Raw genomic sequence first — 57087 nt, forward strand, 5'->3', positions numbered from 1 at the left:
CGCGGGGGACCTCTCCACCGCGCTTGCTGCATTCGAGTTGGTGGACCCGGCCGCTGCGGCGGCGCGCATTGTGGCTTTTGAAAAGCGCATTGCCGCTGGTCACTGGAATGTGGTCGATACCCGCGATGCGCTGAAGACCTATAACAAGACGGCTATTGCTGACCTCCCCACCGGCTTCCCGGTCGCGGAGTGGCTCGCGGCCACCGGTGTCAACGAGACGAACCAGACTGCCATCGACACCATCGTGGTGATGATGCCGTCGTACTTCGAGCACTTGAGCAAGCTGTGGCAGGACACTGACCTGGCAGATCTGCGCCTGTGGGCACTGTGGCGCGTCCTCCACCAGCGCGCCGCCTACCTGTCGGATGACTTCTCTGCGGAGAGCTTTAACTTCTACGGCCGCACCTTGCAGGGTTCGACCGAGCAGCGTGCACGCTGGAAGCGTGGTGTTGCCTTTGCGGACGGGGCGGTTGGACATGACGTCGGCAAGCTGTATGTGGAAAAGCACTTCCCGCCAGAGTACAAGGAGCAGGTTCTGGAACTGGTGGACTACCTGCTGGCGGCATACCGGGAGCGCATTTCGCAGCTGCCGTGGATGACGAAGGCGACGCAGGAGCGGGCACTGGAGAAGCTGTCGCTGTTTAAGGCCAAGATTGGTTACCCGGAGCGTTGGCGTGATTACTCGGCGATGGAGCTCGGGGGTTCACTGATGGACAATGCTCGCGCTGCCAGCGCTTTTGCGCATGATTATGAGGTGGCAAAGCTGGGCACTCCGGCCAATCGTGATGAGTGGCATGGCACTCCGCAGACGGTCAATGCCTTCTACAATCCGGTGGTCAATGACATCACGTTCCCGGCTGCGATTTTGCAACCGCCGTTCTTCTCACCAGATGCTTCTCCGGCGGAGAACTTCGGCGGCATCGGTGCGGTCATTGGCCACGAGATTGGCCATGGTTTTGATGACCAGGGCTCGCAGTATGACGGTCACGGCAACCTCCACCAGTGGTGGACGGATGAGGATCGCGCAGCTTTTGAGAAGCTGACCTCCGCACTGGTGGATCAGTACGAGGGCCTGGTTCCGCAGGCTCTGCGCGAGCAGGCCGAGGAGGGCGCTGACCTGCCAGGTGTCAATGGTCGCTTCACTCTGGGCGAGAACATCGGTGACTTGGGCGGGCTCGGTATTGCCGTCGTCGCTTTCCGGCGTTTCCTCGCTGCCCGCGGAAAGGAACTTGGGCTGGAGGACGCCCCAGAGACCTACCGTGACCTGTTCAAGCAGTGGGCGCTGGTCTGGCGTTCCAAGATCCGTCCGGAGTTTGCACGCCAGCTGCTTGCCATCGACCCGCACTCGCCGGCGGAGTTCCGCTGCAACGTCATTGCCAGCAACATCGATGAGTTCCATGAGGCCTTCGGCACTTCAGCGGGCGACGGCATGTGGCGTGAGCCGAATGAGCGCGTGAATATCTGGTAATTCTGCGGGAACCCAACCTGCGCTGCGTTTCCCTACGACATCTTCTGGGCCCTCCGAGGCCTTCCGCAGCCTCCGGGGACAGCCAACGCCTCACCGTTTACTACAAATGCAAAAGCTGACTTTTTGTTTTTGCAAATGTGGAACTAAAATCACAGGTGAGGCGCACGCTTTCCCGATGACCGAGTCGGGCAGGATCCAATCAAGCGAGGTTCCTGTTACAAGTGCGCTTGCTAAGTGCTCTTGCTGGAGGAGGCCGCTGTGGACAGTCGCGACATCCAAGCACTCACCGCCGTCAAACTCTATTACGGCGAGGGGCTCACACAGTCTCAGGTTGCAACCGAACTCGGGGTTTCCCGTCCAACGGTCTCTAAACTGCTCAACCTTGGCCGCGAGCGCGGTTACGTGCGTATTGAGATTCACGATCCGCGCGAGGAAGCCTCAGAAACCGCTACGCAGATGCGGGATCGCTACAAGTTGAACGATGTGCGCCTGGCGCAACCGGCACGCGCGGGCAACGCAGTCTTGCTCCGCGAGTTGGGGCGCGTGGGCGCCGAGCTTCTCGACGAGCTGGTGGTCGACGGTACTCTTCTCGGTGTTTCGTGGGGTAAGACCATGTACTCCGTATCCACGCAACTGAAGTCCAAGGATGTTTCGGGCGTGGAAATTGTGCAGCTCAAAGGCGGAATGAGTCATTCCGATAAGTCAACGAATGACATCCGCACCATTGGCGGCTTCTGCCACGCCTTCCATGCTTATGCTCGCACGCTACCGCTGCCTGTGATTTTCGATTCGGTCGAGACTAAGCGCATCGTGGAACAGGATCGGTTCATCGCCAGCGTATTGGCGCTTGGCCGGACGGTGGACATTGCCGTTTTCACTGTCGGCGCAGTCGACCATGATTCGCTGGCGTTGAACTTGGGGCAGCTGTCGGCAACCGAAAAGGACTTACTCGTGGAGCGCGCAGTGGGCGATGCCTGCTCACGCTTCTACCGCCCGGACGGTGGCATTGCGCTGCCAGAGGTCGATGCCCGCACGGTAGGTATCAGTCTCTCTGACCTGCGCCGGATTCCAACTCGCGTGCTTGTCGCCGGTGGCGCTTACAAAGCCGCGGCCATCGACGTGGCACTCCGAACAAATTTGGCCACTCACTTGGTCATTGACGATGCCACTGCCGAGCGCCTACTTTCGCTGGACTCACCGGACTCACCGGACTCACCGGGCTCGCCAGACTCACCGTCTAGCTCTACCCCGCCCCCTGCCACGGAATAGCCGCCTCGGGGCCGCATCAGTACAAAGAACTGACACCCGGGCCTGCGAAGCGTCTTTGTCCTCTTTGACCGATAGACTTAAGCGAGCGCAGATGTCCGCATATATGTTGCAGCCGCTGTCCGGTCGGAGAGGACGATTCTTTAGGTGTCACCAGCACAGCAGATCAAGCACACACTCCAGGCCTACGAGTCGGCGGACGCATCTTTTGCTCAGTCCGCGAAGAAGTTGCCACCCGTGGGGTGGAAAGGAGCGCTCTACGCTCTCAAGCGTGCGGGTATCGAGTTTTTCTTGGAGCTCGGTTTCGACGCTGCCGCGAAGTTGACTTACTACACGGTGCTGACCTTCGCGCCTGCACTGCTTGCGATTTACTCAATTGCCACGCTGATGCTGGCCGGCTATACAGAAGACCTGAACCGACTGACCGAGGATTTCATCCGCAGCTACATTCCAGCTGAGTATGCCGAACCGATTCGCAATGTCATCTCAACGATTATCGGCTCCGCCACGGGAGGTCTTGTCGCACTGACTATCGGTATTGTTCTTGCGCTGATTTCGTCGTCGGCCTACACGCGCGCATTTTCGCGCACGGGTAACTCCATCTATGGCGTTTCCGAAGGTCGCACGCTAATTCGCTACCACCTGCTCATGGTCGCCATTACGCTATTGCTGCTCATTGGCACGGTGGTGCTGCTCATTGCGATTATTGTCAATGACCAGCTAGTTAACACCATCGTCGAACCGGTTGCCCGCCCGTTGGGTATTGAATCGACCACGCGACAGGTCATTGACTTCTGTATCTCCGTCTGGAGTTGGCTGCGCTGGCCGGTCATTATCGTCATGTCGATGATTCTGATTGGCTCGCTGTACTACTTCACACCGAATGTGCGCATGCGCAAATTCCGCTGGCTCAGCACCGGTTCCGCACTGGCAATTATCAGCTCGCTGGTTATTGGCAAGGCATTGCAGCTTTACCTGTTCAACTTTGCAGCTTCAAACCCCTACGGCGCCATGGGCGCGGTCATTGCTCTCATGACTGCGCTTTGGGGCATCAATGTCGTCGTGGTCTTCGGCTTCAAGCTGGATGCCGAGATTGAGAGGATGCGCCAACTGCGCGCCGGCCTGCCCGCAGAGCGATACATCCAGCTTCCACCCCGAGCTACCGCGGCCGCCGAGGGCGAGCAGAAAATCCATCAGAATCTAGAAAAGCGGGCGGCCGAATTCCGAACTGAGGAAGAGCTATAGCGCAATCACACCCACAATTGCAGCGTTGAGCAGGTTGGTGCACAGACCCGCAATCAGGGCCAGCGGTCCGTTCTTGGCAATCTCACCACGGCGCTCCGGCGATAGCGCACCGAAGGAACCAATCTGAATTGCAATGGACGACAGGTTGGCGAAGCCAGCCAGAGCGAAGGTCGCCAGCATGATGGACTTCGGATCCAGCGAGTCGACGTGCTCAGAGAACGAGGTGTAGCCGACGAACTCGTTCAGAATCGTCTTCTCACCAATGAAGCTACCGACCAGCCCTGCGTTCTCCCACGGCACACCAATCAGCCAGGCAATTGGCGCGAAGATCAGGCCGAACAGCCCCTCCAGAGACCAGTTTTCCTGACCGAACCAGCCACCAATGCCGCCAATCATCGCCGACAACATCGCAATCACAGCGATGAACGCAATCAGCAGACATGCCACAACCACAGCGATACGACCGCCGGCCAACGCACCCGATCCCAGCGCGTCAATGACGTTCTTCGACTCGGTATCGCGGACATCCTTCACCGACGCATCCAGATCAGATTCCTCTGTCTCCGGCCAGAAGGTCTTCGCAATCAGCAGCGAGCCCGGCGCGTTCATCACCGATGCCGCCAGCAGGTACTCCAACGGAGCACCGAGCAGGGAGTAGCCAATCAACGTCGATCCAGCCACCGATGCAAAACCGCCCGACATACATGCGAACAGCTCCGACTTGGTCAGTTTCGGAATATACGGCTTGACGACGAGCGGAGCCTCCGACTGCCCGAGGAAAATCACTGTGGAAGCGAAGACGGACTCCACCTTCGACGTTCCCATAATGAACTTCAGCGCGGAGCCGACATATTCAACGAAGTACTGCACTACCCGCAGGTAGTAGAGGGCGCCGAGGACTGCGCCCAGGAAGATAATCACTGGCAGCACGTTGAGCACGAAGACGAAGTTTTTACCCGTGCCGTCGAAAAGATTACCGAAGACAAACGAGGTGCCCTCATTTGTAAAGTCGATCATCTTCTCAATGGCACCGGCGACACCCTTCAGTGCATTGAAGCCAGGTTCCCACTTCAGCACTACCAGCGCGAATACCGCTTGCAGCAGCAGGCCAACACCGAGTGTGCGCCAGTTGATGGCCTTCTTGTTCTTTGAGATAGCAATGGCAAATCCGATGATGAGGATGATGCCCAGTAAGCCTTGCAATCTATCCATGGCTTAGGTCTTCTTTCTTTTAAGGGCGGCTGTGTGACGGTGCCTACAGGTCCTCGGGACCAAAGGCGTAGGGGAGAATTTTTTCGAAGTCAATGCTGGTCGGAGCACCCAGGCCACCATCTGTGGGGCGCTCGGACTCCACTATGACGCGCTTGCAACCGAACTCGTGCAAAACCTGCCTACAGGCACCACATGGATGGCAGGGGGCTGCCTTTCGCCCGACGATGGCGCAGGCCGCAATCTTGTGGTTGCCACCGTGCTCCGCGACCATACGGAACACGGCGGTGCGCTCTGCGCAGTTGGTCAACCCATAGGACGCGTTTTCCACGTTGCAGCCTGTGACCACCGTGCCGTCGTCAAGCAAAAGTGCGGCACCGACAGGAAAACCTGAATAGGGAACGTACGAGTTTTCCGTGGCGGCGTATGCCTTGGCCAGCAGTTCTTCGTCTGAGATCTGAGACATTGTGCTCTCCCTCCCCGAGCCTGTTCGAGGTGTTTATGCAAACATACTTATGTGGGTACAAATGGAAAGTTGTCTATTGACATTTGTTCTAATGCTGATGATAATCGGAATCAGCAGAGTTCACAAGACCAATATCGCTAATCACAATCGCTGATAAAAGGAGCGAACAATGGCTGAAAAGTTCGATGTAGTTGACGTCATTAGAGTAAAGCGAGACGGCGGTGAACTCAGCCCGGAGGAAATCGCCTGGGTCATCGATGCCTACACCCGCGGCATCGTGGGCGATGAACAGATGGCAGCGCTGAACATGGCCATCTTCATCCGCGGCATGAACCGCCGAGAGATTGTGGATTGGACTCAGGCGATGATTGACTCGGGCGAGACCATGAGCTTCGCATCGCTGAGCAAACCCACCACGGATAAGCACTCCACCGGTGGTGTCGGTGACAAAATCACACTGCCGCTGGGCCCGCTGGTGTCCTCTTACGGCGTGGCTGTCCCACAGCTGTCCGGTCGCGGCCTCGGCCACACTGGCGGCACCCTGGACAAGTTGGAATCCATTCCGGGCTGGCAGGCTGATGTTCCGAATGACCGCTTGATGCAGATCCTGGAGGATTCCGGCGCGGTCGTCGCAGCAGCCGGTGCGGGCCTAGCACCTGCGGATAAGAAGATTTACGCGCTGCGTGACATCACCTCGACGGTGGACTGCATTCCGCTGATTGCCTCGTCGATTATGTCCAAGAAGATTGCGGAGGGCACCTCCAACTTGGTGCTGGATGTCAAGGTCGGTTCGGGCGCCTTCATGAAGGACCTGGATCAGGCTCGTGAGCTGGCTCGCACCATGGTTGACCTGGGCAACGACGCGGGCGTGAACACCCGCGCGCTACTGACGGACATGTCCACTCCATTGGGCCTGACCATCGGCAACGCCCTCGAGGTCCGCGAGTCGGTGGAGGTTCTCGCCGGCGGTGGCCCCGCAGATGTCGTTGAGCTGACCTGTGAGTTGGCCCGCAACATGCTGGAGCTGGCCGGTGTGCACGATGCCGACGTCGAGCAGGCACTGAAGGACGGCCGCGCTATGGATTCGTGGAAGAAGATGATCCGCGCTCAGGGTGGCGACCCGGATGCCGCGTTGCCGGTGGCACCTCACACGCACGATGTGGTTGCGCAGGCTGACGGTTACCTGACCAAGCTGGATGCGCTGGCGCTCGGCGTTGGTTCTTGGCGCCTGGGCGCAGGGCGCGCCCGTAAGGAAGATCCGGTGCAGGCTACGGCGGGCATTGAGATCTTCGCCAAGCCGGGCGACAAGGTGGTCAAGGGGCAGAAGCTGCTCACGCTGCACACTGAAACTCCGGATAAGTTCGAGCGCGCACTCGAGTCCATCGAGCCGGGCATTGAAATCGGCGACACCGCGCCGACCGCTCAGCGTGAGATTATCCTCGACCGCGTGTCCTAGAAAACTTCTGATGGGCTCGCGCCGGCGCCACTTCCCCGCCCCGAGCCCGCCACCTCCCTACTTTTAAGCTCTCTCCCAAATTTCCGAAAGGACTTGATTTCTCCCATGACTTCCCGCGCTGATGTTGCCAAGATGATTGACCACACCCTACTCAAGCCAGAAACCACCTCTGACCAGGTCAAGGCTCTTATCAACGAGGCCGCCAAGCTCGGCACCTACTCCATCTGCATATCCCCCTCGCAGCTCCCAGTCGAGGTGCCGGAGGGTCTGCACATCGCCACTGTCGTCGGCTTCCCCTCCGGCGCGGTAAAAGCCGAGGTCAAGGCCGCTGAGGCCGCTCGTGCCGTGGCCGATGGCGCTGAAGAGGTCGACATGGTCATTAACATCGCCTTCGCCAAGGAGCACCGCTTCGATGACCTCGAGGCCGAAATCAAGGCTGTTCGCGATGCCATTCCGGGCAAGATCCTGAAGGTCATCATCGAGTCGGCCGCCCTGGCCGATGAGGAAATCATCGCAGCCTGCAAGGCCTCCGAGTCCGCAGGCGCAGACTTCGTCAAGACCTCCACGGGCTTCCACCCGGCCGGCGGCGCTTCCGCTCATGCCGTGAAGCTCATGCGCGAAACCGTGGGCGACCGCCTGGGCGTCAAGGCCTCCGGCGGTATCCGCGATGCCGCTGCCGCCGAGGAAATGATTGCCGCAGGCGCCTCCCGCCTGGGCCTTTCCTCCTCCGCTGCTGTCCTCGACGGTCTGAAGTAGGCGAACCCCGATGCTCTCTGAACAGCTACAAGCCACCATCACCGATTGGATCGCCCACGATCCGGACGAGGCCACCGCCGCCGAGCTCTCCTCGCTTTACGACGAAGCCAAGGCCGCCAACCCCGATGCGATTGCCTCGCTGGAAAGCCGTTTCGCCGGACCACTCGAATTCGGCACTGCAGGTCTTCGCGGTGTCGTTGCCGCTGGTCAGTCCCGCATGAACCGCGCCACGGTCATCCGTGCCACCGCTGGCCTGGTTGCGCATCTGAAGAACATTGTGGGCGACGACTTCACCGTGGTCATTGGTTGCGATGCCCGCCACGGCTCCGCCGATTTTCACCGAGATGCCGCCGCGGTTGTCGCCGCAGCTGGTGGCAAGGCCCTGGCCCTGCCACAGCAGCTGCCTACACCGGTGACCGCCTTTGCCGTGCGCCACCTCAATGCCGATGCCGGCATCATGGTCACAGCCAGCCACAATCCGCCGAAGGACAACGGCTACAAGGTTTACCTCGGTGGCCGCGCGGTGGAGTCTGATTCCCGCCGAGGCGTCCAGATCATCGCGCCCCATGACAAGCAAATTGCGGAAGCCATCGCAGCTGCTCCACCGGCTGATGAGGTCCCGCGTGACTTCGATGCCGTCGAGCAGGTTGGTCCTGAACTGCTGGATGCCTATGTGGAGCGGGCGTCTGCGCTCGCAACGACGTCGTCAAGCGAAGAGAAGCAGGCGGCGAAGATAGTTCTCACCCCGATGCATGGCGTCGGCGGCGAAACCATCGTGCGCACGCTGAACGCGGCAGGTTTCTCGAACGTCAGCGTGGTTGAGAAGCAGTTTGCGCCGGATCCGGAGTTCCCGACGGTATCGTTCCCGAACCCGGAGGAGGCCGGTGCACTGGATCTGGCATTTGAGCTGGCGCGTGCCGAAGACGCGGATGTCATCATCGCGGCTGATCCGGATGCGGACCGCTGCTCGGTAGCTATTCCGGATAGCGGCGTCGATGGCGGCTGGCGACAGCTCTCCGGCGACGACATCGGTGCTTTTTTGGGCGAGGTCATTGGCGCGGATATTGAGGCTCGCGGGGTTGCGACCGTGACCAATGATGAGGGCGCCGAGTTCCCGGCCACGATGGCTAACTCGATAGTGTCCTCCCGCCTGCTCGGAAAGATTGCCGCAGGCCACGGACTCAATCACCGCGCTACTCTGACTGGTTTTAAGTGGATTGGTGGCGTGGATGGGCTCGTCTTCGGCTACGAGGAGGCCATCGGCTACTGCTCCGATCCGGCCGTCGTTCGCGACAAGGACGGAGTATCTGCGGCGGTACGTGTCGCCGATGCTGTGGCGCGGCTGAAGGGCCAGGGGCTTGGTATTCAGGACCTGCTGGATGATGTCGCCCGCGCCCATGGTCTGTACAAGACCGCCCCGCTGACTTTCCGAGTCGAAGACCGCTCACTGATTACCAAGGGCATGGACACTCTGCGCGCCAACCCACCTGCACAGCTGGCTGGTTCGAAGGTCACGCAGGTCACGGACATGAATGACGGCCTGGACATGGTCGACGCCAAGGGCGAGAGCTATCACATCCCGCCTACTGACGGCATCCTCATCCTCACCGAGGCCAACGACCGCGTCATTGCCCGGCCTTCCGGCACGGAGCCGAAGCTGAAGTGCTACCTGGAAGTCGTGCTGCCGGTCGCTTCGGCCGCGATTCCGCACGTGGCCGCGGCCGAGCGGCTCGACCAGATCAAGGCCGAGCTCAAGGAAATCCTGGGGATGTAATCGCTAAGCAGCTACCAGCTACGCCTCGCTACAAACTGGGGTGTGCATGAACGAAACGGCCGAAAAATGGCCGTAAAGTTTCACGCGCACCCCAGTTTCACATGTGCAGCCCTGCGTCTTGGGCCGGCTCATAAGTTACTGGCCAGGTTTATGACGAAAACAAGCAGAAATTAGTGCCGAAACTGACATCAACTTAAGCAGTTTCTCGATGGTCACAACCTCATTTGAAGCTCACCACCTCATTTCGGGTCTAGCTAAACCCGTCCTTGCCGCATTTTGCGGACAACATGCGTCTCCTAACATGCTTTACAGTTTTCCCAGTAATACAATAAAAGACGTTAACCGTGTCCCCAGGGGATGGAACACCATTCGCTACGCGGGTTGGGCTCATCACAGGGGGAACACTTCCTCCTCGTGATTGGTACGTCCAGCATGTCGTATAACGAGTTCCCCAGCTCAGACCCCAACTACAATTCGAATCCTTCCACCGGTTCTTTCGGCCCTGTGTACCCGAACCAGGCACCTCAACCACAACCACAGCCGCAGCAGCAACCCCAGTTCGCTGCGCAGCCGGCACCAGCGTACGCTTACGCAGCCCCAGCGGCGTATCCGCAGCAGAACTCAGGTACTTCCGGCGCAATGATTGCGCTTATTTCAGTGCTGGTCGTGGTGCTGCTGGGTCTGGTTGGCGCAGTTGCTTATGTCAGCCTCGGCAAAGATGACTCGGTGACTGCTGCCGATACCCAGCCAGCTGCCACCACGCAGGTCGCCGCCGATACTCAGGGACAACCCGCCCCTGCGGTCACTCAGACCGAGACCGTGGTTGTTCCGAACTCGGGTAGTTCATCCGGATCCTCTGGCTCATCCCGCTCGTCGGGTCTGGCCGGCGGTAACCTTTCCAGCGCGTGGAAAGGAACGTCCTCGACAAGCGATCCGTTCGTTCGAAATGTACACAGCGCCTATGTTCGCTACCGTAACTCCACCGGTAGGGAATCTGGCACAGTCACTGCGTACAGTCCGACAACCGGCCTGACCTACGACATGTGGTGCCGCGCATCTGGCAACAACATCAAATGCACGGGTGGCCGCAACGCGGTGGTATACATCGGCTAACGCATACCGCCCACCGCCACGGTCACAGCATTCCAGTCCGCAACCTACGCCACTGCGTCGTCCAGACCACCAGCTAGGTCGTGGAAGATCGCTCGGTTGAGGCGAAATGCCTTCTTCGCCTCGTCGACCACGGCATCTTTATCGGCATCCGAAATGCCCAGCTCAGACAGACTCCGTCGGTAGCCGTCGCGGTAGGGCTTAATTTTTCCGATCGCGGAGAAGTCATAGAATCGGGTTCCCTCCGCACCGATGCCGTAGTGCTTGGCCAGCATGGACGCAATCACCTGACCACCAGAAAGATCACCCAAGTAGCGAACGTAATGGTGCGCCAATGCGGCGTTGGCGTTGCCGTTGCTTTCGATTTCACGAAGCTCGGCCACGTAGTTCTTTGTCGCCTCCACAGGCGAGATCTTTTCCCGCCAATCAGACCCCACCAAGTGCTCTAGGTCGGCTGCCAGTGCTTCCAGACGCTCCAGCTGCGCATCGTAGACCGCGCTGACCTGCTCTGACTCCGCAGTGGACCGCACTGCCTGCTCCAACGCTTCGTACACAAAGTAGAGCTGACCGGTTAAATCGATGGCCGCCTGCGCATCCAGTTCACCCGCAAGCAGTCTCGACATGAAGTCGGAGTTTTCCGCTTCACTGTGAACACCGGAAGTCTCCACTTTGAGCCGCTCTGCCAAGGGCTGAGCAGCCAGCTTGTTACCTTCTTTAATCGCGTTTTCAACCATGGTTGTCTTCTTTCTCTGTGGGGTTTTTGGAGACTAGGGTGAGAGGTATTGTCCGCGCTGAGGCACCAGCACGGGGTTGCCCGCGGAATCCCGAAGCACTTCCACGCCGATGTCGTAGACTTCGCTGACGGTCTGTGCATCCAGGGTTTCCGCAGGCGGGCCTTGCTTTACGACGCGCCCCTGCGCCACCACCACAACGTGATCGGCATACGCCGCTGCGGCGGACAAATCGTGCAGGACCACGACCACGGCTTTGCCCGCCGCCGCGCGGGCGCGCATCATTCCCATGATTTTTTCGGCGTGGTGGAGGTCCAGGGCCGCGGTTGGTTCGTCGAGAAGCACGACGGGAGTGTCCTGGTAGAACACGCGCGCGCTGTGGACGCGGGCGCGCTCGCCGCCGGAGAGGGTCGGGACTTCCCGGTCAAGGAGGTGCGCGACGTCGCATTCAGCGATGACTTCCGCGAGCAACTCTTCGTTCGGGCAGCCCCATGGGTTGCGTCCGAAGTCGATAACGTCGCGGCTGGTGAATGGTACGGACAGTTCTTGGCTCTGCACCAGGACGGCGCGGTAGCGGGCCAGGTCGGCAATGGAGAGCTCGGTAATGGAATGCTCGCCGATCCGGACGTCGCCGCCGCTGAGCTCATGGTCGCCGGAAAGCGCTGCGAGCAGTGTCGACTTTCCAGCACCATTAGGGCCGACCAGCGCGGTGACTTTTCCGGGCTCGGCGACCACGGAAATATCGTTCAGGATGCGGTGCCCGTCCAGGGTGATACTGACATTTTCGGCAGAAATACCCAGGCCAGAGTGAATTTCCATTAGTGCACCGCCCTCTTCGAACGCAGGAGCAACCAGAAGAACAGGGGGCCGCCGACGATCGAGGTGAGCATTCCCAGTGGCAGGTCCGCACCGGTAATCATGGTGCGGGCCGCGAGGTCGGCCAGCGTTGTGGCCAGCGCTCCGCCGAGGATGCATGCGGGAATCAGCGTGCGATGCGCTGGTCCCAGCAGCAGTCGTGCAGCGTGCGGCACCACCAAGCCGATGAAGACGATGATGCCGGAAAATGCCACTCCAGCCGCCACGACCAGAGACGTGCCGAAAATAATGGCGCGACGCAGCGTGATGACGTTAATACCCAGGTGGCGCGCCTGCGCTTCACCGAGGCTCAGAATATCCAGCTTGCGGTAGCTGACCCACATGGCAATTACGGCCGGAACTGTCACCAGCGTAATGATGACGACCTGCGTCCAGGTGGCGCTGGCAAAGGAGCCCATCTGCCAGAACACAATACGGTCGCGGGCAGCCGTGGAGGCTACGAATGTCAGGAGCGACACCAGACCACCACAGATGGAGTTCACAGCCACACCGACCAGAATGATTCGGGCGATATCGCGGCCACCGTGCGCATTTGCGGCCACAATAGCCGTGGCCACCGCACCACCGATAAAAGCTGAGACCGCAATGGCCCAGCTGCTGGCGAAGACACTCAACACTCCGCCGAGCACCCCGGAGAGCCCGGCGGCGGTGCCCAAAACTGTGGCGGTAGCAGCGCCGACGGCGGCGCCGGAGGAAACGCCGATGAGGCCGGGTTCGGCAAGCGGGTTGCCGAACACCGCCTGCAGCGCCACACCCGCGAGAGCAAGCCCCGCACCAACGAGGCAGGCCAGCGCGATGCGCGGCAGGCGCACCTGCCACAGCACGGTGTCGATGGGCTCTGGCGCGTCACCGAGACCGGCATTGAACACTAGCCTCACCATTGAGCTCAGTGATTCCCCGATGGTGGCACCGAACTGCCCCACGGAGGCCGACCAGCCAATTGCCAGCACCAGCGCTAGGGCGAGCCCGATGAAAACGGCTGCCTGCCTGAACGGACTAGTTTTGTTCGCGGTTGCCTGCATTGCTCAGCTAGTCACTTCCCCGCAGTCTTGCCAGCACCGTAGAGAGCATCCGCAATGGCGCGGATGGCACGCGGCGACTGCGAGTCAAAGGACAGCAGCTGCGAATCCGGCACGTCCACGACGGATTCATTCTGGCCCGCCGGGGTCTGTGCAATGCCCGGGATTTCCTTCAAGCCTTCGATCCCGCCAACGGACTCGAGGCCACCAGACATAACCAGGATGGTGTCAGGGGCCGCAGCGATGAGCGACTCTGGCGTAATCGGCGTGAACGCGCCCTGAATACCAACGCCCTCACCAGCATCAACGCCGCCGAGACGGGTAATCAGGGAACGCCCACCGGAGTCTGGTCCCGCAATCATGGCCACACCGGTTCCGCGCACGTAGAGAATCATCATCTTGCGGCCATCGGCCTTGGCCTGCGCGTACTCGGTCGCAGCCGCCATCTCCTTATCCAGGTGCTCCTTCACCGGGCCAACTTGGTCAGCCAGGCCGACTGCGTCCGCAACTTCGTCGATAAGCGTGTTGATGGTCTCGGGAGTGCGCTCATCCGACACATGGACGACGGTGATCCCCGCCTTTTCAAACGTGTCGAAGACACGGCTGGGGCCGATCGAGCCATCGGTGATGATGAGCTCCGGCTTCAGTTTCATCACCGACTCAGCATTGACTGCATGCCCGCCAATGGTGAGGTTCGGCAGACCCTTTACCGCCGGGAAATCGGACGTGGAGTCGCGCCCCACCAGACGGTCTCCGAGGCCAAGTGTGTAGACCGAACGACTGAGTGCTCCCGCTCGGTCAAGCGTGAGAATACGCTGGTAGTCCTTACCTTCTGTCGGCTTCGGGTCTTTCAGCAGCACCTCGGGGTTTTCCGAAGGCAGATTCGCATGCGCGGCACCGTGAGCGGAAATGTTGTCGGCGCGCGGTACCGTCGTCACGCCAGCGCTTGACGACGACGCCCCCTCCCGCGCGGCATCATCGGAACCACAGGCAACTAGTCCTGCGACCAGGACAACACTCAGCAGTGTTCCGGCAAGGCTGCGAACGCGACAGGCAGGCACGGTGAACATATTCCCCCTCTGTGAGCTGACGCTGCACGGAGATAGACGACAAAAAGAATGACTAAAAAACGACTAACACTAGTAACAAAGAGCTTAGAAAGGACTTTGCTCTACTCGCCCAAAGAATCTTAGGCTATCTTTCGGTTCTAGGTTAGCCTATCCTTAAATAAAGATAGTAATTACTATATTTTTCGGAAGGACGTTACCTCCTATGACTACCCGTACGCTCCAGCGTCGCGTGGCTTTCCTGGCTATTCCGGCCGTCGCCGCACTTCCACTTCTCGTCGCCTGTGGCTCAGATGACGCAGACGGTGCCGCGCAGGATGCTGCCAACGCCTCGGAAACCACCAGCTCGGCTGAGGCTCAAGAAACCGACGCCACCGCCGGCGAAGTAACCATGGAGGCCGAGCCGGTCAACGACCTGTCCGAGGGCGATGTCATCACCGTCGACCTCTCCGGTCTCGACCCCGACTACGGCTACTACGCCGCACTCTGCGCCGCAGAGAAGGCTCCGGGCAACCCCGTCCCGGACTGCACCGGTGACCGCAGTGCCGGCACCCAGTCGCAGCAGTGGATTACCAAGAAGTCCGGCGGCACCACCACCATCGCCGACGACAACACCGCGCACTTCGAGCTCAGCGTCGTCCCCACCGGCGAGGCCGTGGACTGCACCCAGCAGGACTGCGTGCTGAAGCTCTTCGGTGACCACAGCGAGGGCTTCGAGGACATCACCGAAATCCCGGTTACTTTCGCAAAATAGCCAAACCACACACGCGCAGGCGTCGCAGACCTAGGCTAAGAGCCATGGAAACCGACCAGCCTGCGACTGCCAAAGAGGCGGCACCGCGCCGCATCACACTCCTACCCGGCGATGGCATCGGCCCCGAAATCACCGATGCCTGCCGAGGACTCATCGCCGATGTCTTCCCGCACTGGGAGCTGACAGAGACACAAATTGGCTGGTCACAGTGGCGCGCTCACGGAAATCCCGTCCCGCAGGAAACCTGGGAAACACTCGGACGCAGCGACGCCGCTCTGCTCGCGGCGATTACCTCCAAGCCCGCTCGCGAGGCTGAGGAAGAACTAGCACCGCATCTGCGCGGTACCGGCCTGAATTACCGCTCCCCTGTTCTGCAGCTGCGCCAGCGCCTCGACCTCTTCGCCAACATCCGCCCGGTCACCCTGCCCGGCGCGGCTGCCGACTTCACCATCGTCCGCGAAAACACCGAGGGTCTCTACAGTCACGACTATCTCCTTCCGCCTCACGACGCCCCGGCCGACTCCCCGCACCATCACCTGTGGGCAGAGGTGGTGGAGGACTCGACGGTGGCCCGCGCCGTCGATAAGCGTGGCGAAGTTGCGGTTTCTTTGCGCGTGACGACGTCCTTTGCGTGGCATCGCCTTGCGCGGCAAGCGGCCAAGTTGGCTCTCGCGCGGCAGGCGGCGAACCCGGATTCGGAGGTCACGCCGACGGTGACGGTGGCTGATAAGCCGAACATCCTGCGGGACTCTGCGCGTGTGATTCGCGGGGCAGTTGAAGAGGTGGCGGAGGAGTATCCGCAGGTCGCATTCGATTTTGCCAATGCGGATGCCGTGGCGATGCAACTGGTGACCGACCCGGCCCGCTTTGATGTCATCATCGCGGAAAACCTCATCGGCGACATCCTCAGTGACATCGGCGCAGGACTGATTGGCGGGCTGGGGCTGGCGGCATCGGCGAATGTCGGCGACAACTTTGCAGTGTTCGAGCCGGTACATGGTTCGGCACCGGACATTGCAGGGCGCGGCATCGCCAACCCGGCTGCGTTTTTGCTCTCTGCGGCGATGTGCGCGGAGCACCTTGGGGCACCGGTCTCAGAGCTTGCGCCGGCTGCCAAGCTGCGCGAGGCCGTCTATGCCGCGACTCGCACCGCACCGACGCTGGATCTTGGTGGCACTGCGACTACCAGCGAATTTGTGGCTGCGGTGCGGGCAGAGCTGGGGTTGTAGGCATTGACTCGATTACGAAGCGCAATTAAAGTGGTTGCTATCAATCCCAGCCGTTGACCCTCCGCCGATAAGGAGAGCGCCGATGACTGGGATTACTCATAGGGGGGGGAGGGCCAAGAATTATGAGTAGAAACAGATATAGTGTTGCGCGAGCTGTGCCTTTACGCGAGATTACTACAGCAGTGCTTGTTGATGGTGGCTTTTACCGCAAACGTGCGGCAACACTGTTTGGCCATAAGACCGCAGAGGAACGTGCTGACGAACTGGTCAAATACTGCCGTCGCCATATCCGTGAATCGCGCGCTGGACTGTACCGAATCTTTTACTACGACTGCCCACCGTCACAACGGGTTGTTTATCACCCATTGCTCCAGCAACAAGTCAACCTTGGTAAAAGTGAACTTTTTACCTGGACCAATGACTTCTTCGCTGCATTGGCTAAAAAACGAAGACGATCCTTTACACGTTAACTACACCGGGAAACGGGCCCCTGAGGACGACGAAGAAGAACTCTAGCTCCTACTGGAATTGGCTGAGGTCAATGCCTTCCAGCGGGTCGGACTCGCGGATGTCCTCCTCCGGTGGCAGCGGCACCTCGCAGAGTACAACCGCCGCACCACACGGGTCCTGCACAGTTGCCAGTGGACCGAACTCGGTGGCCTGCGGGGCAACGAGTACGGAACCGCCCAGTTCCTCAGCCTTGGCCACAGCGGTGTCGATGTTCTCCACGCCAAGGTAGGCCAGCCAGCCGACGAAGCTCTTATCTGCCGCATCGGTCTGTGCGGCAACCGAGCTGGCTACCAAGCCAGCGAATGGTGCCCCGTCTTCCATCGCAACTGCGAAAGTGCCGTGCTCGTTCTTGTTGCGCACTGCGATTTCCCAGCCAAAGAAGTTGTGGTAGAAGTCCGCGACCTGCTCAAAGGTCTCCTCCGGGCCTGCAACCAGCTCGAACCACACCGGGGTGCCAGGCTCGCCCGCTGCAATAAAGGCCTGCTCACCCGGCTGTTCCAGCAGCCCAATCAGGCCACCGGCCGGGTCGGAAACGACGGCCATCGTGGATCCGTCGACAAGCGGGGTCGGTTCCTGGAAGACTTCAGCGCCGAGCTCGCGCGCCTTTTCGACGGCACCAGCGGCGGAGTCGACATGGAAGTTCACGCGCCACTGATTGACGAAGGCATCCTCAGCGTCTTTATCGGCCTCAAGCAGCACCGACACGGGCATTCCGGACAGCATGGCAACGCGGCGACCAGCGGAAGCCTCGCGGGCATCCTCATGGATTGGCGCGGTATTGCGATAAGCCCATCCGAGAACGCCGCGGTAGAAGCGCTCGGTCTTACGGGGTGCGGCGGAGAGCAGATCTACGCGCAGGGGCATGCCAAATTCGGCGGGAAATGCGGGCATGAGTTACAGGTTCCTCCACTTTTCAGGATCAAAGTCATCATCGGCGGTGGCCTCATCAAAGTAGTCATCATCGACTTCATCAGCGGTGGCCACGCGTGCCGACATACCGGCAACAGAGACGACGTCACCTGGACGCAGCACCTTGCCACGGCGGGTGTCGACCTCACCGTTCACGCTGACCTGTCCCTCAGCGATTAGTTCCTTGGCCAGACCGCCCGTTTCCACCAGGTTTGCCAACTTCAGGAATTGCCCGAGACGGATGGACTCATCCCGGATTGCGACATCGATAGGCTCCATGCCCTTAAGTGTGTCATATCCGGTGAAAATGGTCGGTCTTCGGCTGGTTCGGCGGGGTTCAGAGCGTCTCATGAAAGCTCTATTTCAATAAAAACTCTGAACCTCTGCGGAGCGAGGCAGCGCATCCTAACATGCTATCCATGTCCTATTCACGGCCTACGAGACGGCCCCTTATCGCCAGCGAAGCTCCACCTCGCCCTCCGCTGCGCCATATTATCGCCGCCTCGGTAGCCGTGAGCCTGCCGCTGATGACCCTGGCACTCATCTCAACTTCTGTCTCTGACCTGCTATTTTTGCCCCCTATTGGCGCTGCCATGGCACTTATCGTCGGCGCACCGAACTTACCCCTGGCTCAGCCACGAAATGTCGTGGTCGGACACCTCATCGGCTGCACGACTGGCATCGCAACTCTGCACATGTTGGGTTCGACCATCATTGCTGCAGCGGTTGCCGCCGGCGTTGCCTTCGCGCTCATGCTTCTTGCTCGCGCGGCTCACTCCCCTGCCACCGCTACCGCTATGGTCACCGTGCTAATGCCACACGGCCATGGGCTTGCCAACGACTTCCGCTTCATAGGCTTCATTTTCGCTTCGTCAATCATGATCGTGGTGCTTGGCATCCTCGCAAATCGACTGCGCGGCCTTCGGTATCCCACCTACTGGTGGTAGGTGGATTCGAGGTCACGCACTCCAGCTAAATACGGCTATCGGTGGGATAATGACACTCATGCCAAAGCAGTGGATTAACAACACGACGACCGAAAAGATTGTCATCGTCGGCGCTGGTGGTTTTGGGCGAAACGTGGTCAGCTTCATTAAGGACATCAATGACTACGCAGAGGCCAACGGCCTACCACCGCAGTGGGAAATCCTAGGCATTATCGATGATGGCACCCCGGATATGACCTTTTTCCACCAAATGGGCGTGCAGTTTTTGGGCAAAACCGAAATCCTCGCGGACTTGCCCGAGGGGGTCTACTACACCGTCGCAATCGGCAGCGGCGCTGCTCGACGTTCGATTGCGCAACGCGCAGATGCCGAAGGGCTCGTGCCTGCAACTCTGGTCCACCCAGACACCAGCATTGGCGCGCTGGTCACGCTCGGCGAGGGCACGGTCATCTGTCCCGGAGCGCGCCTGACCTGCAATATTGAGGTTGGCAAGCACGCCCAAATCAATATGAATGTCACAATCGGCCACGATGCGGTGCTGCGGGACTACTGCACAATCTTCCCGCTCAATGCCGTGTCGGGCTTTGTCACGCTTGGCGAGGCCTGCACACTAGGAGCCAACTCCGTAATCAACCCCGGCCTCACCGTCGGCGAGGGAGCGTACATCGGATCCGGAGCCGCAGTTACCAGAGACGTCGATGACTACACCGTTGTCGCCGGTGTTCCCGCAGGCGTGATTAAGAACCTGCGCTAGCCGAGACGTCCTTATCCGACGACTGCTTATCCGACGAACCGGTGAACTCGGTCATGGTCACTTGCCCCTCTTCTGAGATGCCTTCACGCTTGAGCACCACCAAGATTGTGTCGAGGAGAATCTTCGCATCGAGCAGTAGCGACCAATTATCCACGTACTGCACGTCGTACTCGAAACGCTCTTCCCAGGTGATGCCATTGCGGCCCGACACCTGGGCAAGCCCCGTAATTCCCGGTGGCACCTCATGGCGGCGTGCTTGGCGCGGCGAATAGCGCTCCAGGTACTTCATGCGCAGCGGGCGCGGGCCAACGAGGCTCATATCGCCACGCAGAACGTTAAAGAGCTCCGGGAGCTCGTCCAAGCTTGTGGACCGAAGGAATTTTCCTACCTCCGTGAGGCGGGACGCATCGTCGACAAGCCCCTTTGCCGGGTTGACGTGGTGCATCGTCCGAAACTTGAGGATATTAAACGGCTCACCATCCTGGCCCGGGCGTTCCTGACGGAATAGGACTGGCTTCCCCATGGAAAGCCGCACTGCCAGCGCCGTAGCGCCCATGACTGGCGACAGCACAATCAGACCTGCTGCAGATGCCACGATGTCGACGCCACGCTTAATTACCCGTTGCGCGCGGATGCTCGGTGAATCCATTGGTTATCTCCTACTTTTCGTTGAACATTTCGCGCAGAAGCTTTTCGGCACGCGCATCGACTTCCGCATTGGAACGGTTCCTGACCAGCCAACCGATCACACCCACTGCACCGGCCGCGGCAAACGACGCTGCCGCAACGCGCAGTTTCTTGTTGTCATTCTTGTTGTCAGGCGCACTTTGCTTGACGACGGCCACCGCTGGCTCCGGCTCCGGCACAACCGGCTCCGCGGTATCGGTGACCATAACCGGCTCGGGCAGGGATTCACGCTCAGTTTCAAAGTCAAGCGAGATATCGTCCTGCGAGTGAACCTCAGTGTCGGTGTCGGTGGCGGCATCGGTATCAGCTTCTGCTGCGACCGCTGGCTTAGGACCACGAACTGCAGCCACTGCCCAGAGAACAATGGCAACAAAGGCGACAACTGCAATCTCCAGGATGATTCGGGGGAAGGAGCGGTACCAGTAAATGTGCAGGCCACCCCACACCATGTCGCCCAAGCCTGATGCGAAGGTGACTGCCGAAATAAAGAGCGCTACTGCCCCCCAGTGCTTTTCAAGCTCGGCATAGCCACGTGCCATTGCCCAGTTCAACAACGCGAGGAACGCGCCAACAGCCAATGCACCGATAACGACGGCGGAGACACCACCCATCCAGTACCACTCGCCGGTGGCATTTGCCGCCACTGAATACCAGTCATACTTCGGGATTGCCTTCTCCGGCTTCCAGTACTTCACCAGCTCGTAGCCAAGCGCACGGGGCAAATCCCAGCTCTCCGGCGCAATCGGTGTGAGCGGGGTCAGCAGATTCTTAGCACCTTGAAATTCAAAGCGACCCTGCTCATGAAGATCGAGAAGATTAGCGAAAGTGACAAAGGGATCGGTCAGCGACTCAAGACCAGTGCGGTTTGCAGAATTTCCCTTACTAATGCTCTCCTGGTGCGCCTTACGCAGAATCGAAAAGACCATCAACGCTGCAGGACCAGCAAGAATGGTAAGCAGCTTGATCCACATTCCCTGGAAGCGAATGGAAAACATGAGCAGCAGGCCGAGGCCGAGCGCGGCGATACGCAGTCGACCCTGACCACTGTGAATCTGCAGAACATAAACCGCGGCCATGGCAACGACTACGGGAAATGACAGCCACAGCCAGACCTTTGACCGCGACCACCATGCCCCCATTGCAGTCAGGAAAACGCCTGCGACGGCAATGCTTTCAACGATGATTCCTGGAAGCAACTCGGAGCTGCGAATGGTATATCCCAACGCAAACAAGACAATGCCAATTACGCTGTATAGATAGGCTCCCGGAAGCACCACTTTGCCGCGACGAAACTCCCTGGCAGCACGCCACGACAGCGAACAGGCGACATAAGTCAGAAAAAAGGTCAGTGCCACCGCCCCGCGGAGTGCATCCGAAGTAATGCGGTTGTCATCCCACGCAACATATGCGGGATAACCTGCAGTAAAAAGCGTGACCAGCGCGAAAACGCCCAGTGGAGTGATTGTTCGGCCACCACTTCCGATGAACGCCCGCAGGCAAAACAGCGCAAGCAGCACAGTGCCGATTTGAGCGCCCTGCAGCGGATCCGACCACAGTGCAACAAGCAGAATGGTGAGGCCCCAAATGACTTCCTCAACGACAATCATTTTGGCGACCGAATTAATCCACTTATCGAGCGTTTTCGTCATCCCAGCACTTCCTTCAAAACACCAATCACCCGCGCAACGTCGTCATCGTCCAGCGCCGGACCACTAGGAAGAGTAATGCCACGGGAGAAAAGATTCTCAGCGGTACCGTTGATGCTGGCTCGTGCGCCCTCATATACCGGCTGTAGGTGCATCGGCTTCCACAGGTGACGAGCCTCGATATTGGCCTCACCCAGCGCCGCAATCACGCCGTCCGGGCTCAGCACGCCCTTATCGACAGCCTCCTGTGGCAGCACAATCGAGGTCAGCCAGCAGTTCTCGGTGAAACGCTCGTCGGAGTCAGAGAGCAAGCGAGTACCTTTACCAGGGGCATCGTCGTCAAGCGAGGCGAGCAGATCTATGTACGCATCGCGAATCTGGCGACGGCGAGCAATCATGTCGTCCAGACGCGAGTGCTGCGCACGCCCCAGGGCGGCGAGCAGATTGGAAAGGCGGTAGTTGTAGCCGATTTCGGTGTGTTCGTACCAAGCGACGGGCTGACGCGCCTGCGTGGACAGGTAGCGCGCGCGGGCGATGAGGTCGGCATCGTTTGACAACAGCATGCCACCGCCGGAGGTGGTCATAATCTTGTTACCGTTGAAGGACAGCGCAGCAGCGCGGCCAAAACTGCCGGCCGGCTGACCATCGACGCTGGCACCGAGAGCCTCGGCGGCGTCCTCGATGAGCGCGATGCCGAGTTCCTCCAGGCGCGGCGCGAAGGCCGGGTAGTCAGCGCAGCGGCCGAAGAGGTCCACGATCATCACGCCGGGAACGTTCTTGCCCTCGGCAAGCAGCTCATCGACGGTGCGAAGCAGCAGCTCAGGGTCGATGTTTCCGTCCTCCGCGGCATCGACAAACACTGGCGTAGCGCCGACGTAAGCAATGGCGTTGGTCGTGGCCGCGAAGGTCATGGTGGACACTGGGATGTAGTCACCTTCACCGATACCCAGCGCGAGCAGCGCCAAGTGCAGGCCAGCGGTGCCGGAAGACAGCGCGAGCGCGTGGTCGACACCGCAACGCTTGGCGATCTCAGCTTCAAACGCGTCTACCTCGGGACCCAACGGAGCCACCCAACCAGAGTGGAGTGCACGAACGACGGCCTGCTCTTCTACTTCGGTGACAGTGGCGAGCGAAAGAAAGATCCGCTCATTGGGCTTGTTAGCGTCGGCGTTAGTCATTACTTCTGAACCTTTCGGACACGGTTGAGCACCTCAATGAGCTGGTTGTACAGGCTGTCACGAGCAAAACGCTTCTCACCCAGTTCGCGGTTGCGCTGTCCGGCTGCACGCATCTCATCGCGGTCGGAGATAATCTCAGCAAATCGCTTGGCCGCGGTCGGAATATCGCGCGAGAGACGCCAACCGGCGTCGTGCTCGGTCGCGGCTTCCTCCAGCCAGCCACCGTGGTTGAACACAACCGGACGCGATGCGGCCATGGCATCGAAGACCTTGTTCAGGGAATTGCCCTCCAAGCAGGGGTCATCGCGCAGCGGCGATAGCGCGATATCGGCGGCGGAGACATACTTGGCGACATCTTCCTTCGGCTGACGGCCAAGGAACATCGCATCGGCATCGAGGCCAGCGTTCTTGGCACGCTGGTACAACGCGTCTGAGTCGCTTCCCTGCCCCAGCAGTACAAAGCGCACGTTCTCCACGCCATCACGACGCAACTGCGCCGCCAGATCCACAAGCCACTCCAGCTGGTAGGACATGCCAAAACCACCGGCGTAGACTGCTACGATGTCATCGCCCCAGCCCTGCTCCTTGCGGAAAGCCGCGCGCTGCTCAGCCGGAACATCAAAGCGCTCAAAGTCCGACGCATTCGGAATCACGGTCACGCGCTTCTTCGGCGCCACTTCCTTAACACCATCGGCCATTGACGGCGACAGCGCCACGACCTCGCTCGATGCCGCATAAAATGCCTTCTCCAGCTGCTTGGCCAGGAATATCGCCACCGGATTATTGAGGTAGCCCAACTTGATTGGCACCTCTGGCCACAGGTCACGGATCTCCGCCACCAACGGCGCACGCTGGGTAAACTTCGCCACAATTCCCGGAACCGCCACAGTCAGCGGAGTCGAGGAGGCGTAAATCACGTCGGCAGGCACACGGGCAGCAACCGCGGAAGCGCGCACCAGGAAGTTGAAGAAACTGACGATGCGCTCGCGCTTCGACATTTCATTGCGGTACGGAATCGCTAGACGACGCACGTGGATGCCATCAACAGTTTTATCCATGGCCTCATCGCGACCACAGATCATTGTCACCTCGTGGCCTGCGGCGGCCATTCGGCGGGCGAACTCGTAGGGGCGGGAACCACCCGGCTCACCGGGGAGAACAAAGTACTGGTGGATATAAGTGATTCGCATTGTTTAGCTTTCCTCGATTACGTCGACGGGGAGTTCTTCGTTGGTGGTTGATGGATTTTTCGGGCCTCCGCTCGGCTGCATCAGCGCCACTGCTGCAACAACGGCTGCTGCAAAGTAGACAATTGCGCTGGTCCACGCGAGACCGAGGGCGTCTCCGAGAAGAATGCCAATTGGGTAACAAATGACAGCGATAACGGCGGAAATGAGCTCCACTCGGCCAATTCGACGGGGATTGTCGCTGCCGAGAATTTCACCGCACAGGTGTCGGTAGCAGCCGAGCACCACGGCCGCGATAGTCAGTGGCAACACCAACTCCCGGGCAGGCTCAAACTCATGGCCGAATACCGGCACGATGAGGAAGTAGAGTGCCACGCCACCGAGCGCACCAAGCGCACCGTACGCTGCAGTGACTATGCCAAGGTGTCGGAGCACACGAGACGGGGTGAGTTCGCGACCCCTCTGGTCGCTGGTGCGCTGATCGGCGACTGACTGCGCGATCCAGTACAGCGGTTCCGTCGCCGTCGCTACGACTACAAATAGACCTAACGACGCCGGTGAGGCCAGCGCCGGCAGCAAAACGCGACCCAAGCGTGTGGTCGTCAGCGGTCCCAGGCCCGATGCGATGAATGGGGCATTTGTCCGAGCCGTCTCTACCACTCCGCCAACACGGGAATCGGTGTGTTTGCGTGACTTCGCTAGCGACCAGATTGCCAGTGGCAGTGCCGGGAAGATATAGGCCGCAGCCCACCAGCGCCAGTCCTCGACTCCGGCGAAATATAGCGCAGTGCTAATCAGCAGTACTGAGCCCTGGAAACCGACGAATACTGCGACGAAGAAAGACACTCGATGGCGGCTGATAGCCATCGCACGAACCATGGAAAATGACACGGTAACCAAGGCGACAACGCCGGCCATTGCCGTCCACGGTCCGTAGACGACACCTGCGATGGCACAGGCAATCAGAGCGACCACAGTCATGGCGAAACCACTCGGAATGAGACCGTGGTCGTAATCATCGCGGCGCAGCAAAAGCCGATCGGCCCCAAAGCCGACGAAGGGCGCCACAATATAGGCGAACTGCAAAACGGTAGCGACCTCGCCTCGACCGGCGGGCCCCAGCACTCGCGCGGAAAGAATACTGACCACAAAGGCGACGACTGCGGCGAGCGCTGAAGCTGCCGAAATCGTCGCAACTGTTCGAACTCTTTGCGCCAGCTGCCCGGAGTTAGAGGAGCTGGTGGTTGTCACGGTGGGGAGTCATCCTAACTATTTTGCTTTCGAGCTAGCGGTTGCAAGCGATTGTGCACCAGCGGGATACGCCGCAATACTGCTTTGCGCCCCACCGTGCTCTGCAAGCCAACGACGTGCAGCATCGTGATTATGTGTGCACGGGAGAATCCGCGAATTCAGCCGTTCCGGCTCAACACGTACCTCAGTGATCAGCGGATGACGATCGCCAATCTTGGGAACCTCGCGGTCATCAACCAAGTCCTCGGAGATCTTCTCACCTTCGCGAAGGCCCGTGTAGACAATCTCTACGTCTGCGTCATGGAGCCTGATGAGGTTCTCCGCCAGCTCAGCAATCTTGACCGGCTTACCCATCTCCAGCACCAGAGTCTCACCGGACTCTGCAATAACGGTAGCCTGCAGCACCAGCTGCGATGCCTCCGGAATGGTCATGAAGTAGCGCTGAACGTCAGGGTGCGTCACCGTAACCGGGCCACCCTCTTCAATCTGACGCTGGAAAGTCGTAATGACCGAGCCACGCGAGCCAAACACGTTACCGAAGCGGACAGATGCCCAGACACCTTCATGAGTTTGCCCCATGTGCGCAGTCAGACGTTCTGCGGCGCGCTTGGATTCACCCAGAATCGAGGCTGGGTTCGCAGCCTTGTCCGTGGAAATATTAATAACGGTTGACACATTGGCCGCAGCGGCTGCATCCAGGACGTTCTGGGTTCCGATGACATTGGTTTGCACTGCTTCTGCAGGGTAGCTCTCCAGCAGCGGCAGGTGCTTGAGAGCTGCAGCATGGTAGACAACATCGGGCTTGCGCTCGGTGAAGATCTGCGTCAGCATCTCCGCGTCACGGATATCAGCCAGGACGGTATCGGAGCCGTCGAGAAGCGCCGAACCCGTCAGCGACAGCTGAGTGGCATGCAAGCCGCCCTCATCGCGGTCCAGCATGATAAGTTCTGCCGGCTCAAAACGGTGAACCTGTCGGCAGATCTCGGAACCGATAGAACCGCCAGCGCCTGTGACCAGTACCTTCTTACCGCGAATAATGGAAGCGACCTTGGATTCATCCAGGTGCAGCGGCTGGCGGCCGATGAGGTCGGCGATGTTAATTTCGCGCACCTGCGAGGTAGCGACAGCGCCACGGTGGCGCGAGTACTCCTCCACCGGCGGCAGAATGAGCAGGCGCAGCGACGATTCCTCACAGATGTGGTTGAGGACGTTGATGCATTCAGTGGACAGTGGCTCATCAGTCGCAATGATGACCGACTGCGCCGAAGTGCGCGATGCGACTTCGCCCAGCTGATTAATGCCACGAATCACGCGGAGACCATGGATACGAGAAATATGGTTCTCGCCGCTTTCTTCGGGATCGACGATTCCAACCAAGTGGAAGCGGTTCTCACGGGAAATACCGGAATCCGTAAGGCTGTTGATAAAAAACTTGGCTCGACGGCCTGCACCGAGAACAATCAAGCGATCATCCGTCTGGCGGGTGCCAAAGTTATCGGTAATCCAGCGAGCGAGAGTTCGGGTATAGATACTTGCCAAAGTTGCGACACAGCCACCGGCGAACGGAACGTACCACGCAATTTCCGGGAAGGTCTTCAGGATTTGAGCCAAACCAGTGGCTGCGGTAGCGCCACCCATGCTGATGGTCAGCAGAACAATATCTTCAGTTCGACTGCCGGGCCATACGCGTTGCGGGTTGGTGTACTCCCCGAGCAGTAGGCCGAGCAGGACGATGACGACCACGGCGGCAGCGACAACCAAAAAGTTCGTGCCTGATATTTCAGAGAAAGATACCAATTCCCCGCGGACGATTCCGTTAGCGGCGGACAGCGCAACCAGCCAGGCGAGTACATCAAATACACACCAGGCGAGCTGCTTCCAGTCTCGGATAAACACTCTTATGCCTTTTATTGCTGGTTAAATTTTTCTACGCACAATGCGTTCCACAGGCTTGGCATACTATGCGATATAAACTACATTTACAGCTCCTACTCCATAGGACTACCCCATCGTTCGGGTAGCCAAAAAGCCACCCTTTCCACCGATTATTCTCCCTGGTAAAACAATGTTTCACCAACTATTTACCGAAGCTTCAATCTGTTTACATTCACATAACTAGCTGTACAAACTAACTTCTAACGTAACCACTTCCTGACGATCGCAATTAATGCAAAATCACCTCGTTATTGAGATGCTTATTCAAGGAAGTATTTGCGTGAATACTCAAACAATCGTTTTTGACAAAAGGGTTACACTTCCCCCGTGAGCACATCATCAACGCGTCGGGCACGCGCTTTCATCATCCGGAAGCCCTTCCTTGCTGCACTGATTACTGCCGTTTCAGTTCTAACGGTGATGGCGCTGTTGCTTGCTACCCTGATGCTGATTCAAAACCGGATGAGTCAGACACAGAACGTCGCCGACACATCGGCCACGCACCAAGAGACACTGCTCATCCTTGGTGTCGATAGTCAAGACTCATCCATGGTGGGACACCGCTCAGATGTCATCATGCTCATGCGGATGCGTCACGATCCGGAGTGGATTGACATTGTCTCTGTACCGCGAGATTCCCTGGTAGATTTACCCGACTGCGCTGGTTCTCACGCCACCGAGCACTCCGGCAAAAAGGACAAACTGAACTCCGCATTCGCCTACGGATCCGTCGCCGATGTCGATGACCGCGGATCAGCCCAAGCGGGCATGGACTGCGCAGCCATGGCGATTACCGAAGAAGCTGGGATTCCCATCGATGACACCATCGCCACCACCTTCAACGGTGTCGCCGGCATCATCGATAGCCTCGGCGGCGCAGACCTCCCCGTCGATGAACACGGTCGCATCGTCCGCGACGGCGAAGGCGAGCAGCACTTTTCCGGCCAAGGTGTGGTCACACAGCTTCGCGCTCGCAAGAGCGAAACAGGTGGCAGTGACCTCTCGCGCATCAACCACCAGCAGGAAATTCTGGGAGCGCTACTGGATTACTACCGCAGCGAAGGAATCATTGACAGCAGCGGCTCCGTGAACTCCATGAAGGAGTTCACTGCCCTCCTCACCGCCCTAACTAATGGAACGGCCACTACTGTCAGTCTGAATGATGTCCGCAGCCTGATGCAGCGCGCCGCGTCCACACCGGTGTCCACCGCGACACTACCAACAGGCCCTGCCGACGATGGTGTCAATGCGGTCTGGACACAGCAGACTACACAGTTCTGGCAGGCCTACAAAAACGGCGAAGACCTGCCCAAATAAAAACGCTCCCACATGCACCCCTATTAAATGCGCAACCAAACCGACTACTAAGCCCGGCAAGAATCACCGCATGTTCTGGCATCTCCGAAGGGCAAAGTGCTTCACGACGGCGTGGGCGGCGCCCAAGCCCCTGACCACGGTTTCAGCACTGCGGCGGTGACCTAAACCAGGGTGACTGCAGTGCCCGATGCCGTGACCATGAGCATTCCGTTATCGGCACCCAGGACCTCGTAGTCAATGTCGACGCCTACCACGGCATCGGCGCCCATGGCCTCGGCACGCTGGTATAGCTCCGCCAGCGCAGTTTCCCGGGCCATGCCCAGCTCACGCTCGTAGGTTTCGGAGCGACCACCGACGAGGTTACGGAAACCTGCACCGAAGTCTTTGAACAGATTGACACCCGAGATTGCCTCTGCCGAGACAATCCGCAGGTACTGGGAAATTTGGCGCCCCTCGATGCTCTGGGTGGTAGTCAAAATCATGGTGCCAATAATAACTGCAGGTGTGACGGCTCACACCTGCAAAGACACTGGAATTTACAACTTAATTGGAGCGTCGGTCGGCTCCACCGCGCGGGGAAGGTTGGACTCGCCCATCAGGTACTGGTCCACAGCCTCGGCGCAGGCGCGGCCTTCGGCGATAGCCCACACAATCAAACTGGCACCGCGGCCATTGTCACCGGCCACGAACACCGGACCGTCGAAGTTCTGCTCGATGTCGCTGCGCACGGCGAGGTAGTCGTCGTCACGCATCATCACACCGCGATCGTTGAACTGAATACCCAGCTCATGCGGCAGGCCCCCGCGCTCCGGACCGGAGAAGCCCAGAGCAATGAGAACTAGGTCGGCATCGAGCTCGAAATCCGTGTCCTCCATGGGCACGCGCTTGCCGTCGATGACCTCAACTTCGTTGGCGGACAGGCCGGTGACGTGGCCGTCCTCGCCGTGGAAGGAGACGGTATTGACGTTGAACACGCGCTTGCCCAGAGTCTCGCCGGTGACACGGGCGTTCAGTCCCAGCGCCTCGGTGACCTCCGGTGGCTCGGAGCCGGTGATGGTGTACTCGCCCTCTTCGTGGGCAGTAGCTACGCGCCAGACCAGCGGGTACATCGGCCACGGAGTCGACGCCGCACGGGACTTGGGAGCACGCGGGCGAATATCGAACTGCGTGACGGACGCAGCGCCCTGACGCAGCGCGGTACCGAAGCAGTCGATACCGGTGTCGCCGCCGCCAATGACGACGACCTTCTTGCCCTTGGCATCAATTGGCGGGGTGTCGAGCTCGCCTACGGCAACGCGGTTGGCGCCCGGCAAGTACTCCATAGCCTGGTGAATGCCCCCGAGGTCACGGCCATCGACGGGCAGGTCACGAGCCAGCGAGGCGCCGGTAGCTAGGACCACTGCATCGAAATCGGCCAGGTCAGCGGCTGTCGGTGAGATGTTGGTGCGGAACTCAGTGCCCTCGATTTCCATCTGCTCAAGGCGACGGTCGAGGAAACGCTGCTCCATCTTGTAGTCCGGTACACCGTAGCGCATCAGACCACCAATCTTGTCGTCACGCTCGAAGACCGTGACATCATGCCCGGCGCGAGTGAGCTGCTGTGCTGCAGCAAGGCCCGCCGGCCCGGAGCCGATGACAGCGATGTGTTGGCCGGTGTCGAAAGTCGGCACAATCGGCTGCACCCAACCCTCATCGAAACCTCGCTCAACGATGGCCAGCTCAATATTTTTAATGGTCACCGCATCGTCGTTGATGCCGAGGACGCAGCCGCCTTCACAGGGAGCCGGGCACAGCCGGCCAGTCCACTCGGGAAAGTTGTTGGTGGCGTGCAGACGCTCGAAGGCCTCGTGCCAGCGGTTCTGACGAACCAGGTCATTCCACTCCGGAATGATGTTGCCCAGAGGGCAGGCCGAGTGACAAAACGGCACGCCGCAGTCCATACAGCGGGTCGCCTGCTGTTGCAGGTGCTCCTGACTAGCCTCCTCATAGACCTCTTTCCAGTCCATCAGACGCAGCGGAACCGGGCGATGAGCAGGCTCTTCGCGTTGGAACTTCATGAAACCCTTCGGATCAGCCATTGCTTACTGCCTCCATGATTGCCTCGTTGATGTCAGCGTCGTTGTCCTTTGCCTTCGCGACTACGTCGAGAATTCGGGCGTAATCACGCGGCATAATTTTGATGAACTGTGCAGCCGGGAACCGAGTCTTAGAACCTGTGAGCTTGCGGTGCTTCGACAGCGTTGCCTCCAGCCAGCTGATGTCCTCATCGTCGAGCGGCACGATGTCGACCAACTCGGTGTTGATGTTCGCCCGCGTCGCCTCGTTATCCAGCAGGTAGGCGATACCGCCACTCATACCGGCGCCGAAGTTGTGACCGACCGGGCCCGCCACTACGACGCGGCCACCGGTCATGTACTCGCAACCGTGGTTACCGATGCCCTCGACTACGGCCGTGGCACCGGAGTTACGCACGCAGAAGCGCTCGCCGACGGTGCCGCGGACGAAGATTTCACCGCTAGTGGCACCAAAACCAATGACGTTGCCGGCAATCGTGTCGGTAGCCACATCCGCGGTTGGCGGGGCCGAACGTGAAGGTCGGACCACAATCTTGCCGCCGCATAGGCCCTTGCCGACGAAGTCGTTGGCATCGCCCTCCAGCTTGATAGTCACACCGGCCGGCAGGAACGCGCCGAGCGAGTTACCGGCGGAACCGAGCAGGTTGACGACGATGGAGTCGTCGGCAAGCCCCTGCTTACCTGCGACCTTGGTGACTTCGTACCCGAGGCGCGTGCCCACGGAACGGTTCACATTGCTGATGGCGTGGTGCAGCGATACCGGTGTCGGCGCCAACCCATTCGCGCGCGCCGTGCGCAGCGCCGGCTGCGCTTCGTCGATGAGGCGCTCGTCCAACGCGCCCTCGAGGCCGTGGTCCTGCGCCTTCGTGCAGTAGGAATCCTGGTCCGCAAAGAAGGGGCTCTCGGCAACGTGCAGGATTCGCTCCAGGTCAAGCTTTGCGACGCGCGGAAGGTTGCCCAGATTCTTGCGCGGACGCAGGCACTCGGCATGTCCGACCGCTTCATCGATGGTGCGGAAACCCAGCTCAGCGAGGTATTCACGGACCTGCTGGGCGATGAAGGTGAAGAAGTTGACCACGTGCTCGGCACGGCCGGTGAACTTGCTCCGCAACGTCGGATTCTGGGTGGCAATACCGACTGGGCAGGTGTCCAGGTGGCAGACGCGCATCATGACGCACCCCTCAACCACCAGCGGAGCGGTGGCAAAACCAAACTCCTCAGCGCCCAACAGCATCGCGACCACGACATCGCGACCGGTCTTGAGCTGGCCATCGCACTGCACGCGGATGCGGTCGCGCAACCCGTTGAGCATCAGGGTCTGCTGGGTTTCAGCGAGCCCCAGCTCCCACGGACCGCCAGCGTGCTTGAGGCTGGTCAGCGGCGAAGCACCAGTGCCGCCATCGTGGCCGGAGATCAGCACAACGTCGGCATGCGCCTTCGACACACCAGCGGCGACAGTACCCACACCCTGCTCGGAGACGAGCTTCACGTGAATGCGGGCGCGCGGATTGGCGTTCTTGAGGTCGTAAATGAGCTGCGCCAAATCCTCAATCGAGTAGATGTCGTGATGCGGTGGTGGCGAGATCAGACCCACGCCCGGGGTGGTGATGCGCACTTCCGCAATCCACGGGTAGACCTTGTTCGGTGGCAACTGGCCACCTTCGCCGGGCTTTGCACCCTGGGCCATCTTGATCTGGATGTCGGTGCAGTTGGACAGGTAGTGGCTAGTCACACCGAAGCGGCCCGATGCTACCTGCTTGATGGCAGAGCGTTTCCAATCGCCGTTGGCCTCCATTTCGAAACGGTCTGGATCTTCGCCGCCCTCGCCGGAATTGGACATTGCACCCAGGCGATTCATAGCGATGGCCAGCGTCTCATGTGCCTCCGCAGAGATGGAGCCGTAGCTCATCGCGCCGGTGGAGAAACGCTTGACGATGCTGGAAACCGGTTCGACCTCATCAATGTCGATTGGCTCGCGGTCCGAGGCGAACTCGAGCATGCCGCGCAGAGTTGCCAGCTGCTTGGTCTGCTCATCGACCTTGTTGGTGTAGTCGCGGAAGACCGCGTACTGACCAGTGCGGGTCGCATGCTGCAGCGTGTAGATGGTCTCCGGGTTGAATAGGTGGTACTCGCCTTCGCGACGCCACTTGTACTCGCCGCCGAGATCCAGCTCGCGGTGTGCTTGCTCTTCCGGACGCGGCAGGAATGCGCTGCGGTGACGAGCTGCAACGTCTTCTGCGACCTCGTCGAGACCAATACCCTCCAGCGGAGAAACAGCGCCGGTGAAGTACTCGTCCAGGAACTCCTGCGACAGACCGACGGTGTCGGCCAGCTGTGCGCCACGGTAGGACTGCAGTGAGGCGATACCCATCTTGGACATGACCTTCAGCACGCCCTTGGAGGCGGCCTTACAGTAGTTCGAGCAGGCCTGATCCAGCGTCAGGTCACCGAGCTGGTCCTTCATGCGCAGCTCATCGATGGTTTCGAAAGCCATGTATGGGTTAATGGCATCGGCACCAAAGCCCAGCAGCATGGCCATGTGGTGCACCTCGCGGGCGTCGCCAGCCTCAATGATGAGGCTGGCACGCGTGCGAGTACGTTCTTCCACCAGGTGGTGGTGGACCGCGGAGGTCAGCAGCAGCGACGGGATCGGCGCAAAGCGCTCGTTGGACTCACGATCAGACAGCACGATCAGTCGGGCACCGCGATCAATGGCCTCGGAGACCTCACGGCGGACACGGCGGATAGCGTTGCGCAGGCCGCGGCCACCGCGGGCGACCGGGTACAGGCCAGAGATGACCTCGGCGCGGAACTCGGAGTACTCCTCGTTTTTGCCCGCCTGGCACAGGGTGACAAAGTCGTGGTTGTCCAGGATTGGATGCTCAAGCCGGATGCGACGGGCGGCATCGGCAGTGGGCTCCAGGATGTTGGTCTCTGCGCCCAGCAACGTATTCATGCTGGTGATGGACTTTTCGCGCAGCGAGTCCAGCGGCGGATTGGTCACCTGTGCGAACCGCTGAGAGAAGAAGTCGAACAGCATGCGAGGGCGGTTGGACAGCGCCGCGATCGGCGTATCTGACCCCATCGAACCCAGGCCCTCCGCGCCGGTGAGTGCCATCGGACGGATGATTAGGTCAACGTCTTCTTCGGTGATGCCGAAGACGCGCTGACGCAATACTGCGCGGGCGTGCGGCATGTACTGGTAGCGCTCTCGCGGCAGGTCGGTGATGTCGACTAGGCCCTCTTTGATCCATTCCTCGTAGGGACCAGTGGCGGCCAGCGTGGACTTAATCTCTTTGTCCTCAATAATGCGACCGGCTTTCATGTCCACCAGGAACATACGCCCCGGCTGCACGCGCGTGCGCTGCACAATCTGCTCCGGCGGGATATCTAAGACACCAGCTTCAGAGGCCATCACCACCAGGCCCTCGTCGGTCACCCAGATGCGCCCCGGGCGCAGACCATTGCGATCCAGGGTGGCACCGATTACCTGACCGTCGGTAAAGCAGATGGCGGCGGGGCCGTCCCACGGCTCCATCAGGCAGGCATGGTACTCGTAGAACGCGCGAACCTGCGGGCTGAGGTTGTCGTCGTGCTCCCAGGCCTGCGGAACCATCATCATGACCGCATGCGGAAGACTACGACCACCGAGATGCAGTAGCTCCAGGGCTTCGTCGAAACGCGCAGTGTCAGAACCGTTGGGGTCACACACCGGCAGTGCGCGGTCGATATTGCCCAGCTTGCCAGAGCGAATCAGCGACTCGCGGGCGCGCATCCAGTTCTCGTTACCGCGCACGGTGTTGATTTCACCATTGTGAGCGACGTAGCGGTACGGGTGTGCCAGTGGCCAGGACGGGAAAGTGTTCGTGGAAAAGCGCGAGTGCACGATGGCGAGCGCGGAAGTGACTTCCTTCTGCTGCAGGTCAAGGTAGAAATCCTTCAGCTGCGGTGTAGTCAGCATGCCCTTGTAGACAATCGTGCGACTGGACAGCGACGGGAAGTACACGGTGTCACCACCAGAGCCCTCGCCGGCGCCCTGTTCACCCAGCTCGCGCTCGCAGCGCTTACGCAGGAAGAACATTTTGCGGTCGAGATCAATATCGCTGAGCTGACGCCCCTCGTAGTTCTTCGCGGTAACGAAGAGCTGACGCAGCACTGGCATAGCCTGGCGGGCCATCTGGCCAAGCCCGTCAGCGTTAATCGGCACATCGCGCCATGCCAAAATCTCGATGCCCTCTTCGGCGCAGATGTCTTCAATAGCTCGGATGGCATCGAGGGTGGCCATGCGCGACTGCGGCAGGAACGCAATACCGGTGGCGTAGGTGCCAGCCGGCGGCAAAATAATGCCTTCTTTACTCAGCTCAGCGCGGTAGTAGGCATCCGGCACCTGAATGAGAATGCCGGCACCGTCGCCAGTGGTCTTCTCGGCACCAGCGGCCCCGCGGTGGTCGAGGTTGACCAGTGCCTGAATGCCCTTTTCCACAATGTCATGGGTCTGGCGACCGTAAATGTCGGCGACAAAGGCCACGCCACACGCATCGTGTTCGTTCGACGGGTGGTAGAGACCTTCCCTCTGAGGACCACGAGGCAATGTGGTCGCTGTTTCGGTCAGAGTCATGGCTGTCTTAGCTGTCATGGCTGTTTTCCCCTTGTAGGTGCAATGTGCCAATTGGGGGACACGGGTTATCTATATTTCCAACTGTTTTAACAATGTACTTTCATCTAAGCGTATTGCAATACGTATTTAGGGAATTAACTGTATTTGCCCACCCCCGAAGGAGCTAGACCAGCCTGCCAGCCCAAATAAAACCGGGCTTTTACTACCCGTTTTAATCTCATAACCCCCTAATCGAGCTACCACCCCCACTATCCACGCACAGTTGTTCGATTCTTCGACAAACCTCCCCACATCCAATCCGCTCCTACCGCTATGGTTAGCTCCATGCTCGCCAACCGTCGTTTCCGCTCGCCATTACAGGGCCTCGCCCTCCTTATCGGCGCAGTGACAATCCTCAGCGGCTGCACGGCTCCCACAACCCCCACCCCAGAGAGCCAGTCGTACAGCCCGGCCCCGGCACCCGCATTCACGCCCGAGCCAGCGGAACCCGCGCCCGAGATTCCTGAAGCGCCCCACGCACCCGGCACATCGCCTATCGACGGCATCCGTAGCGCCCTCAACCAGCTGGAGATAAAAGGGCGCGCACCAAAAACCGGCTATGCGCGCGACGAATTCGGGCAACGTTGGAGCGATGACATCTCTGCTGAGTTTGGCCACAACGGATGTGACACGCGGAACGATATTTTGAATCGTGACCTTATTAATAAGGAGTACAAACCAAATACTCGCGATTGCGTCGTACTTTCGGGGCAATTACTGGATCCCTACACCGGCACGATGATTGAGTTCCAGCGCGGCCGCGACACCTCTTCCGCCGTGCAAATCGACCATGTCGTAGCCTTGAGCGACGCCTGGCAAAAGGGGGCACAGCAGCTCCCACCCGAGGTTCGGCAGGACTTTGCCAATGACCCCCTCAACCTCTTGGCCGTCGACGGTCCCGCTAATCAGCAAAAGCGAGATAGCGATGCCGCATCCTGGGTACCCGCCAACAAACCATTTCGCTGCCAGTATGTCGCTCGCCAGGTGGCGGTAAAACAGAAATACAACCTATGGGTCACGCAGGCGGAGTACGATGCCATCGACCGTTGGCTCTCCACCTGCGCGCCAGAGGACGAACCCGCGGTTGCCGCCCTAACCCTGAATTAGGGCAGCCGTTTCCGGCGCACACCAGCACCACGCACCTAGGCTCAAGCCGGCGAATATGTCATCTATTTAGCTACGCATTCGTAACCCCCGCCCCTCCTAGTCGCGAACGTTTCTGTTTTCTGAAGATTCCTAGCCCCCTAATTTCTGGGGGCGACCGTCATTCACTCACGGCACATTCCCCTCAAACAAACCAGCCGAAAACCCCTGGGTTCATAGAGTTATGTAGGTCAATACCAGAATTGATATCGTTACCACAGTGTTATCATTTCGTTACGTTTGCCGCTTTCCATCGGTTTATAACCGTTTGATAACACTGTATCCTCGAGTCCGTTCGCGAAAAGGTATCCGTCGTAAAGCACTGCGCACACTACTTGCGCATCTTTCACATTTCTTCGCCGAAACTACTTTTTGACGCGGCACAGGTTTGTTAAAGTCTGGTTGTTACAAAATCGCACTATCGTGGCTGATGATGTCAATGTGACTGGAGAGTCGCTTGGCGCTATTAGTCGCTTGTCCATCACCTTGGAGGATTCTCACCCATGGCAGCTGAAATGAAGGCTCCGCAAGTACCACTTGGGCTACAAATCAAGGCTCTTGCCCAGTCGATTCCGCCGCTCCTGCGTACCGGCGCCCTGTACATGACCCCGAAGACAGCGCCGAAGATCCTCGATTACCTGCGTCGCCTGAAGTTCTCCGTCGCCAGCCTGATTTCCATGGGGGCGCTGCGCTACCCGGATCGCCTCGCCCTTGTCGATGATGACGGCGAGCTGACCTATTCTCAGCTGCTGGACAACGCTCACGCCCTGGCTCGTGCTTTGATGGACCGTGGCATGACCCAGAAGTCCAGCTTCGGCGTTATCGCACGTAACGGTCGCGGCATTATTCTGCCGATGGCTATCAAGGGATTCATCGGCTCCGAAATTATGCTGATGAACATCGGCTCCGGCCCGACCCAGATCCGCGGTGTCGTTGACCAGAATAAGGCCAAGTTCCTGTTCGTCGATGACGAGTTCCTAGGCAACCTGCCGGAGGACCTCGACGATGTCACCGTCGTTATTACCTCCGTGACCAAGCCGGAGACCCGCAAGAACGCGGGCAAGAACTTCCTGCTCATGGAAGATCTCATTGAAGAAGGTCGTACCTCGAACGCTAAGTTCGACCCGAAGCCGGAGCAGGGACGCATCATCATCATGTCCTCCGGCACCACCGGCATTCCGAAGGGTGTCCTGCGCAATGAGCCCAAGACACCGGCAACTGTGGGTGCAATCGCCGAGCGTATTCCGTGGCGCCGCAACATGGTCATTCACCAGTCCGCATCCATGTTCCACGCCTGGGGCTGGGCAAATGTGCTGATTGGCATGGCTACCGGCTCCACCATTGTCACCATGCGTGTCTTCGACCCGAAGAAGGCTGTTGACCAGTGTGAACAGTACGGCTGTAACGGCATGATTTCCGCGGCCTTCTTCCTGCGCCAGATCAAGGATGTTCTGGATGAGGAGCCGAACCGCAAGATTGGCCCGTTCCGCTTCATCGTCTCCTCTGGTAACGCCATCCCGGGCTGGCTCGTCTCCGCGCTGACTCACCGCTTCGGTCCGGTTATCTGTAACTTCTACGGCTCCACCGAGGCCGGCCTGTGCTCCATCGCATCCGGCGCGGACCTCGCAGCTCGCCCGGACTCCGCAGGTCGCCCGGCAATTGGCGCCAAGGTTCGCATCCTGGGTGACGACGGCAAGGAAGTCGAGCCGGGGGAGGTTGGCATGATCCACACCGCTCAGGAGCTCTCCTTCATCGGTTACCTGAACAAGAAGGACAAGTTCACCACCGTCGATGGCCTGTTCCAGATCGGTGACCTCGGCCGTATCGACCAGGACGGCTACCTGTACATCTGTGGTCGCTCCGACGACATGGTGATCAAGGGCGGCGAGAACGTCTTCCCACGCGAGGTCGAAGAAATTCTCGGCCCGGTGCCGGGTATCGCCGACGTCTTCTGCCACGGCAGCAACGAAAACGACGAGATTTTCGCCGACCTGTTCCTCTACGTTGTCCGCGAGGACAACGAGGCCGGCAAGAACCTCACCGAGGACATGCTGCGCGAGTACGTCCGCGAAACTCTGGCCGAGCACTCCACTCCGGACCGCGTCTTCTTCGTCGACTCCCTGCCGCGCAACGCCATCGGCAAGGTTGTTCCGCGCGAGGTCAAGGCAATGCACGAGCGCCTGAACCTGGACGCTCAGTAAAAAGCGTGTACACGAAAGTGTGCCCACCGGCTATCCGCCGCGTGGGCACACTTTTTGCTTATCTTCGCTACCTTTTACACGGCTATTTGCGCGGGCGCACCTGGATTTCATCCACGTTGGCATCCGCTCCGGTATCAACGGCCAGGCGTACTGCGGCTGCAATCGATTCCGGCCGCATGAACTGCGTGCCGTCGTAACGCCAATCCGCATCATCGCGGTGCCAATTCGACTGCAGGTGAACCTGCATATCGGTGTCGACGCGCCCGGGGTGCACGGAGCTGACTCGTACCGCGCCACGCTCTTCCTCACGCAGCGCATCGGTGAAGGCCCGTAGCGCAAACTTCGAGGCCGCATACGGTGAAGTACCAGCTGAAGCGCGGAATCCCGAGCCCGAGTTGATGGTCACCAGCGTGCCCTCCGCCTTGCGCAGCGCCGGCAGCAGCTGGCGGGTCAGGTCGGCGACGGCGACGACGTTGATGTCCATAATCCGCGACCAGTCCGCACGCGAAACCTCCGCCACGTCCCCATCGACGTACACACCCGCCGAGTGCACGAGCACATCCAGCCCGCGCCCACCGAGCGCCTCCAACAGCTTTGCCACTTCCGCGTTTACGGCGTCGACATCACCCAGGTCAGCAACGAATACGCTTGCCGACGGCAACTGCGATGCCACCTTCTCAGCAGACTCAACACTGGTAGCGCCCACAATGACGTGGTGATCACGGGAGAGATCCTTGGCGACCGCCAGGCCGATACCACGGCTTGCGCCCGTGACCAGGGCAATCTTGGTGTCAGCGGCAATATCGATGCTCATATACGGCTCCTCTATGTAGTCGGTTTACTTCTTTGGCTTCGCGCCGCCCACCTGGTCGATGGGGGTCACCTGCAGGAAGTCGATGTTGACGCGATTCGGGCGGGTGGCCGCGAACACAATGATGTCGGCAACATCGTCGGCGGTCAGCGACTCAACGCCGTCGTAGACCGCTGCGGCCTTCGTCTCGTCGCCGTCGAAACGCACGAGTGAGAAGTCGGTGTGGACGCGCCCCGGATCGATTTCAGTGACGCGCACGCCATCGACAGCAACCTCTTGACGCAGGACTTCCACCAGGGCGCGCTCAGCGTGCTTGGCGGCGTTGTAGCCGGCACCGCCGGTGTAGACCTGGCGACCGGCAATCGAGCCGACGGTGAGCACAATGCCGCTGGTGGTCTTCAGTGCGGGCAGCAGTGCGCGGGTGACGCGCAGGGTGCCCAGCACGTTGACGTCGTACATCCAGCGCCACTTTTCCTCGACAGCACCTTCGACCGACTCCATGCCCCAGGCGCCACCGGCGTTGTTTACCAACACGTCGACGCGCGGTTCGGCCTTAGCCAGCGCCGCCACATCGTCGTCGGAGGTGACGTCGACTTTGTAGACCGTCGCTTCACCACCGGCAGCGCGGATCTCCTCCGCGACAGCCTCGAGCTTGTCCTCGCGGCGGGCTCCCAGCACAACGCGGTAACCCTCAGCTGCGAACTGCTTGGCAGTGGCTGCACCAATACCGGAAGAAGCACCGGTAACTACAGCTACTTTCTTGCCATTAGTTGAAGTTTCAGATGTCATGAGGGCTCAACTCCTTGCTACATGCGTCTACTGATATCCCCGACTGTAGTCATAGGACACCCTCCTGCGCCGGAGACTCCGTAAGCTTCACACCTGATGTTCCACGTGAAACGTATATAAAACTGTGCAGGAATTTTTCCGATTCACCGCATGCACAGCCGCTAAAACCGCGATACTGGTTGCATGTCTGACCAGCCTCACTTCCCACATCTTCTCTCCCCTCTCGACGTCGGCCCTCTAACTCTGCGCAATCGCATCATCATGGGTTCAATGCACTCCGGTCTGGAAGATCGCACCCGTGATATCCCCAAGCTGGCTGCCTACCTGGGTCGTCGCGCCGAAGGTGGCGTGGGACTCATCGTCACCGGCGGTTATGCTCCCAACATCGAGGGTTGGCTGACTCCGGCCGGTTCGATGATGGCGTCGAAGCGCATGGCGGACAATCACCGCCGCGTTACTGACCTCGTGCACTCCCACGGCAGCCACATCGTGCTGCAGGTGCTACACGCCGGTCGTTACAGCTACAGCCCGCTGGCTCGCTCTGCCAATACCGGCCAGTCACCGATTAGCCCGTTTAAGGCTCACCGCCTCACTGGCTTTGATGTCTCACGCACTATCGGCGCTTATGTCCGCGCCGCGAAGCTCGCGAAACGTGCTGGTTACGACGGCATCGAAGTTATGGGCTCCGAGGGTTACCTGCTCAACCAGTTCCTGGCCGAGCGCACCAACCACCGCTCGGACAACTGGGGTGGCAGCGCCGAGGCTCGCATGCGCCTGCCCATCGAAATTGTCCGCCGCATTCGCGCCGAAGTGGGCGAGGACTTCCTGCTGCAGTACCGCATTTCGCTGCTTGACCTGGTGGAAGACGGCCAGACCTGGTCCGAGACCACTGAACTCGCGCAGCGTCTGGTCGAGGCTGGCGTCGATGTCTTCAACACCGGTATCGGCTGGCACGAAGCACGCGTCCCCACCATCGTTACGTCCGTGCCGCGCGCCGCATTCACGGATCTGACGGGTCGTCTCCGTTCGCTTGTCGACGTCCCGGTCGCAGCCTCCAACCGAATCAATCGCCCTGAGGTTGCGGAGAAGATCCTCGCCGACGGCAATGCGGACCTGATTTCCATGGCCCGCCCACTGCTGGCCGACCCGGACTTCGCCATCAAGGCGGGCGATGGTCGAGCTGACCAGATCAACACCTGTATCGCCTGTAACCAGGCCTGCCTGGACCACACCTTCGCGGCCAAGCGCTCCACCTGTTTGGTCAACCCGAAGGCTGCTTACGAGACCGAGCTGGTATCCGTGCCGGTTGCGAAGGACAAGGCCAAGCGCGTCGCCGTCATCGGCGCTGGTGTGGCCGGACTCGCTTTCGCGGAAGCCGCAGCTCAGCGCGGCCACCACCCGGAGATTTTCGAGGCCGCCGACCAGATTGGTGGCCAGTTCAACCTCGCCGCACAGATTCCGGGCAAGGAGGACTACGGCGAGACGCTGAAGTACTTCTCCCGTCGCCTGGAGGTGCTCGAAGTTCCGGTTCACCTGAACACGCGTGCCGACGTCGACGAGCTCAAGACCAAGTTCGACCACGTGATTGTGGCCACGGGTGTCACCCCGCGTATCCCGGGCATTGACGGTATCGACCACGAGAAGGTCATTCGTTACGACGAGCTGCTCTCGGGTGCGAAGCAGGCCGGTAACAAGGTGGCCGTCATCGGCGCTGGCGGTATCGGTGTGGATGTGTGTGAGTACCTCACCCGCAAGCCGAACCAGACCATCGAGGCCTGGAAGGACGCCTGGGGTGTCGGTGACCCTGCGGAGTTCCGCGCGGGTCTGACCAAACCGGGCACGGTCTCTGGCGCGGCTGAGGAGTTTGAGGTCGAACGCGAGGTGCACCTGCTGCAGCGCAAGACCTCCCGCATCGGTAAGGGCCTGGGCAAGACCACTGGTTGGGTTCACCGTGCGGAGATTAAGAAGGCCGGTGTCAAGCAGTACACCGGCGTCACTTACAACCGTATCGATGACGAGGGCCTGCACATCACCATCGATGAAAAGCCACAGGTCATCGCGGTCGATAACGTGATTGTCTGTACTGGTCAGGTATCCAATCTGGACTGCCTGGGCGGCAAGGATCGCGAGAGCGTCACCGGCGATAACTCCAATGTCACCATCATTGGCGGCGCGGACGTGGCCGCTGAGCTGGACGCAAAGCGTGCCATCCGCCAGGCTGTAGAGGTCGCGCTCGCACTGTAGGCTGCTACGCCTCGTAGCGGTCGGTGTAGGCGCGCTGCTCGAACTCGAAACGTCCCGGGTGAGCCGGGAACTCATCCGGGACACCGATGGCCAGCAACAGCGCTACCGCCACATCGGTGTCACCGGCACCGATTGCTTCCTTGACCTTTTGCTCACTAAAGCCCGTCATCGGGGAGCTAGCCCAGCCAAAGGCGCTGGCAGTGACCATAGCGAAAGAAGCGGCAATCATGGCGTCGCGGATTGCGAACTCGCGGGACAGACCCTTTTCCTCGCGGGCCTCATGGAAGGAGATCATCGAGGCCTCCCGCTCAGCAGCGGCGACTTCGTCCCACAGCCCAGTGGCCTTGTTGGCCTCAACTAGGCGCGGAATACCGCGCTTCCAGCCGGTCGGCTCACCAATAAAGGCAAGTAGCAGCGGCGCATTGGCAACCTGCTTCTGACCACCGGCAGCTTCCACTACCTGCTGGCGCACCTGAGGGTCCTCGATGCGCACGATTGCGCGGGACTGAATGTTAAAGGCACTGGGAGCTTCCAGAGATAGCTCCAGGAGGCGGCGCACGTCAGCGTCGTCAAGCGGTTCGTCAGCATAGACGCGCGTGGCACGACGGTTGCGGATGATGTTCTCAAATTCGGTGGCGAACTGGTCGCGCGGAGAATGCGAAGTCATGCATTAGAGATTAGCGGGTGGCCAGCCTTCGAGTTCGAGCAGCCAGCGCTTCATTTCACGGCCTCCGGCATAAGATCCGAAAGACCCCGCTCCCCCACTGGCGGGAACCACGCGGTGACAGGGAATCAGAATACCCAGCGGATTGGTGGCACAGGCCGAACCGGCAGCTCTGGCGGCACGGGGTGAGCCGGCCATCTCGGCAAGCTCACCGTAAGTTACGACCTGGCCATACGGCACGTCGCGCAGTGCAGTCAGCGCACGAGCGCGGAAAGAATCCTGGGTGAATATGTCGCAGTCCAGCGGCAGCGCAAACTCACGGCGCTGCCCGGCAAAGTACTCGCGGAACTGCTGCGCCGCCAGTTCCGCCACCGCCTGCGCTTCGGGGTCGGCAGCGCTGGGGTCGTCGTCAAGCACGGGGCCTAAGAGATTGACTTCGACGACCCCGCGAGCGGAGGTGGCGATTCCAAGCGCGCCGAAAGGCATTTCTACCTGGGCAATCGCCATAAAACCTCCTACTTAGCCCTTGTTGGCCTGGAACCAGGCCAACAGCTCGTCCCACTCCTTCTCGTGACCGGAGCGGAAGTAACCACCATAGCCCACGCCCTTGCCACCAGCCGGCTGAGCCTGGCGCTTTTCAATCTTTTCCGCAGAGCTCATCACATTGGTGATTAGGTCTGCCGAGGACTCCTCAGTCCAGTAATCATCCGGAACGCGGATGGACAGGAACGGCTGCGGAGCCTTGGAGAAGCGATTAGCGAAGTCGAACTCGGAATCGTCGAAGAAGTAGCCTTCCTTGCGAGCCCAGCGAGCCCACTGACGCATGACACCGTTCGGCGGCTCAACAGCCAGGCGCCACGCCGACGCCGGAATGTGGCCAGTGATGAAACCGCTAATCGGGCCGAGAATGTTGAAGATGAAGAATGCGCGGACCTTGCCCGCCACGGACGGCACCTTGGAAATACGCATACCGCGGCAGTTGATCAACGCCGCTGCGTCATAGGTGCCCTCGGAGCCGGCGTAGACGATGCCGTGACCGCCAACCGCGTGGCCGACAGCAAAGTGCGGTACGTCCGGGTAGGTCTCCTTGGCCCACTCGATTACACCCGGAGTATCCTTGGTGATCCAGTCCGACATCCGGATGTCTTCGTTGTTCTGGTCAGTCTTCAGAGCGGACTGGCCAATTCCGCGGTAGTCATAGGTGATAACGCCATAGCCCTTTTCTGCCACGGTCTCAGCGAAACGGTGGTAGAAACCCTGCGGCACACCAGTACCGGAGTGAACGGTGATGATGCCGTTGGAAATGTTCTCTGGGTTCTCCTTCGGGCGGAACATAGTTCCGCGCAGCAGGACGCGGTCATTAGCCGGAATAATGATGTCCTGCCGAGGGCACGGCTCCGGCAACTTCGGGCTCTTCGCGGAAAAACGGCTATTCCCAGTGGAAGTGGTTGAGGCTTCGGAGGTCATTTATGCAGTTCCTTCGAGTGGACTTAAACAGTGCATGATTTTGTATGCACAATCTTAAAGTGTAAGTCTCATCACTTTCAGCGCTTTCGTGGAATTTGCCTCACGCGCGTTACAACTGCACATCCCCATAGGCGCGTTCGTCCTCAATTGGCTCCAGGTGCGAGGAGATATGCACACCTGGGAAGCGTTCCCGCAGCTCATCTTCCATCGCGCTAAGCACATCGTGGCCATGCTCTACGCTCCACGCGCCCGGCACCAACACATGGAACTCGATGAACTGCTGATGCCCCGACACTCGAGTGCGGATTTCGTGGACGTCGATGCCGCGACTCCGGTCGCGGTGCGAGGCCAAAATCTCATCTACCGCCACGCGGTCGTCGCCCTCCATGGCCTTGTCCATCAGGCCGTTACCGGAATCGCGCAGCAGCTTGTAGCCAGCGACCAGGATGTTTACAGCCACGGCCAGCGCGATAATCGGGTCGAGCCACCACAGGCCGGTAGCCCACACCAGCGCCACACCTACAAGCACACCAGCGGAGGTCCACACGTCGGTCATAAGATGCTTGCCGTCGGCGGCAAGCGCCACGGAGTTATGCTGGCGCCCGGCCTTAAGCAGAACCAGCGCCACCACACCATTGATCACCGAGGCAATTACGGTCACGATGAGGCCTAGGCCAATCTGCTCAATCGGCTGCGGGTTCACCAACCGCTCGATAGAGACATAAATAATGGCCGCCGCCGCCACGAAAATCATGGCACCTTCCAGCCCGGCCGAGAAGTACTCCGCTTTAGAATGGCCGAACTCATGGTCGCGGTCTGCGGGGCGCGCGATAACCTTGAGCACAATAATTGCGACAATTGCCGCAACCAGATTGACAATCGACTCCGTCGCGTCGGAAAGCAGGCCCACCGATCCGGTCAGAGTGTAGCCCCAAAACTTCAGCGCGATGGTGACGACCGCCGCCCCCACTGAAAGCCAACCAAAACGAGATAAATCCTGCATATGCAGGAACTTTACCCGCCTCCCCGGAGTCACTACCAGTTCTATGAGCACCTCTTTCCAGTTCAATTTGCAGAACATTTCTGCAGGCCTACCGTTCGCGTCGCAGCTCGCCTCGCTTGCCGACGCCGTGCGCGACCACGACGTGGTGGTTCAGGCCCCACCGGGCACCGGCAAGACCACGCTGGTTCCACCTGCGGTGGCCAACACTCTGGGCGGCCGCATTGTGGTCACGGCTCCCCGGCGCGTGGCGGTGCGCTCGGCAGCGCGTCGGTTGGCGCAGCTGTCGGGTACGAAGCTCGGTGAGGAAGTCGGCTACTCGGTGCGCGGCGACTCCCGCACCTCCCGCGCCACCCGCGTGGAGTTTGTCACTCCCGGCGTGCTGTTGCGCCGACTGCTGCGCGACGGCGACGTAGATGCCAGCGCGGTGCTCATCGACGAGATACACGAACGCGGCTTGGACACGGACCTGGTGTTGGCAATGGTGCGCGACTTGCGGGATATCCGCGATGACCTGCGCCTTGTCGCTATGTCAGCAACGGTGGACGCGCCGAAGTTCGCGGCCTTGCTCGGCGGCTCCACCCCGGCTCCCATTGTGGCGGCGGAGGCGGAAATCTTCCCGCTGGACATCCGCTACGCGCCTTTTCCGCAGCGGCTGGATGCACGCGGTGTGACCGACGACTTCCTACAGCACGTTGCCGCACAGGCCAGCACACTCACGGAGGAAGCCGCCGGTGATGTGCTGGTTTTCCTCCCCGGCATCCGCGAGGTGGAACGCTGCGCGGGCTATATTGCGGACTCCTCGGAGGTGGCGGTGCTGACGCTGCACGGCCAGCAGAGCTCCGAGGAGCAGGACCGCGTGTTTCGTCGACAAGCGGACGGTAGACGCGTGATTGTGTCCACCGCGATTGCGGAATCATCCGTGACCGTGCCGGGCGTGCGTGCCGTCGTCGACGCCTGCCTCGCGCGCGGACCGCGGCTCGACATCGCGCGTGGCTTCTCCGGGCTGGTCACCAGCTCGTGTGCGCAGTCCTCGGCGAACCAGCGCGCAGGCCGAGCGGGACGTGAGGGCCCGGGCATCGTGGTGCGCTGCGTCTCCCAGTCGGAATTCGCGTCCTTTCCCGCTTGGCCTGCGCCGGAAATCGAGGTCGCCGACCTGACCCAAGCACTCCTCGACGCCGCCGCGTGGGGCACGCCGGGGATGCAGGGACTGAAGCTTCTCGACGCCCCACCACCCCACCACGCGGAGGCTGCAAACCACATTCTCGCTGGCCTGGGCGCTGTTGATGAGGCCGGCAGCATCACGGAGCTCGGTCGCACCCTGGCCACCCTGCCGGTGCATCCGCGTATGGGACGTGCGCTACTGACCGCCACGGCCATGATGCCGCAGCACACCGACGCGATCGCACGCACGGTGGAAAAACTCACCGACGCCCGCGGCTTGGCCAAGCAGGTGCGCCGCATTGAGCTAGAAACTGAAACACCCGCCAACCTGCTGCCCTCGGACATCCCCGCGCTGGTCACCGCCTTGGCCTGGCCGGATTTCATCGGGCGCCGCCGCAGTGCGAACTCCGACGAATACCTCTTCACCGGCGGCACCGCAGCGGAACTCGCCCGCGGTTCTGACCTGCGCGGCCAAGAGTGGATCGCGGCCGCCGATATCTCGAGACTCTCCCACGGCCGCGCGTTGATACGCACCGGCGAGGCAATCGACCTGGAAATCGCCATGCTCGCCGCCGGCCACCTCGCCCACACGGAGACCACGGCGCGCGTCGAACAGGGCCGGGTTCGCGCCCGCGAGCGCGACCTGCTCGGCGCCATCGAACTGTCCTCCCGCCAGGTCTCCCCGACGCCCGAGCAGTGCATCGCCGCCAACTCCGCCTGGCTTGCCGACGCGCTTGCCGACGCCTCCCCCAACCTCGACCGCGACACCGAACAGCTCCGCCGCCGCATGGCCTTTCTCTACACTCATCGCGGTTCCCCATGGCCGGATGTCTCCCCCGCAGGGCTAGCGGCCCAGGCCGAGCTCCTCTTTGCTGGCGAGCTGGACCGTCCGACCCCGCCGACTTTGGATGCCGAGCACCTCCGCCGCCTGCTGCCCTGGCCGGAGGCCACGGACTTCGACCGGCTGGTGCCCGAACGCCTGGAGGTCCCATCCGGTTCGAAGATTCGCCTGGAGTACCCGGAGGACCCCACGGACGAAGAGGCGCAGATTGTCCTGGCTGTGAAGTTGCAGGAGTGCTTTGGCCTGGCGGAGACCCCGCAGGTATTGGAAAAGCCGGTGACAATGCATCTGCTGTCACCGGCTCAGCGACCCCTCGCGGTCACTGGAGACTTGGAAAGTTTCTGGAATGGCGCCTACGCACAGGTTCGCTCCGAGATGCGGGGCCGTTACCCCAAGCACCCGTGGCCGGAGAACCCGTGGGAGGAGCAGGCTACTGCGAGAACGAAGCGTCGTCGTTAAGCAAGCCCGTCGTTAAGCAAGCCCGTCGTTAAGCAACTGCCTGCGACCGAACACGACTTGGATTGCAACAAAGATAGATCGCGTAGCCCAGGCAGGTGAAGAAGAGCACGCCGCCCATGACTCCCTGCATGTTGCCGTAGAACCACTGCCCCACGCTCGCGGCGTGACCGAAGTCATTGCCAACGAAGACCTTGTACGGCGCCCACCAGTTGGCAATCATAAACAGGGCGCCGACAATAATGTGCCCGATCTCGCGGACGAAGAGCACCAGCGGCACGAAGACCATGACGATCGACCAGTGGTGGCTGACCGCGTATGGCCCGGCGAAGCTGACCGCCAGCGCAACGAAACCAAGGGCTGCGACATCATAGCCATTGCGGTGGTAGATCCACGCCACGAAAGCAGCGGCGATGGCACCGATGAGGAAGAAACCGTAGATGCCAATATCAAGCGCGGTGCCCTCCACCCCGGCGCGGGCCAGCAGACCGCTGAACGCCTGGTTGGCCTCATAGGCCGGGGCGCCACCGCGGTTGCCGGCGAAGAACTCATCGGTCCAGAAGTAGATGGACTCTTTAAAACGCACCGCGAAACCAATGGCGACGGTCACCAGGAACCAGCAGAAGCTCTTGGCCACGGCCGCAAAGTCACGGCGCATGAGGAACACCAGCGCATATGCCGCGGGGGTGATCTTAATGCCCGCCGCGATACCCACGCCCAGTCCACGCAGTTTCTTGGGCAAAAAGCCCAGCACATCGGAGACCACCAGCAGCGCGAGGAAGACGTTGATCTGCCCGAAGAGCACGTTGGCGCGCAGTGGGTCGAGCAGCATCACAACACCGAGCACGCAGGTAGCCATCAGCTTCGGACGCTCAGAGCCGAGACGCGTGAAGACCATCCACAGCATTGCCCACACCGCCGCCAACGTGGCGAACGTCCAGATGATTTGCAGGGTGACCGGCCCCGCCCAGGTCAGCGGGTAAAACAGTAGCGCCGCAAACGGTGGGTAGATGAAGCGGAAACCCGATCTGGTGGGAAACTCTGGTGAGTAGAGGTCCTGGTCTCGTCGTAGTGCCCAGCCGGCGTCTTGGAAGACCTCGAGGTCCATCATGTAGGCAGTTGCCGCGCGATAGATGAAGTCGATGACAACGACCAGCGACACCAGCCCAAATACAATTGCCAAGATCCGTCTCTGCATGACGGAAAGCGTCGAGAGTCTGTCCATGAGCATGATTCGACACTACCGCACAGTTCTTCCTACTCAGGCCTTAGAGTGGGAGGTATGTTCGTGGAAAACTATCGCAAGGTTCGCTCCGAGATCGACGACGCTTGCCGACGAGCCGGGCGCCAGCCCTCCGAGGTCCGCCTGCTGCCCGTCAGCAAGACTGTGCCTGTCGACGCCCTGGTGGAATCCTGGCCGGAGCTTGCAGCAGCCGGTTGCGCTGGCCTGGCGGAAAACCGCGTCCAGGAAGCGGTGGCCAAGACGGAGGCATTCCGGGATGCCTTCGGCGACAAGGCACCACATATGGCCATCATTGGTCCACTGCAGACGAATAAGGCCGGCCACTTGGTCAGTTGTGCCGATGAGTTTCAGGCTCTGGACCGCCCGAAGGTGGCCGGGGCGCTACAGCGTCGCTTGGCCGATTCCGAACGCACACTTGATGTGCTGATTCAGGTCAATGCCTCCCGCGAGCCGCAGAAGTCGGGTCTGGCGCCGAGCCACGCGGCTGAGTTTGTCCGCATGTTTGGCCCCGATGGCGAATACCCGAACCTGCGTCTGCGCGGGTTTATGACCATCGCAGCCCAGAATGATCCGAATGTGCGCGAGACCTTCGCGGAGCTGCGAGAGTTGCGGGACAGTCTGCTCGGGGATTTGCCAGAGGGTGTCAGCCTCGACGAACTGTCAATGGGTATGTCCGGCGACTACCACGAAGCCATCGCCGAGGGGGCGACCACCGTGCGTGTGGGACGCGCTATCTTCGGGGAACGCTCGTATCAGAAATAAAGGTTGCGAAATAGAGGTAATCTCATTGCCATGAGTTCTGATGTCTCCCCGTGCTCCCGTCGTCGTTTCCTCCTGGGAACTGCCGCCACTGCAGCTGGCGCACTCGTAGCCGCTTGTGCACCGAAGTCTGAAGTTGAGAAGGTTGACGCTGCCGACATTCCGGTTGGCGGCGGTGTGGTGATCGGTAATTACGTCGTCACGCAGCCAGAGGAGGGCAAGTTCGCCGCTTTCTCCAGTTCGTGCCCGCACCAGAACGGTCGTATTTCTGAGGTCAGCAATGGTGTGATGATTTGCCCGAACCACAACTCACAGTTTGATATTGCTACTGGTGAGGTCGTTGCTGGCCCCTCGCGTAAGCCCGCTGGTCAGGCTCCGCTGTCGGCCGAAGGCACTGAGCTGATTGTGGGCCAGAAGTAGGTTCTGGAAGCAGACTAGTGGTCGGTGGGTTCAAGGCCTAGAAAATCTACGCCAGCCGGCGCCAGCTGGAATCGCAGCGGACGACGACTCGTCGGCGTTGCCAATCCTTGAGCCTCTAACTCGCCGAGATACTTTCGCGCTGTCCGCTTTTCTTTACCAATAGTGTCGGCGACGTGTTCGAGCTTGATTCCATAGTCAGGACCGAACAACCGAACCTGTGCCAGGACAAACAACGTGTCAATTTCATTGCCTGTCAGTGACACAGACAGTGCCTGCTCGGGCGAGTTGGTTAGCTCGGCTATCCGCTGTTCAAGCTTTTCGCACTGATGCGACTTCATTTGCAGCTCTTCCAATAGATACTGCTGTGCATTCAGAATGACATCAGCCATTATCTCGACGAAGAATGTGACTTCGCCCCGGTTCATCGGGTCTTCCGTAGTGGTAAAAGCCTTGTAATACTTCGCCTTATCCTCAGCGAGTTGGCGGGAAATAGTCAGCGCTGTGGTGGTTGAGAGCGTCTCCTGCAATGCCACTGACAGTAGAAAACGCCCCATCCGACCATTGCCGTCGTAAAACGGGTGAACGAACTCGAACATGAAATGGCTTGCCAGGATTCGAATAAGCCGATTTTCCTCTGAGGAATTCACCGTTGCCAGGAACTCACTGAGAAGTTGGTGAATGGCAGCTTCACTTTCAACACCGCGGTGAACCTGTCGTTGCCCATCGGTAATTGTGACCGTTGATGCTCTAAAGAGTTCACCGTCTAACTCATCCTCACTGGCAATTTCATCGCCGAGAAGTTGATCGTATTGCTGCCGGATTCCTGTAAGCGTTGTCGGAAACTCAATCTGCTCATCGTTTGCCAGCCGGAAATAGAGCTGACTGAACTCATGAAAGCGCTTACGCTGGGTTCCCGAAGTGTTGTCCAACGCTTCGGCGACTTCTCTCCGCGTGGAGTGGATTCCCTCAATCTCATTGGTGGCTACCACCTCGGCCAGGAGCAGATTGAAGAGATAGTGCGTCCGCGCAGCACCCGGCAGGCGATTCCACACCTGTAAGATCTGCAGCTCTAGAGACAGAATCTTTTCAACCTTGGCTGCGAGATCGCTTGTAATGCAGCAAAAAAGTGGCCACTGCCCCAGCGGAAAGTGCCACTGAATCGTCGACGGGGAGTCTTTGCGTGACTGGTATTCGCTCTCCACTGTCTGCTCCGCTTCATTCGCAGACATATGGAAGATTCTCTTAAGCGGATAGTGCTTCACGACGAGTCTCCCCTTCTCTTTCCAATGCTTTTTACTTGGCGCTTTTACATATAGTGCCCCAAAAACGAACCCTTAATGTAAAAAATCGCCGTTTTTTACATTAAGGGTTCGTTTCGTGGTGCCTAAATGCGCTTTGCGGCCGATAATGCCCTACCGCATTGCCCCCTATCGCCGCGGCTTCAACCCCGCCACAGCACACGCACCAGCAATGAAGGACAGCACCACCAGCCACGGAATCAGCCCTGCCCACTCAAAGCGGCTGAAGACCATGCCGGATACCCAGCCGACAATGGACGAACCCGCGTAGTAGCTGAACAGGTACATGGATGATGCCTCGGCGCGGTCGCGCTGCGCCACCAGCCCCACACCGGACGAGGACAGCGAGTGCGCCACGAAGAACGATGCCGTGAAAATTAGCACGCCCACAATCAGTGCGGGCAGCCACGGCAGCAGCGCCAGCCCCAGGCCCACGCAGGCGGCCAGAGTCGCAATGGCGATGAGGCGACGGCGGCTCACCGTCTTCGCCCACACGCCCGCGCGTGCCGACGACCACGTGCCCGACAGGTAGAGAATAAATACGAACCCTGCCAGTGCCGGGGAGAGTCCGAACTTATCGCCCAGTCGGAAGCCCAGGTAGTTGTACAGGGAGACAAATGACCCCATAAACAGGAACGCCAGGGCGCACAGCGCGAGAATACGCGGGTCACGCAAGTGACGGGCAATGGCCTGCCCCTCCCCCGCAAACGACAGCTGTTTCGGCGTAAACCTGCGCTGTTGCGGCAGGAAGTACCAGGTCAGAACGGCGAAGATGAACGCCACCGTCGCCGAGACCGCAATCGCCATCCGCCAAGAGGCGAACTCCAACACAATGGACGGAATGATACGGCCGAGCAGGCCACCGACTGTCGTGCCCGAGATATACAGCCCCATCACGCGACTGACGTGGTCGGCGTGGACTTCCTCACTGACATAGGCCATGGCCACTGCGGGAACACCAGCAATGACAATGCCCTGCAGCAGGCGCAGCGCAATCATCGAGCCGATGCCCGGCGCGATTGACACCACGAGCCCCAGTAGCGTTGCCACAAATGCGCTGATGACGATCACGCGTCTGCGTCCAAAGCGTTCCGACAAAATGGACACCGGGATAATCGCACAGGCCAAGCCACCGGTGGTGGCGGATACCGTCAGTGCGGCAGTGGCTGGGTCGACCGATAGCTCGTCGGAAAGCGTGGGCAGCAGCGCCTGCGTTGCGTAGAGCGCTTGGAACGATGCCAGGCCGGCGAAAAGCACAGCAATAAGCGCACGGCGGAATCCGGGATCTTCTGGCCGTAGTCCTTCGATCTGTTCGGGGTTTTCGTTAGCGCTAGTCACTTGTCCTACGTTAGCCCTCCCACCAAACCCATCGCTGAATACACGGATCTAGAAAAACCTTTTTAATTCGCCCGCAGTATCGCTTTCGTTTTATTAGTTTCGTAGGCATGACTACTTCTTCCGCACAGCCGCAAAGTCGCAATCACGACCGCGAGTACGACATCGTCGTCTACGGCGCCACGGGTTTCGTGGGCCGCTTGATTGTGGACTATCTGGCTAAACACGCCGGTCAGACGAAGGTGGCGCTCGCGGGTAGGAATGCGCAGAAGCTTGCCGACGTCGCGGAGAACGCAGGCGTATCGGACTGGCCGGTCATCGTTGCGGATGCCGCCGACCAACAGGCGGTGGCTCGGCTTGCGGCCAGCACGAAGGTGGTGTTGACCGTGGTGGGGCCGTACGCGAAGTACGGTCGCACCCTGGTGGCCGAGTGTGCCAAGGCCGGTACTCACTACGTCGACCTGTGTGGCGAAGTGCTGTTCGTCCACGACTCCATTGCAAACAACCACGAGGTGGCGCAGCAGACCGGAGCGAAGATTGTCCACTCCTGTGGCTTCGACTCAATTCCCTCCGATGTCGCTGTCCGCGAGCTCCACGAGGCGGCCCACACCAAGCTCGGTGAGACAACCCTGCTGTTCAAGCATGTCAAGGGTGGTGTCTCCGGCGGCACTATCGATTCGGTCCGCGTTCAGATTGAACAGGCCAAGAAGGATCCCAAGCTGCGTCGCATCATCGCCGATCAGTACGCGCTGGCTGAGCCGGGCCCCGACCAGGGTAAGTTCGGCGTCGACCTGCGTCCGGCGCGCTTCCGCCGCCACTGGCGAGCCCCCTTCTTCATGTCGCCTTTCAACACCCGCATTGTTCAACGCTCGGCGATGCTGGCGGATTACGGTGATTCCTTCCGCTACCGCGAGCTACTCAATGTCGGCCGCGGTCCGAAGGCTTTCGTGCGCGCACAGGCTTTCGCGGCTGTCTGCAGGTTGGCGCTGGCGGCGATGGCATTTGGGCCGACGGCCAAGCTCATTGATAAAAAACTACCGAAGCCGGGCGAGGGCCCGAGCGCTGAAGCACAGGCCGAGGGCCGCTTCACCATCGAGGCCTACACGGTCGACACCTCCGGTATTCACTGGCGGTCCAAGGTGTCTCTCGAGGAAGACCCCGGGTACGCAGGCACCGCGATTATGATTTCCAGCGCCGCCCTCGCGCTCGTCCACGACGATCTGCCGGGCACCACCGGCGTGCTCACTCCTACCGTCGCGCTTGGCGACGCCCTGTCCCGCCGTCTCCGCGCTGGCGGCATGACCATTGAGGCGGTGCAGGCTCGATGATTGGTGGCCTGACCGGTGCTTTTGCGAATCTCACCCGCGGACCGAAGCTGCCGAGTGTAGGTGGTGGCCGTGCGTTAGTGACCGGCGCTTCCTCCGGCATCGGCTGGGCATGCGCGGAGGCACTGGTCAAGGCCGGTTTCGAGGTCGTTGGCACGTCCCGCAGAGGCGCCGATGCGCCGCACCCCGAGGGCGTGCAGATGGTGGCGCTCGACATGTCCAGCGCTGACGATATCGCCGCTGTGGTCGCTCACGGGCCTTACGACGTCGTCGTCGCCAACGCCGGTGAGAGCCAGTCGGGCGCTTTCGAGGAGCTACCCCGCGAGGCGCTTGAGCGTCTCTTCCAAGTCAATGTTCTGGGGCAGGTGGAGCTGTTACAACAGCTGCTGCCCGGCATGCGTGAGGCCGGTCGTGGACGAATTGTGCTGGTGGGCTCGATGCTCGGCGGGTTACCGCTGTCCTACCGTTCTTCCTATGTGGCGACGAAGGCCGCTATCCGCGGCTTTGGACTCTCGCTGCGCGGTGAAGTCGCGCAGTTCGGTATTGGGGTGACGGTTGTCGAACCGGGCGCCATCAACACGGGGATTTCCTCACGTCGGACGACGTATAGCGATGAGGGTTCCGTTTACGCTGCTGATGTCCACCGCATGCTGACAAAGTTGAATGCCAATGAGGAACGTGGCATTCCCGCTTCTGAGATTGCTGAGGTGGTTATGCACGAGGTGGCCGCCGAGCGACCCTTGGCCCTGGTGGCGCGGGGGTCGTCGGCAAGCGTGGCGGTGCCCTTGATGCGCCGAATTCCGATGCAGGCGATGCTTTCCATCATGCGCCGGGTGCACGGGCTGCGGTGAGTTAATCGGCGTGCTATTCAGCGATGGCGCGCACCTCGACGGCCTGCGCACACGCCTCCGCGGCTTCGTGGGCTAGGTTGATGGCCTCTTGCTCATCTGCGACTTGGACAATCCAAAAAGCCGACGGGAACGTCATCGCGTTGTAATACGGCAAATCGCTATGTGAACCATCCGGCAGCACCGTCATGGCATCCTCTGGCGGAACCAGCCCGCCGGACATAACCCAGTGACCTTCGTCCTGGAGCTTCTGATTGAAGCGTCCGATCCGTTCAAAGGCAGCGTGCATTTCCTCATCAGAGTCATACGCGTTGATATCTCTGCGGCCATGGACCGTGAAAAAGTACTGCACACCAAGCTCCTGAGTTTCGTTTTGCTAAGTGTAACAGATTCGGCGTGGTTGGAACCGGGATGTTTTGGGGAATTTTGGCTTTGGTTGCTGTTTACCCCCTTGACCGGGGTGGTACTACAGGTAGTACTATCAAAGGTGTGGGGGACAAAATAGAAAAAATTCTTACATCTATGCGCGCTTCAAACGCCAACGTTTCTTACCAAGATCTGAAGAAGGTCTGCGACTTTTACTTCGAACGACGCCCTTCGCGCGGGGGCGATCATGAAACATACAAAACACCGTGGCGCGGCGACCCTCGAGTCAACATTCAAAACCGAAATGGGAAAGCAAAGCCCTACCAGGTCAATCAAGTACTAGCCGCCGTCGACAAACTGCTACTCGAAGGAAAATAACAATGTCTTATCCTGCTGAAAAGTACACCTACCAGGTTTTCTGGTCAGAACCTGATCAAGAATATGTGGCGACGGTACTGGAGTTCCCTTCACTGTCGTGGGTAGCTGAAAACTCGTCGGAAGCGGAACAAAAACTTCGAGACCTCGTTACTGAGGTTCTTATGGATATGGAAGCCTCCGATGAAGCAGTCCCAGAGCCCTTCGGTCACCGTTCCTACTCGGGGCGATTCAACGTCCGAATCCCCAGTTCACTGCACCGGAAACTGGCAATGGCAGCTGCCCGCGAAGGAGTCTCGCTCAATGCTTACGTAGCGCAGACACTCGCAGGCGCTGCATAGGTTTTGATTGGGCGTTTTGCGGGCAGAGCCTAGTTTTGTTCTTTCGCCAATTCCTGTTTCGCAGTAGCGGCTCGCTGTGCCCTGATCTCCGCTACCTGCTGCTTGCGGGTATTGAACCCCATGCGCCACGGGGCAGCTAGGCCTGACTCGGGGGCTTGTGGGTTATCGCGCCAAGATTTGCCCTCGTTGTAGGCCTGCGCGCCCTCACGGTATGCGGCGGACTGCTCGGCAAAGGTTGGGTACGGCTGTTCAGCAGCCTGCCTGTCCTGCGCACCGACAGCTTTCATTTTCGCGCGCAGTTCCTTGATTTTGTCCTGAATCTTGTTGTTGTAGCGTTTCCGCTGCTCTGCAATATCGACGAGTGCCTGCTGCTCGGTGATGGGGTCGAACGAGTCTTGGCCTGCCCTGTCGTAGGCTTCCTTAGCGCGCGGGGTGCGCTCCCAATCACGCAAAGACGGGTTATAAACGCACCAATCTTCCTGGCCGTCGTCTTTGTAGATACTGCCGTTGTGATCCCA

Annotated in this window: 51 protein-coding genes (1 of these 51 cut by a window edge); 23 read left to right on the plus strand and 28 right to left on the minus strand. The window is 60.0% G+C overall.

Annotated elements, in window-relative coordinates; translation table 11 throughout:
* From CORAM0001_RS06570 to CORAM0001_RS06580, 3 genes are all read left to right on the plus strand, one after another.
* Positions 1–1468: the 3' portion of a M13 family metallopeptidase gene (locus CORAM0001_RS06570; RefSeq protein ID WP_005510906.1), read on the plus strand. Its footprint begins 566 nt before the window's first position; only the last 1468 of its 2034 coding nucleotides appear in the window; the start codon falls outside the window, past its left edge; it ends in the stop codon at positions 1466–1468.
* A gap of 258 nt (positions 1469–1726) precedes the next feature.
* Entirely contained in the window at positions 1727–2737 is a 1011-nt protein-coding gene (locus tag CORAM0001_RS06575; protein WP_005510903.1) for a sugar-binding transcriptional regulator, read from the plus strand.
* Positions 2738–2881: 144 nt separating this feature from the next.
* Positions 2882–3979 (plus strand): YihY/virulence factor BrkB family protein, encoded by a 1098-nt coding sequence (locus CORAM0001_RS06580; protein WP_005510968.1) that lies wholly within the window; start codon positions 2882–2884, stop codon positions 3977–3979.
* On the opposite strand, the gene CORAM0001_RS06585 is transcribed toward CORAM0001_RS06580, so the two are convergent.
* Both CORAM0001_RS06585 and CORAM0001_RS06590 read right to left on the minus strand, forming a co-directional pair.
* Positions 3974–5191: a NupC/NupG family nucleoside CNT transporter gene (locus tag CORAM0001_RS06585; protein ID WP_005510901.1), complete on the minus strand. Its 1218-nt coding sequence runs from the start codon at positions 5189–5191 to the stop codon at positions 3974–3976. The genes CORAM0001_RS06580 and CORAM0001_RS06585 overlap by 6 nt on opposite strands.
* Positions 5192–5234: 43 nt before the next feature.
* Positions 5235–5654, minus strand: coding sequence for a cytidine deaminase (locus tag CORAM0001_RS06590; protein ID WP_005510957.1), 420 nt, complete (start codon positions 5652–5654; stop codon positions 5235–5237).
* 169 nt (positions 5655–5823) lie between these two features.
* On the opposite strand from CORAM0001_RS06590, the gene CORAM0001_RS06595 reads away from it, so the two are divergent.
* The 4 genes from CORAM0001_RS06595 to CORAM0001_RS06610 all read left to right on the plus strand — a co-directional run bounded on the left by CORAM0001_RS06595 (position 5824) and on the right by CORAM0001_RS06610 (position 10753).
* Positions 5824–7110: a thymidine phosphorylase gene (locus CORAM0001_RS06595; RefSeq protein WP_005510874.1), complete on the plus strand. Its 1287-nt coding sequence runs from the start codon at positions 5824–5826 to the stop codon at positions 7108–7110.
* Positions 7111–7215: 105 nt separating this feature from the next.
* A complete protein-coding gene (gene deoC, locus CORAM0001_RS06600) occupies positions 7216–7866 on the plus strand; it encodes a deoxyribose-phosphate aldolase (RefSeq protein WP_005510856.1) in 651 nt (216 codons plus the stop codon).
* 10 nt (positions 7867–7876) lie between these two features.
* A complete protein-coding gene (locus CORAM0001_RS06605; protein WP_005510935.1) occupies positions 7877–9640 on the plus strand; it encodes a phospho-sugar mutase in 1764 nt (587 codons plus the stop codon).
* A gap of 414 nt (positions 9641–10054) precedes the next feature.
* Positions 10055–10753 (plus strand): hypothetical protein, encoded by a 699-nt coding sequence (locus tag CORAM0001_RS06610; RefSeq protein ID WP_005510938.1) that lies wholly within the window; start codon positions 10055–10057, stop codon positions 10751–10753.
* A 44-nt stretch (positions 10754–10797) separates the two neighbouring features.
* Here CORAM0001_RS06610 and CORAM0001_RS06615 read toward each other — a convergent pair whose 3' ends face one another.
* From CORAM0001_RS06615 to CORAM0001_RS06630, 4 genes are read right to left on the minus strand one after another with little or no spacing between them, the layout of a single operon-like run.
* The gene (locus CORAM0001_RS06615; protein ID WP_005510851.1) at positions 10798–11484 is read right to left on the minus strand and encodes a biliverdin-producing heme oxygenase; all 687 of its coding nucleotides are present in this window, start codon (positions 11482–11484) and stop codon (positions 10798–10800) included.
* Between the two features lie 33 nt (positions 11485–11517).
* A complete protein-coding gene (locus tag CORAM0001_RS06620) occupies positions 11518–12300 on the minus strand; it encodes a heme ABC transporter ATP-binding protein (RefSeq protein WP_005510902.1) in 783 nt (260 codons plus the stop codon).
* Positions 12300–13379, minus strand: coding sequence for a FecCD family ABC transporter permease (locus CORAM0001_RS06625; RefSeq protein ID WP_005510929.1), 1080 nt, complete (start codon positions 13377–13379; stop codon positions 12300–12302). Before CORAM0001_RS06625 ends, CORAM0001_RS06620 begins: the two co-directional genes overlap by 1 nt.
* 11 nt (positions 13380–13390) lie before the next feature.
* A complete protein-coding gene (locus CORAM0001_RS06630) occupies positions 13391–14446 on the minus strand; it encodes a heme/hemin ABC transporter substrate-binding protein (RefSeq protein WP_040361432.1) in 1056 nt (351 codons plus the stop codon).
* A gap of 202 nt (positions 14447–14648) precedes the next feature.
* Between CORAM0001_RS06630 and CORAM0001_RS06635 the strand changes: the two genes are divergently transcribed.
* The 3 genes from CORAM0001_RS06635 to CORAM0001_RS11070 all read left to right on the plus strand — a co-directional run bounded on the left by CORAM0001_RS06635 (position 14649) and on the right by CORAM0001_RS11070 (position 16896).
* Positions 14649–15197, plus strand: coding sequence for a neocarzinostatin apoprotein domain-containing protein (locus tag CORAM0001_RS06635; RefSeq protein WP_005510961.1), 549 nt, complete (start codon positions 14649–14651; stop codon positions 15195–15197).
* Between the two features lie 44 nt (positions 15198–15241).
* Entirely contained in the window at positions 15242–16426 is a 1185-nt protein-coding gene (locus CORAM0001_RS06640; RefSeq protein ID WP_005510892.1) for an isocitrate/isopropylmalate dehydrogenase family protein, read from the plus strand.
* Positions 16427–16548: 122 nt separating this feature from the next.
* The gene (locus CORAM0001_RS11070) at positions 16549–16896 is read left to right on the plus strand and encodes a PIN domain-containing protein (RefSeq protein WP_244262010.1); all 348 of its coding nucleotides are present in this window, start codon (positions 16549–16551) and stop codon (positions 16894–16896) included.
* Positions 16897–16945: 49 nt separating this feature from the next.
* Here the strand turns inward: CORAM0001_RS11070 and CORAM0001_RS06645 are convergent, their stop codons facing one another.
* Both CORAM0001_RS06645 and CORAM0001_RS06650 read right to left on the minus strand, forming a co-directional pair.
* Positions 16946–17827, minus strand: coding sequence for a VOC family protein (locus CORAM0001_RS06645; RefSeq protein ID WP_005510913.1), 882 nt, complete (start codon positions 17825–17827; stop codon positions 16946–16948).
* A 3-nt stretch (positions 17828–17830) separates the two neighbouring features.
* On the minus strand, positions 17831–18124 hold the full coding sequence (locus tag CORAM0001_RS06650) for an RNA-binding S4 domain-containing protein (protein WP_005510922.1): 294 nt from the start codon (positions 18122–18124) through the stop codon (positions 17831–17833).
* Between the two features lie 140 nt (positions 18125–18264).
* Between CORAM0001_RS06650 and CORAM0001_RS06655 the strand changes: the two genes are divergently transcribed.
* Positions 18265–18792 carry an HPP family protein gene (locus tag CORAM0001_RS06655; RefSeq protein WP_040361458.1) on the plus strand — a complete coding sequence of 176 codons (528 nt, stop codon included), beginning with the start codon at positions 18265–18267 and terminating at the stop codon, positions 18790–18792.
* 58 nt (positions 18793–18850) lie between these two features.
* Entirely contained in the window at positions 18851–19546 is a 696-nt protein-coding gene (locus CORAM0001_RS06660; RefSeq protein ID WP_005510975.1) for an acetyltransferase, read from the plus strand.
* Here CORAM0001_RS06660 and CORAM0001_RS06665 read toward each other — a convergent pair.
* From CORAM0001_RS06665 to CORAM0001_RS06690, 6 genes are read right to left on the minus strand one after another with little or no spacing between them, the layout of a single operon-like run.
* On the minus strand, positions 19530–20195 hold the full coding sequence (locus CORAM0001_RS06665) for a sugar transferase (RefSeq protein ID WP_005510895.1): 666 nt from the start codon (positions 20193–20195) through the stop codon (positions 19530–19532). The genes CORAM0001_RS06660 and CORAM0001_RS06665 overlap by 17 nt on opposite strands.
* A gap of 10 nt (positions 20196–20205) precedes the next feature.
* Positions 20206–21882, minus strand: coding sequence for a hypothetical protein (locus CORAM0001_RS06670; protein WP_005510921.1), 1677 nt, complete (start codon positions 21880–21882; stop codon positions 20206–20208).
* Positions 21879–23057, minus strand: coding sequence for a DegT/DnrJ/EryC1/StrS family aminotransferase (locus CORAM0001_RS06675; protein ID WP_005510911.1), 1179 nt, complete (start codon positions 23055–23057; stop codon positions 21879–21881). Before CORAM0001_RS06675 ends, CORAM0001_RS06670 begins: the two co-directional genes overlap by 4 nt.
* The gene (locus CORAM0001_RS06680; RefSeq protein ID WP_005510928.1) at positions 23057–24247 is read right to left on the minus strand and encodes a glycosyltransferase family 4 protein; all 1191 of its coding nucleotides are present in this window, start codon (positions 24245–24247) and stop codon (positions 23057–23059) included. Before CORAM0001_RS06680 ends, CORAM0001_RS06675 begins: the two co-directional genes overlap by 1 nt.
* 3 nt (positions 24248–24250) lie before the next feature.
* Entirely contained in the window at positions 24251–25495 is a 1245-nt protein-coding gene (locus tag CORAM0001_RS06685; RefSeq protein ID WP_005510934.1) for a lipopolysaccharide biosynthesis protein, read from the minus strand.
* Positions 25496–25513: 18 nt separating this feature from the next.
* On the minus strand, positions 25514–27391 hold the full coding sequence (locus CORAM0001_RS06690; protein ID WP_005510927.1) for a polysaccharide biosynthesis protein: 1878 nt from the start codon (positions 27389–27391) through the stop codon (positions 25514–25516).
* Positions 27392–27757: 366 nt separating this feature from the next.
* On the opposite strand from CORAM0001_RS06690, the gene CORAM0001_RS06695 reads away from it, so the two are divergent.
* Positions 27758–28747, plus strand: a complete 990-nt coding sequence (locus CORAM0001_RS06695) for an LCP family protein (RefSeq protein ID WP_005510896.1) — start codon at positions 27758–27760, stop codon at positions 28745–28747.
* 161 nt (positions 28748–28908) lie between these two features.
* On the opposite strand, the gene CORAM0001_RS06700 is transcribed toward CORAM0001_RS06695, so the two are convergent.
* From CORAM0001_RS06700 to gltB, 3 genes are read right to left on the minus strand one after another with little or no spacing between them, the layout of a single operon-like run.
* Positions 28909–29229, minus strand: a complete 321-nt coding sequence (locus tag CORAM0001_RS06700; RefSeq protein ID WP_005510900.1) for a heavy metal-binding domain-containing protein — start codon at positions 29227–29229, stop codon at positions 28909–28911.
* 54 nt (positions 29230–29283) lie between these two features.
* Positions 29284–30825, minus strand: coding sequence for a glutamate synthase subunit beta (locus CORAM0001_RS06705; RefSeq protein ID WP_005510880.1), 1542 nt, complete (start codon positions 30823–30825; stop codon positions 29284–29286).
* Positions 30818–35440, minus strand: a complete 4623-nt coding sequence (gene gltB / locus CORAM0001_RS06710) for a glutamate synthase large subunit (protein WP_050773620.1) — start codon at positions 35438–35440, stop codon at positions 30818–30820. The genes CORAM0001_RS06705 and gltB overlap by 8 nt, the downstream gene beginning before the upstream one ends.
* Positions 35441–35764: 324 nt before the next feature.
* Between gltB and CORAM0001_RS06715 the strand changes: the two genes are divergently transcribed.
* Together CORAM0001_RS06715 and CORAM0001_RS06720 are read left to right on the plus strand one after the other, a co-directional pair.
* A complete protein-coding gene (locus CORAM0001_RS06715; RefSeq protein WP_005510891.1) occupies positions 35765–36586 on the plus strand; it encodes an HNH endonuclease family protein in 822 nt (273 codons plus the stop codon).
* A 539-nt stretch (positions 36587–37125) separates the two neighbouring features.
* Positions 37126–38823, plus strand: coding sequence for an AMP-binding protein (locus CORAM0001_RS06720; RefSeq protein ID WP_005510942.1), 1698 nt, complete (start codon positions 37126–37128; stop codon positions 38821–38823).
* A gap of 82 nt (positions 38824–38905) precedes the next feature.
* Here CORAM0001_RS06720 and CORAM0001_RS06725 read toward each other — a convergent pair whose 3' ends face one another.
* Both CORAM0001_RS06725 and CORAM0001_RS06730 read right to left on the minus strand, forming a co-directional pair.
* Positions 38906–39637: an SDR family oxidoreductase gene (locus CORAM0001_RS06725; protein WP_005510926.1), complete on the minus strand. Its 732-nt coding sequence runs from the start codon at positions 39635–39637 to the stop codon at positions 38906–38908.
* A gap of 24 nt (positions 39638–39661) precedes the next feature.
* The gene (locus CORAM0001_RS06730; protein ID WP_005510869.1) at positions 39662–40423 is read right to left on the minus strand and encodes an SDR family oxidoreductase; all 762 of its coding nucleotides are present in this window, start codon (positions 40421–40423) and stop codon (positions 39662–39664) included.
* Positions 40424–40606: 183 nt separating this feature from the next.
* Here CORAM0001_RS06730 and CORAM0001_RS06735 point away from each other — a divergent pair, with 183 nt between their 5' ends.
* Positions 40607–42667: an oxidoreductase gene (locus tag CORAM0001_RS06735; RefSeq protein WP_005510888.1), complete on the plus strand. Its 2061-nt coding sequence runs from the start codon at positions 40607–40609 to the stop codon at positions 42665–42667.
* 4 nt (positions 42668–42671) lie between these two features.
* On the opposite strand, the gene CORAM0001_RS06740 is transcribed toward CORAM0001_RS06735, so the two are convergent.
* From CORAM0001_RS06740 to CORAM0001_RS06755, 4 genes are all read right to left on the minus strand, one after another.
* Positions 42672–43334 carry a nitroreductase family protein gene (locus CORAM0001_RS06740; protein WP_005510850.1) on the minus strand — a complete coding sequence of 221 codons (663 nt, stop codon included), beginning with the start codon at positions 43332–43334 and terminating at the stop codon, positions 42672–42674.
* A gap of 3 nt (positions 43335–43337) precedes the next feature.
* Positions 43338–43838: a methylated-DNA--[protein]-cysteine S-methyltransferase gene (locus tag CORAM0001_RS06745; protein ID WP_005510847.1), complete on the minus strand. Its 501-nt coding sequence runs from the start codon at positions 43836–43838 to the stop codon at positions 43338–43340.
* Between the two features lie 12 nt (positions 43839–43850).
* Entirely contained in the window at positions 43851–44798 is a 948-nt protein-coding gene (locus tag CORAM0001_RS06750) for an alpha/beta hydrolase family protein (protein WP_040361442.1), read from the minus strand.
* 109 nt (positions 44799–44907) lie between these two features.
* Positions 44908–45801, minus strand: a complete 894-nt coding sequence (locus tag CORAM0001_RS06755) for a cation diffusion facilitator family transporter (protein ID WP_005510939.1) — start codon at positions 45799–45801, stop codon at positions 44908–44910.
* Positions 45802–45844: 43 nt separating this feature from the next.
* Between CORAM0001_RS06755 and CORAM0001_RS06760 the strand changes: the two genes are divergently transcribed.
* Positions 45845–48262, plus strand: a complete 2418-nt coding sequence (locus CORAM0001_RS06760; RefSeq protein WP_005510908.1) for an ATP-dependent RNA helicase — start codon at positions 45845–45847, stop codon at positions 48260–48262.
* Between the two features lie 28 nt (positions 48263–48290).
* On the opposite strand, the gene CORAM0001_RS06765 is transcribed toward CORAM0001_RS06760, so the two are convergent.
* Complete coding sequence (locus CORAM0001_RS06765; RefSeq protein WP_244262011.1) at positions 48291–49457, minus strand: glycosyltransferase 87 family protein; 1167 nt, start codon at positions 49455–49457, stop codon at positions 48291–48293.
* A gap of 84 nt (positions 49458–49541) precedes the next feature.
* On the opposite strand from CORAM0001_RS06765, the gene CORAM0001_RS06770 reads away from it, so the two are divergent.
* Positions 49542–50264, plus strand: a complete 723-nt coding sequence (locus CORAM0001_RS06770) for a YggS family pyridoxal phosphate-dependent enzyme (protein ID WP_005510860.1) — start codon at positions 49542–49544, stop codon at positions 50262–50264.
* A 30-nt stretch (positions 50265–50294) separates the two neighbouring features.
* A complete protein-coding gene (locus CORAM0001_RS06775) occupies positions 50295–50681 on the plus strand; it encodes a Rieske (2Fe-2S) protein (protein WP_005510958.1) in 387 nt (128 codons plus the stop codon).
* Between the two features lie 14 nt (positions 50682–50695).
* Here CORAM0001_RS06775 and CORAM0001_RS06780 read toward each other — a convergent pair whose 3' ends face one another.
* Together CORAM0001_RS06780 and CORAM0001_RS06785 are read right to left on the minus strand one after the other, a co-directional pair.
* Positions 50696–51943 (minus strand): Fic family protein, encoded by a 1248-nt coding sequence (locus CORAM0001_RS06780; protein WP_005510849.1) that lies wholly within the window; start codon positions 51941–51943, stop codon positions 50696–50698.
* A gap of 165 nt (positions 51944–52108) precedes the next feature.
* Positions 52109–53317: an MFS transporter gene (locus tag CORAM0001_RS06785; protein ID WP_005510925.1), complete on the minus strand. Its 1209-nt coding sequence runs from the start codon at positions 53315–53317 to the stop codon at positions 52109–52111.
* A 107-nt stretch (positions 53318–53424) separates the two neighbouring features.
* Here CORAM0001_RS06785 and CORAM0001_RS06790 point away from each other — a divergent pair, with 107 nt between their 5' ends.
* Together CORAM0001_RS06790 and CORAM0001_RS06795 are read left to right on the plus strand one after the other, a co-directional pair.
* Positions 53425–54642 (plus strand): saccharopine dehydrogenase family protein, encoded by a 1218-nt coding sequence (locus CORAM0001_RS06790; protein WP_005510937.1) that lies wholly within the window; start codon positions 53425–53427, stop codon positions 54640–54642.
* A complete protein-coding gene (locus tag CORAM0001_RS06795) occupies positions 54639–55490 on the plus strand; it encodes an SDR family NAD(P)-dependent oxidoreductase (RefSeq protein WP_005510872.1) in 852 nt (283 codons plus the stop codon). Before CORAM0001_RS06790 ends, CORAM0001_RS06795 begins: the two co-directional genes overlap by 4 nt.
* A 13-nt stretch (positions 55491–55503) precedes the next feature.
* Here CORAM0001_RS06795 and CORAM0001_RS06800 read toward each other — a convergent pair whose 3' ends face one another.
* Complete coding sequence (locus CORAM0001_RS06800; protein WP_005510918.1) at positions 55504–55839, minus strand: YciI family protein; 336 nt, start codon at positions 55837–55839, stop codon at positions 55504–55506.
* A gap of 59 nt (positions 55840–55898) precedes the next feature.
* Here CORAM0001_RS06800 and CORAM0001_RS06805 point away from each other — a divergent pair, with 59 nt between their 5' ends.
* The gene (locus CORAM0001_RS06805) at positions 55899–56231 is read left to right on the plus strand and encodes a toxin HicA (protein WP_341864599.1); all 333 of its coding nucleotides are present in this window, start codon (positions 55899–55901) and stop codon (positions 56229–56231) included.
* Between the two features lie 2 nt (positions 56232–56233).
* Complete coding sequence (locus CORAM0001_RS06810; RefSeq protein WP_005510949.1) at positions 56234–56569, plus strand: type II toxin-antitoxin system HicB family antitoxin; 336 nt, start codon at positions 56234–56236, stop codon at positions 56567–56569.
* Positions 56570–56598: 29 nt separating this feature from the next.
* On the opposite strand, the gene CORAM0001_RS06815 is transcribed toward CORAM0001_RS06810, so the two are convergent.
* Positions 56599–57087: hypothetical protein (locus tag CORAM0001_RS06815; protein ID WP_100066806.1), on the minus strand; the 489-nt coding region annotated here is incomplete at its 5' end.

The sequence above is a fragment of the Corynebacterium amycolatum SK46 genome, assembly GCF_000173655.1.
GTDB classification, from domain to species: Bacteria; Actinomycetota; Actinomycetes; order Mycobacteriales; family Mycobacteriaceae; genus Corynebacterium; species Corynebacterium amycolatum_A.

What these genes read in the sequence shown, in the direction of transcription:
- CORAM0001_RS06760 (WP_005510908.1), top strand. Translation starts at nt 45,845, where the DNA reads ATGAGCACCTCTTTCCAGTTCAATTTGCAGAACATTTCTGCAGGCCTA.
- CORAM0001_RS06595 (WP_005510874.1), top strand. Translation starts at nt 5,824, where the DNA reads ATGGCTGAAAAGTTCGATGTAGTTGACGTCATTAGAGTAAAGCGAGAC.
- CORAM0001_RS06795 (WP_005510872.1), top strand. Translation starts at nt 54,639, where the DNA reads ATGATTGGTGGCCTGACCGGTGCTTTTGCGAATCTCACCCGCGGACCG.
- gltB (WP_050773620.1), bottom strand. Translation starts at nt 35,440, where the DNA reads ATGACTCTGACCGAAACAGCGACCACATTGCCTCGTGGTCCTCAGAGG.
- CORAM0001_RS06590 (WP_005510957.1), bottom strand. Translation starts at nt 5,654, where the DNA reads ATGTCTCAGATCTCAGACGAAGAACTGCTGGCCAAGGCATACGCCGCC.
- CORAM0001_RS06630 (WP_040361432.1), bottom strand. Translation starts at nt 14,446, where the DNA reads ATGTTCACCGTGCCTGCCTGTCGCGTTCGCAGCCTTGCCGGAACACTG.
- CORAM0001_RS06755 (WP_005510939.1), bottom strand. Translation starts at nt 45,801, where the DNA reads ATGCAGGATTTATCTCGTTTTGGTTGGCTTTCAGTGGGGGCGGCGGTC.
- CORAM0001_RS06670 (WP_005510921.1), bottom strand. Translation starts at nt 21,882, where the DNA reads ATGACGAAAACGCTCGATAAGTGGATTAATTCGGTCGCCAAAATGATT.
- CORAM0001_RS06680 (WP_005510928.1), bottom strand. Translation starts at nt 24,247, where the DNA reads ATGCGAATCACTTATATCCACCAGTACTTTGTTCTCCCCGGTGAGCCG.
- CORAM0001_RS06770 (WP_005510860.1), top strand. Translation starts at nt 49,542, where the DNA reads ATGTTCGTGGAAAACTATCGCAAGGTTCGCTCCGAGATCGACGACGCT.
- CORAM0001_RS06790 (WP_005510937.1), top strand. Translation starts at nt 53,425, where the DNA reads ATGACTACTTCTTCCGCACAGCCGCAAAGTCGCAATCACGACCGCGAG.
- CORAM0001_RS06635 (WP_005510961.1), top strand. Translation starts at nt 14,649, where the DNA reads ATGACTACCCGTACGCTCCAGCGTCGCGTGGCTTTCCTGGCTATTCCG.
- CORAM0001_RS06735 (WP_005510888.1), top strand. Translation starts at nt 40,607, where the DNA reads ATGTCTGACCAGCCTCACTTCCCACATCTTCTCTCCCCTCTCGACGTC.
- CORAM0001_RS06650 (WP_005510922.1), bottom strand. Translation starts at nt 18,124, where the DNA reads ATGGAGCCTATCGATGTCGCAATCCGGGATGAGTCCATCCGTCTCGGG.
- CORAM0001_RS06745 (WP_005510847.1), bottom strand. Translation starts at nt 43,838, where the DNA reads ATGGCGATTGCCCAGGTAGAAATGCCTTTCGGCGCGCTTGGAATCGCC.
- CORAM0001_RS11070 (WP_244262010.1), top strand. Translation starts at nt 16,549, where the DNA reads ATGAGTAGAAACAGATATAGTGTTGCGCGAGCTGTGCCTTTACGCGAG.
- CORAM0001_RS06775 (WP_005510958.1), top strand. Translation starts at nt 50,295, where the DNA reads ATGAGTTCTGATGTCTCCCCGTGCTCCCGTCGTCGTTTCCTCCTGGGA.
- CORAM0001_RS06765 (WP_244262011.1), bottom strand. Translation starts at nt 49,457, where the DNA reads ATGCAGAGACGGATCTTGGCAATTGTATTTGGGCTGGTGTCGCTGGTC.
- CORAM0001_RS06625 (WP_005510929.1), bottom strand. Translation starts at nt 13,379, where the DNA reads ATGCAGGCAACCGCGAACAAAACTAGTCCGTTCAGGCAGGCAGCCGTT.
- CORAM0001_RS06720 (WP_005510942.1), top strand. Translation starts at nt 37,126, where the DNA reads ATGGCAGCTGAAATGAAGGCTCCGCAAGTACCACTTGGGCTACAAATC.
- CORAM0001_RS06655 (WP_040361458.1), top strand. Translation starts at nt 18,265, where the DNA reads ATGTCCTATTCACGGCCTACGAGACGGCCCCTTATCGCCAGCGAAGCT.
- CORAM0001_RS06805 (WP_341864599.1), top strand. Translation starts at nt 55,899, where the DNA reads ATGTTTTGGGGAATTTTGGCTTTGGTTGCTGTTTACCCCCTTGACCGG.
- CORAM0001_RS06615 (WP_005510851.1), bottom strand. Translation starts at nt 11,484, where the DNA reads ATGGTTGAAAACGCGATTAAAGAAGGTAACAAGCTGGCTGCTCAGCCC.
- CORAM0001_RS06740 (WP_005510850.1), bottom strand. Translation starts at nt 43,334, where the DNA reads ATGACTTCGCATTCTCCGCGCGACCAGTTCGCCACCGAATTTGAGAAC.
- CORAM0001_RS06640 (WP_005510892.1), top strand. Translation starts at nt 15,242, where the DNA reads ATGGAAACCGACCAGCCTGCGACTGCCAAAGAGGCGGCACCGCGCCGC.
- CORAM0001_RS06645 (WP_005510913.1), bottom strand. Translation starts at nt 17,827, where the DNA reads ATGCCCGCATTTCCCGCCGAATTTGGCATGCCCCTGCGCGTAGATCTG.
- CORAM0001_RS06660 (WP_005510975.1), top strand. Translation starts at nt 18,851, where the DNA reads ATGCCAAAGCAGTGGATTAACAACACGACGACCGAAAAGATTGTCATC.
- CORAM0001_RS06730 (WP_005510869.1), bottom strand. Translation starts at nt 40,423, where the DNA reads ATGACATCTGAAACTTCAACTAATGGCAAGAAAGTAGCTGTAGTTACC.
- CORAM0001_RS06665 (WP_005510895.1), bottom strand. Translation starts at nt 20,195, where the DNA reads ATGGATTCACCGAGCATCCGCGCGCAACGGGTAATTAAGCGTGGCGTC.
- CORAM0001_RS06715 (WP_005510891.1), top strand. Translation starts at nt 35,765, where the DNA reads ATGCTCGCCAACCGTCGTTTCCGCTCGCCATTACAGGGCCTCGCCCTC.
- CORAM0001_RS06620 (WP_005510902.1), bottom strand. Translation starts at nt 12,300, where the DNA reads ATGGAAATTCACTCTGGCCTGGGTATTTCTGCCGAAAATGTCAGTATC.
- deoC (WP_005510856.1), top strand. Translation starts at nt 7,216, where the DNA reads ATGACTTCCCGCGCTGATGTTGCCAAGATGATTGACCACACCCTACTC.
- CORAM0001_RS06725 (WP_005510926.1), bottom strand. Translation starts at nt 39,637, where the DNA reads ATGAGCATCGATATTGCCGCTGACACCAAGATTGCCCTGGTCACGGGC.
- CORAM0001_RS06675 (WP_005510911.1), bottom strand. Translation starts at nt 23,057, where the DNA reads ATGACTAACGCCGACGCTAACAAGCCCAATGAGCGGATCTTTCTTTCG.
- CORAM0001_RS06700 (WP_005510900.1), bottom strand. Translation starts at nt 29,229, where the DNA reads ATGATTTTGACTACCACCCAGAGCATCGAGGGGCGCCAAATTTCCCAG.
- CORAM0001_RS06605 (WP_005510935.1), top strand. Translation starts at nt 7,877, where the DNA reads ATGCTCTCTGAACAGCTACAAGCCACCATCACCGATTGGATCGCCCAC.
- CORAM0001_RS06810 (WP_005510949.1), top strand. Translation starts at nt 56,234, where the DNA reads ATGTCTTATCCTGCTGAAAAGTACACCTACCAGGTTTTCTGGTCAGAA.
- CORAM0001_RS06705 (WP_005510880.1), bottom strand. Translation starts at nt 30,825, where the DNA reads ATGGCTGATCCGAAGGGTTTCATGAAGTTCCAACGCGAAGAGCCTGCT.
- CORAM0001_RS06750 (WP_040361442.1), bottom strand. Translation starts at nt 44,798, where the DNA reads ATGACCTCCGAAGCCTCAACCACTTCCACTGGGAATAGCCGTTTTTCC.
- CORAM0001_RS06585 (WP_005510901.1), bottom strand. Translation starts at nt 5,191, where the DNA reads ATGGATAGATTGCAAGGCTTACTGGGCATCATCCTCATCATCGGATTT.